General features: G+C 64.1%; 58 protein-coding genes and 3 tRNA genes (2 of these 61 only partly in view). 47 read left to right on the top strand and 14 right to left on the bottom strand.

The genetic code is table 11. The annotated features are described in order from the left end of the window. Positions 1-75: the end of an aminotransferase-like domain-containing protein gene (locus tag ACSFB7_RS12705; RefSeq protein WP_435470542.1), read on the top strand. The gene continues 1,113 nt to the left of window position 1, outside the view; only the last 75 of its 1,188 coding nucleotides appear in the window; its start codon lies beyond the left edge, outside the window; the stop codon is at positions 73-75. A gap of 15 nt (positions 76-90) precedes the next feature. On the opposite strand, the gene ACSFB7_RS12700 is transcribed toward ACSFB7_RS12705, so the two are convergent. Then, complete coding sequence (locus ACSFB7_RS12700; protein ID WP_435470540.1) at positions 91-318, bottom strand: hypothetical protein; 228 nt, start codon at positions 316-318, stop codon at positions 91-93. Between the two features lie 61 nt (positions 319-379). Here ACSFB7_RS12700 and ACSFB7_RS12695 point away from each other — a divergent pair, with 61 nt between their 5' ends. Further along, complete coding sequence (locus ACSFB7_RS12695) at positions 380-703, top strand: DUF6172 family protein (RefSeq protein ID WP_435470538.1); 324 nt, start codon at positions 380-382, stop codon at positions 701-703. 13 nt (positions 704-716) lie between these two features. Here ACSFB7_RS12695 and ACSFB7_RS12690 read toward each other — a convergent pair whose 3' ends face one another. The 3 genes from ACSFB7_RS12690 to mfd all read right to left on the bottom strand — a co-directional run bounded on the left by ACSFB7_RS12690 (position 717) and on the right by mfd (position 6,314). Continuing rightward, entirely contained in the window at positions 717-1,787 is a 1,071-nt protein-coding gene (locus ACSFB7_RS12690) for an Ldh family oxidoreductase (RefSeq protein WP_435470536.1), read from the bottom strand. Between the two features lie 337 nt (positions 1,788-2,124). Continuing rightward, positions 2,125-2,835, bottom strand: a complete 711-nt coding sequence (serB, locus tag ACSFB7_RS12685; RefSeq protein ID WP_435470534.1) for a phosphoserine phosphatase SerB — start codon at positions 2,833-2,835, stop codon at positions 2,125-2,127. Further along, positions 2,832-6,314 (bottom strand): transcription-repair coupling factor, encoded by a 3,483-nt coding sequence (gene mfd, locus ACSFB7_RS12680; protein WP_435470532.1) that lies wholly within the window; start codon positions 6,312-6,314, stop codon positions 2,832-2,834. The genes serB and mfd overlap by 4 nt, the downstream gene beginning before the upstream one ends. Before the next feature lie 116 nt (positions 6,315-6,430). Here mfd and ispD point away from each other — a divergent pair, with 116 nt between their 5' ends. Both ispD and ispF read left to right on the top strand, forming a co-directional pair. After that, positions 6,431-7,153 (top strand): 2-C-methyl-D-erythritol 4-phosphate cytidylyltransferase, encoded by a 723-nt coding sequence (gene ispD, locus ACSFB7_RS12675; RefSeq protein WP_435470530.1) that lies wholly within the window; start codon positions 6,431-6,433, stop codon positions 7,151-7,153. After that, positions 7,150-7,641, top strand: a complete 492-nt coding sequence (gene ispF, locus ACSFB7_RS12670; protein ID WP_435470529.1) for a 2-C-methyl-D-erythritol 2,4-cyclodiphosphate synthase — start codon at positions 7,150-7,152, stop codon at positions 7,639-7,641. Before ispD ends, ispF begins: the two co-directional genes overlap by 4 nt. Positions 7,642-7,666: 25 nt before the next feature. Here the strand turns inward: ispF and ACSFB7_RS12665 are convergent, their stop codons facing one another. Together ACSFB7_RS12665 and ompR are read right to left on the bottom strand one after the other, a co-directional pair. Further along, positions 7,667-9,091, bottom strand: a complete 1,425-nt coding sequence (locus ACSFB7_RS12665) for a sensor histidine kinase (RefSeq protein WP_435470527.1) — start codon at positions 9,089-9,091, stop codon at positions 7,667-7,669. A 74-nt stretch (positions 9,092-9,165) separates the two neighbouring features. After that, positions 9,166-9,897 (bottom strand): osmolarity response regulator transcription factor OmpR, encoded by a 732-nt coding sequence (gene ompR / locus ACSFB7_RS12660; protein ID WP_007837017.1) that lies wholly within the window; start codon positions 9,895-9,897, stop codon positions 9,166-9,168. A gap of 194 nt (positions 9,898-10,091) precedes the next feature. Here ompR and ACSFB7_RS12655 point away from each other — a divergent pair, with 194 nt between their 5' ends. Both ACSFB7_RS12655 and ACSFB7_RS12650 read left to right on the top strand, forming a co-directional pair. After that, entirely contained in the window at positions 10,092-10,430 is a 339-nt protein-coding gene (locus ACSFB7_RS12655) for a hypothetical protein (protein ID WP_435470525.1), read from the top strand. Positions 10,431-10,481: 51 nt separating this feature from the next. Then, complete coding sequence (locus tag ACSFB7_RS12650) at positions 10,482-11,189, top strand: SIMPL domain-containing protein (RefSeq protein WP_435470523.1); 708 nt, start codon at positions 10,482-10,484, stop codon at positions 11,187-11,189. A gap of 27 nt (positions 11,190-11,216) precedes the next feature. Here ACSFB7_RS12650 and ACSFB7_RS12645 read toward each other — a convergent pair whose 3' ends face one another. Continuing rightward, the gene (locus ACSFB7_RS12645; RefSeq protein ID WP_435470521.1) at positions 11,217-11,987 is read right to left on the bottom strand and encodes a 3-hydroxybutyrate dehydrogenase; all 771 of its coding nucleotides are present in this window, start codon (positions 11,985-11,987) and stop codon (positions 11,217-11,219) included. A gap of 21 nt (positions 11,988-12,008) precedes the next feature. Beyond that, complete coding sequence (locus tag ACSFB7_RS12640; RefSeq protein WP_435470519.1) at positions 12,009-12,284, bottom strand: helix-turn-helix domain-containing protein; 276 nt, start codon at positions 12,282-12,284, stop codon at positions 12,009-12,011. A 219-nt stretch (positions 12,285-12,503) separates the two neighbouring features. On the opposite strand from ACSFB7_RS12640, the gene ACSFB7_RS12635 reads away from it, so the two are divergent. The 12 genes from ACSFB7_RS12635 (at position 12,504) to ACSFB7_RS12580 (ending at position 19,453) form a co-directional block, all read left to right on the top strand. Beyond that, the gene (locus ACSFB7_RS12635) at positions 12,504-12,719 is read left to right on the top strand and encodes a hypothetical protein (RefSeq protein WP_435470517.1); all 216 of its coding nucleotides are present in this window, start codon (positions 12,504-12,506) and stop codon (positions 12,717-12,719) included. Beyond that, the gene (locus ACSFB7_RS12630; RefSeq protein ID WP_435470515.1) at positions 12,716-12,928 is read left to right on the top strand and encodes a hypothetical protein; all 213 of its coding nucleotides are present in this window, start codon (positions 12,716-12,718) and stop codon (positions 12,926-12,928) included. The genes ACSFB7_RS12635 and ACSFB7_RS12630 overlap by 4 nt, the downstream gene beginning before the upstream one ends. A gap of 74 nt (positions 12,929-13,002) precedes the next feature. Then, a complete protein-coding gene (locus tag ACSFB7_RS12625) occupies positions 13,003-13,395 on the top strand; it encodes a hypothetical protein (protein WP_435470513.1) in 393 nt (130 codons plus the stop codon). 484 nt (positions 13,396-13,879) lie between these two features. Further along, positions 13,880-15,073, top strand: a complete 1,194-nt coding sequence (locus ACSFB7_RS12620; protein WP_435470511.1) for a replication initiation factor domain-containing protein — start codon at positions 13,880-13,882, stop codon at positions 15,071-15,073. Positions 15,074-15,096: 23 nt separating this feature from the next. Then, positions 15,097-15,456, top strand: a complete 360-nt coding sequence (locus ACSFB7_RS12615) for a hypothetical protein (RefSeq protein WP_435470509.1) — start codon at positions 15,097-15,099, stop codon at positions 15,454-15,456. 5 nt (positions 15,457-15,461) lie between these two features. After that, on the top strand, positions 15,462-15,725 hold the full coding sequence (locus tag ACSFB7_RS12610) for a hypothetical protein (RefSeq protein ID WP_435470507.1): 264 nt from the start codon (positions 15,462-15,464) through the stop codon (positions 15,723-15,725). Beyond that, positions 15,725-15,940: a hypothetical protein gene (locus tag ACSFB7_RS12605; RefSeq protein WP_435470505.1), complete on the top strand. Its 216-nt coding sequence runs from the start codon at positions 15,725-15,727 to the stop codon at positions 15,938-15,940. The genes ACSFB7_RS12610 and ACSFB7_RS12605 overlap by 1 nt, the downstream gene beginning before the upstream one ends. Then, a complete protein-coding gene (locus ACSFB7_RS12600) occupies positions 15,933-16,130 on the top strand; it encodes a hypothetical protein (protein WP_435470503.1) in 198 nt (65 codons plus the stop codon). Before ACSFB7_RS12605 ends, ACSFB7_RS12600 begins: the two co-directional genes overlap by 8 nt. Before the next feature lie 12 nt (positions 16,131-16,142). Then, complete coding sequence (locus ACSFB7_RS12595; RefSeq protein ID WP_435470501.1) at positions 16,143-16,355, top strand: major capsid protein; 213 nt, start codon at positions 16,143-16,145, stop codon at positions 16,353-16,355. 1,026 nt (positions 16,356-17,381) lie between these two features. Further along, positions 17,382-17,927, top strand: a complete 546-nt coding sequence (locus ACSFB7_RS12590) for a virulence factor TspB C-terminal domain-related protein (protein ID WP_435470499.1) — start codon at positions 17,382-17,384, stop codon at positions 17,925-17,927. Between the two features lie 3 nt (positions 17,928-17,930). After that, positions 17,931-18,239 (top strand): DUF2523 family protein, encoded by a 309-nt coding sequence (locus ACSFB7_RS12585; RefSeq protein ID WP_435470497.1) that lies wholly within the window; start codon positions 17,931-17,933, stop codon positions 18,237-18,239. After that, positions 18,236-19,453: a zonular occludens toxin domain-containing protein gene (locus ACSFB7_RS12580; protein ID WP_435470495.1), complete on the top strand. Its 1,218-nt coding sequence runs from the start codon at positions 18,236-18,238 to the stop codon at positions 19,451-19,453. The genes ACSFB7_RS12585 and ACSFB7_RS12580 overlap by 4 nt, the downstream gene beginning before the upstream one ends. A gap of 67 nt (positions 19,454-19,520) precedes the next feature. Here ACSFB7_RS12580 and ACSFB7_RS12575 read toward each other — a convergent pair whose 3' ends face one another. Continuing rightward, positions 19,521-19,745 carry a hypothetical protein gene (locus ACSFB7_RS12575; protein WP_435470493.1) on the bottom strand — a complete coding sequence of 75 codons (225 nt, stop codon included), beginning with the start codon at positions 19,743-19,745 and terminating at the stop codon, positions 19,521-19,523. 153 nt (positions 19,746-19,898) lie between these two features. Between ACSFB7_RS12575 and ACSFB7_RS12570 the strand changes: the two genes are divergently transcribed. The 7 genes from ACSFB7_RS12570 (at position 19,899) to rimO (ending at position 26,545) form a co-directional block, all read left to right on the top strand. Beyond that, positions 19,899-20,525 (top strand): recombinase family protein, encoded by a 627-nt coding sequence (locus tag ACSFB7_RS12570; RefSeq protein WP_435470491.1) that lies wholly within the window; start codon positions 19,899-19,901, stop codon positions 20,523-20,525. Positions 20,526-20,549: 24 nt separating this feature from the next. Then, positions 20,550-21,548: an alpha/beta fold hydrolase gene (locus ACSFB7_RS12565; protein ID WP_435470489.1), complete on the top strand. Its 999-nt coding sequence runs from the start codon at positions 20,550-20,552 to the stop codon at positions 21,546-21,548. Between the two features lie 47 nt (positions 21,549-21,595). Continuing rightward, positions 21,596-23,800 (top strand): RelA/SpoT family protein, encoded by a 2,205-nt coding sequence (locus ACSFB7_RS12560; protein WP_435470487.1) that lies wholly within the window; start codon positions 21,596-21,598, stop codon positions 23,798-23,800. 48 nt (positions 23,801-23,848) lie between these two features. Further along, positions 23,849-23,925, top strand: a tRNA-Val gene (locus ACSFB7_RS12555). A 169-nt stretch (positions 23,926-24,094) separates the two neighbouring features. Then, positions 24,095-24,463 carry a hypothetical protein gene (locus ACSFB7_RS12550; RefSeq protein WP_435470485.1) on the top strand — a complete coding sequence of 123 codons (369 nt, stop codon included), beginning with the start codon at positions 24,095-24,097 and terminating at the stop codon, positions 24,461-24,463. A gap of 75 nt (positions 24,464-24,538) precedes the next feature. After that, positions 24,539-25,099: a polyhydroxyalkanoate synthesis repressor PhaR gene (gene phaR / locus ACSFB7_RS12545; protein ID WP_435470483.1), complete on the top strand. Its 561-nt coding sequence runs from the start codon at positions 24,539-24,541 to the stop codon at positions 25,097-25,099. 39 nt (positions 25,100-25,138) lie between these two features. Then, entirely contained in the window at positions 25,139-26,545 is a 1,407-nt protein-coding gene (rimO, locus tag ACSFB7_RS12540; protein ID WP_435470481.1) for a 30S ribosomal protein S12 methylthiotransferase RimO, read from the top strand. An 84-nt stretch (positions 26,546-26,629) separates the two neighbouring features. Here rimO and ACSFB7_RS12535 read toward each other — a convergent pair. Next, positions 26,630-26,714: transfer RNA gene (locus ACSFB7_RS12535), tRNA-Leu, on the bottom strand. 220 nt (positions 26,715-26,934) lie between these two features. Continuing rightward, positions 26,935-27,019 (bottom strand) — tRNA-Leu (locus ACSFB7_RS12530). Positions 27,020-27,100: 81 nt separating this feature from the next. On the opposite strand from ACSFB7_RS12530, the gene rnr reads away from it, so the two are divergent. Together rnr and ACSFB7_RS12520 are read left to right on the top strand one after the other, a co-directional pair. After that, positions 27,101-29,368 (top strand): ribonuclease R, encoded by a 2,268-nt coding sequence (gene rnr, locus ACSFB7_RS12525; RefSeq protein WP_435470479.1) that lies wholly within the window; start codon positions 27,101-27,103, stop codon positions 29,366-29,368. A gap of 52 nt (positions 29,369-29,420) precedes the next feature. Next, entirely contained in the window at positions 29,421-30,185 is a 765-nt protein-coding gene (locus ACSFB7_RS12520) for an SDR family oxidoreductase (protein WP_435470477.1), read from the top strand. A gap of 7 nt (positions 30,186-30,192) precedes the next feature. Here the strand turns inward: ACSFB7_RS12520 and ACSFB7_RS12515 are convergent, their stop codons facing one another. Next, entirely contained in the window at positions 30,193-31,659 is a 1,467-nt protein-coding gene (locus ACSFB7_RS12515; RefSeq protein WP_435470475.1) for an NAD(P)H-hydrate dehydratase, read from the bottom strand. A gap of 64 nt (positions 31,660-31,723) precedes the next feature. Here ACSFB7_RS12515 and ACSFB7_RS12510 point away from each other — a divergent pair, with 64 nt between their 5' ends. Next, a complete protein-coding gene (locus ACSFB7_RS12510; RefSeq protein ID WP_435470473.1) occupies positions 31,724-32,149 on the top strand; it encodes a hypothetical protein in 426 nt (141 codons plus the stop codon). Here ACSFB7_RS12510 and ACSFB7_RS12505 read toward each other — a convergent pair. Together ACSFB7_RS12505 and ACSFB7_RS12500 are read right to left on the bottom strand one after the other, a co-directional pair. Continuing rightward, the gene (locus ACSFB7_RS12505) at positions 32,139-33,392 is read right to left on the bottom strand and encodes a D-amino acid dehydrogenase (protein WP_435470472.1); all 1,254 of its coding nucleotides are present in this window, start codon (positions 33,390-33,392) and stop codon (positions 32,139-32,141) included. The two genes, ACSFB7_RS12510 and ACSFB7_RS12505, sit on opposite strands and share 11 nt — an antisense overlap. A gap of 53 nt (positions 33,393-33,445) precedes the next feature. Next, positions 33,446-34,774, bottom strand: coding sequence for an amidase (locus ACSFB7_RS12500; protein WP_435470470.1), 1,329 nt, complete (start codon positions 34,772-34,774; stop codon positions 33,446-33,448). A 210-nt stretch (positions 34,775-34,984) separates the two neighbouring features. Here ACSFB7_RS12500 and rpsB point away from each other — a divergent pair, with 210 nt between their 5' ends. The 19 genes from rpsB to ACSFB7_RS12405 form a co-directional block, all read left to right on the top strand. Next, positions 34,985-35,740, top strand: coding sequence for a 30S ribosomal protein S2 (gene rpsB / locus ACSFB7_RS12495; protein ID WP_435471037.1), 756 nt, complete (start codon positions 34,985-34,987; stop codon positions 35,738-35,740). 81 nt (positions 35,741-35,821) lie between these two features. Further along, on the top strand, positions 35,822-36,745 hold the full coding sequence (gene tsf, locus ACSFB7_RS12490; RefSeq protein ID WP_435470468.1) for a translation elongation factor Ts: 924 nt from the start codon (positions 35,822-35,824) through the stop codon (positions 36,743-36,745). Between the two features lie 96 nt (positions 36,746-36,841). Further along, on the top strand, positions 36,842-37,564 hold the full coding sequence (pyrH, locus tag ACSFB7_RS12485) for a UMP kinase (RefSeq protein ID WP_435470466.1): 723 nt from the start codon (positions 36,842-36,844) through the stop codon (positions 37,562-37,564). Positions 37,565-37,575: 11 nt separating this feature from the next. After that, complete coding sequence (frr, locus tag ACSFB7_RS12480; RefSeq protein ID WP_124462512.1) at positions 37,576-38,136, top strand: ribosome recycling factor; 561 nt, start codon at positions 37,576-37,578, stop codon at positions 38,134-38,136. An 8-nt stretch (positions 38,137-38,144) separates the two neighbouring features. Then, a complete protein-coding gene (gene uppS, locus ACSFB7_RS12475; protein ID WP_435470463.1) occupies positions 38,145-38,864 on the top strand; it encodes a polyprenyl diphosphate synthase in 720 nt (239 codons plus the stop codon). A 19-nt stretch (positions 38,865-38,883) separates the two neighbouring features. Next, positions 38,884-39,729: a phosphatidate cytidylyltransferase gene (locus tag ACSFB7_RS12470; protein ID WP_435470461.1), complete on the top strand. Its 846-nt coding sequence runs from the start codon at positions 38,884-38,886 to the stop codon at positions 39,727-39,729. Further along, entirely contained in the window at positions 39,726-40,913 is a 1,188-nt protein-coding gene (gene ispC, locus ACSFB7_RS12465) for a 1-deoxy-D-xylulose-5-phosphate reductoisomerase (RefSeq protein WP_435470459.1), read from the top strand. Before ACSFB7_RS12470 ends, ispC begins: the two co-directional genes overlap by 4 nt. Positions 40,914-40,941: 28 nt before the next feature. Further along, on the top strand, positions 40,942-42,312 hold the full coding sequence (rseP, locus tag ACSFB7_RS12460; protein WP_435470457.1) for an RIP metalloprotease RseP: 1,371 nt from the start codon (positions 40,942-40,944) through the stop codon (positions 42,310-42,312). A 38-nt stretch (positions 42,313-42,350) separates the two neighbouring features. Next, on the top strand, positions 42,351-44,822 hold the full coding sequence (bamA, locus tag ACSFB7_RS12455) for an outer membrane protein assembly factor BamA (RefSeq protein ID WP_435471035.1): 2,472 nt from the start codon (positions 42,351-42,353) through the stop codon (positions 44,820-44,822). Further along, positions 44,823-45,371 carry an OmpH/Skp family outer membrane protein gene (locus ACSFB7_RS12450; RefSeq protein WP_435470455.1) on the top strand — a complete coding sequence of 183 codons (549 nt, stop codon included), beginning with the start codon at positions 44,823-44,825 and terminating at the stop codon, positions 45,369-45,371. Between the two features lie 14 nt (positions 45,372-45,385). Continuing rightward, positions 45,386-46,363, top strand: coding sequence for a UDP-3-O-(3-hydroxymyristoyl)glucosamine N-acyltransferase (lpxD, locus tag ACSFB7_RS12445; protein ID WP_435470453.1), 978 nt, complete (start codon positions 45,386-45,388; stop codon positions 46,361-46,363). 23 nt (positions 46,364-46,386) lie between these two features. After that, complete coding sequence (gene fabZ, locus ACSFB7_RS12440) at positions 46,387-46,836, top strand: 3-hydroxyacyl-ACP dehydratase FabZ (protein WP_307576989.1); 450 nt, start codon at positions 46,387-46,389, stop codon at positions 46,834-46,836. Positions 46,837-46,860: 24 nt separating this feature from the next. After that, complete coding sequence (gene lpxA / locus ACSFB7_RS12435; RefSeq protein ID WP_435470451.1) at positions 46,861-47,649, top strand: acyl-ACP--UDP-N-acetylglucosamine O-acyltransferase; 789 nt, start codon at positions 46,861-46,863, stop codon at positions 47,647-47,649. A 10-nt stretch (positions 47,650-47,659) separates the two neighbouring features. After that, positions 47,660-48,808, top strand: coding sequence for a lipid-A-disaccharide synthase (gene lpxB / locus ACSFB7_RS12430; RefSeq protein ID WP_435470449.1), 1,149 nt, complete (start codon positions 47,660-47,662; stop codon positions 48,806-48,808). Beyond that, positions 48,780-49,508 carry a ribonuclease HII gene (rnhB, locus tag ACSFB7_RS12425; RefSeq protein ID WP_435470447.1) on the top strand — a complete coding sequence of 243 codons (729 nt, stop codon included), beginning with the start codon at positions 48,780-48,782 and terminating at the stop codon, positions 49,506-49,508. The genes lpxB and rnhB overlap by 29 nt, the downstream gene beginning before the upstream one ends. Positions 49,509-49,518: 10 nt before the next feature. Then, positions 49,519-50,304, top strand: coding sequence for a TrmH family RNA methyltransferase (locus tag ACSFB7_RS12420; protein WP_435470445.1), 786 nt, complete (start codon positions 49,519-49,521; stop codon positions 50,302-50,304). Between the two features lie 139 nt (positions 50,305-50,443). Continuing rightward, the gene (gene carA, locus ACSFB7_RS12415) at positions 50,444-51,637 is read left to right on the top strand and encodes a glutamine-hydrolyzing carbamoyl-phosphate synthase small subunit (protein ID WP_435470443.1); all 1,194 of its coding nucleotides are present in this window, start codon (positions 50,444-50,446) and stop codon (positions 51,635-51,637) included. Next, entirely contained in the window at positions 51,630-54,878 is a 3,249-nt protein-coding gene (carB, locus tag ACSFB7_RS12410; RefSeq protein WP_435470441.1) for a carbamoyl-phosphate synthase large subunit, read from the top strand. The genes carA and carB overlap by 8 nt, the downstream gene beginning before the upstream one ends. An 8-nt stretch (positions 54,879-54,886) precedes the next feature. Further along, positions 54,887-55,095 carry the beginning of a Kdo hydroxylase KdoO gene (locus ACSFB7_RS12405; RefSeq protein WP_435470439.1) on the top strand. Its footprint extends 661 nt past the window's final position, so only the first 209 of its 870 coding nucleotides appear in the window; it begins with the start codon at positions 54,887-54,889; its stop codon lies off the right edge, out of view.

Genomic DNA, 55,095 nt, shown 5'->3' with positions numbered 1-55,095 from the left:
CTGCGCCTGAGCTTTGCGACGGCCGACGTGGCGAAGATCGAGGAAGGCGTGAAGCGCCTCGGTCAGGCGCTGTAAAGCGTCAAGGCGGGTTCAGGGCGAGCGGTGCAGGCGGGGCGCCGCCAGCAGATCGAGGTTGTCCGCAATGGCCGCATCCACGTTCGGATAGCGGCCTTTCATCTTCGACAGCGTCATGATGGTCTGCAGCGCCTTCAGGTCCTTGACCGAGGGCGCCACCTTGATCTGCGCGATGGCCGCTGGCGCGTTGCCCCCGTTCACCAATGCCATCACCTTGCCTGCCCAGTCGTTTGCGCGCGCCATGTCTTCACCTGCTTTCAATTGAACCGCCGACTGTACACAGCGCGGCGCGTTACGATCACCCATGAGAAAAACCTTTCAGCTCCAGGTCGAGGGCAAGCACCCCGACCGGCTTCTTGAAGCCATCAAACACGAGATTCGCAAGTACATCAAGCGCGAACGCCGGCGCGTTCTGCCCGAAGGTTCCGACTTCTGGGACTTCGATTGCAAGTTCGGCGCGGCCGAAGAATCCGCCGAAGTCGTGCATCTTTCCGCCATCACCGGCCTGATCGACGGTGTGGTCAAGGAAGCCGGCAAGCAGTTTTATGTCGAGGTCGTGGCCAAGCCCGGCAAGCGCGCACCGCGCCAGCCCGGCGAACGGGCGGAAGAGCCGCCCGAAAAAGACTGACAGCCAGCCTTCTTCAGACCACCAGCGCGCGGGCCAGCGCCAGCCCGTGGCGCTGTTCCGCCTCCTGCAGCGAACGCGCAATCGACGGGTGCAGCCGCACTCCGTTCTTCGACTGCCCCTCCCGACGCTTCAAACCGCCTTCGCCCGGCAGCCGTACCGGCTTTGCAGGGTCGATGGGCGTGTTGTCCCGGCACTGGGCCGCCACATGGTCCATCTGCCGCAGGAAGGCTTCCTTGCCGCCGAAGGCATGCAGGTCGTGCAGCGTGATGTGCACGGTGGCGCCCCAGCCCTCTGGCGGGTCCGCACGGCCAAAGCCGGCCAGGCCGCCGGTCAATGTTTCCACCAGCAGCGCCATGCCGTAGCCCTTGTGGCCGTGGCTCAGGCCACCGACCGGCAGCAGCGTGCCGGGCGGCTGGTCGAACAGCACCTGCGGGTTGTTCGACGGCTTGCCGGCCGCGTCGATCAGCCATTCCTCGGCAAAGGTCTCGCCGGCCGCGCGCTTGCGGTTGCTCATGCCGTTGGTGGTGATCGAGGCCGAGATGTCGACCATCACGCCACCTTGCGACAGCGGAAAGCCCATCGCCAGCGGATTCGGCGTGAACACCGCCTGCGTGCCGCCGAAGGGCGCGACGCTGGCCGTGTTGGGGTCGGAGCAGGCCAGCAGCATCAGCATGTCTTCCTGCAGCGCGCGCAGCATGTAGACGGCTAGGCAGGCGATATGGTGGCTGCGGCGGATGACCAATGAGGCGGTGCCAAGTTCACGCGCACGCGGAATCAGTAGGTCCATGCCCTGGTCCATGAGCCAGGGGCCGGGCAGGCGCTTGCCGTCCCACAGCACGGCGGCGGGGCGGTCGGACAGCACTTCGGGGGCGCCCTCGCGGGTCATGCCGCCGGATTCGATTTCCTTCACGTAGCCGGCCAGCAGCGCCAGGCCGTGGGTGTCGTGGCCGAGCAGGTCGCCTTCGACCAGCGTGCGCGCGACGCTGTCTGCCATCGATGCCGCGAGCCCGGCTTTTTGCAGCAGGGCGCTGGCGTAGTCCTGGAGTGCGTCGGCGCGGTAGAGCGGGGCGGTTGCTGTGGTCATGTTGTTGTCTCCTTTATTTGCTTGTGTTCAGGGCTCTTGTTCAGGGCTTGTGTTCGGGGCGAGTGCGAATGACACCAGGTGCTCCCCTCCGCGAATGTCCCCCGCTTCGCTCCTCCTTTATTTCGCTGCGGGGAGCACCTGGCGTCATTCGCACATGGACGCGCTGCTGGCGATCGCCGATCAACAAGTGCTCTGAGCGCTCACGTCGATACGGGGCTCTTTTTCGCGAAATAAAGGAGGAGCGAAGCGGGGGACATTCGCGAAAAAGAGCACCGTGTCGGCGTGAGCGACGCCCTGAACAACAGCGCCAAAACGCATCAGACAAAAAAGCGAGGTGTCACTTGACGATATCCAGCAACCGATCAAGCCCGCCTTCATTGATGGCGACCATGGCCTGTTCGCGCACCTTCGGCTTGGCGTGATAGGCCACCGAGAGACCGGCCTCGCCCATCATCGGCAGGTCGTTCGCACCGTCGCCCACTGCGATCGTTTCCTGCGCAGAGATACCCATCAGCGAGGCAATTTCGAGCAGCGTGCGACGCTTCTCGGCGCCGTCGCAGATGTCGCCCCAGCTCTGCGTGACGACCTGTCCGGTGAGATGGCCGTTGGCTTCGTCCAGCAGGTTGGAGCGCGCGAAGTCGATGCCCAGCCGCTCCTTCACGCGGTTCGCGAAGAAGGTGAATCCACCCGACACCAGCAGCACCTTGAGGCCGGCCTTCTTGCAGGCAGCGACCAGCTCGGTAGCGCCCGGGTTGAGCTTCAACCGCTCGTCGTACACCTGCTGCAGCGCCGCGACAGGCACGCCCTGCAGCAGCGCCACGCGGCGGCGCAGGCTTTCCTTGAAGTCCTTGATCTCGCCGCGCATCGTGGCTTCGGTGATCGCGGCCACCTCGGCCTTCTTGCCGACGGCATCGGCGATCTCGTCGATGCATTCGATGTTGATCAGCGTCGAGTCCATGTCGAACGCGATCAGCTTGAAGTTGGCCAGAACCAGCGGCGGCTTCACGCGCTGGATGACGAGGCCGGGGGAGATTTCTGTAGCGCTCATGCGGGGGCAGGTTCCTTGACGAGGGGTTGACCGAGGCTGCGCAGCACATCGCGCACCATCTGCGCACGCTCCTTCGGCTCTTTCAGTTCGCGCTCGATGCGCAGCTTTTCGTTGCCGGCGAGCTTGATGTGCTTGTTCTTCTGGATCAGCTGGATGATGGCCATCGAATCGACCGGCGGATCCTTCTTGAAGGTGATGTTGATGATGCCCGGCGCCGCATCGACCTTCACCACGCCATACGGCCGTGCCAGCACGCGCAGCCGGTGCGTGTCGATCAGCGTCTGCGCCTGCGGCGGCAGCTTGCCGAAGCGGTCGACGATTTCTTCGAGCAGCGTGTCGATCTGGTCGGGCGTCTTCGCGGTGGCCAGCTTCTTGTAGAACGACAGCCGCAGGTGCACGTCGCCGCAGTAGTCGTCGGGCAGCAAGGCCGGGGCGTGCAGGTTGATCTCGGTCGTGACCGACAGCGGCGACAGCAGGTCGGGCTCCTGCCCGGCCTTGAGCGCGCGCACGGCCTCGCTCAGCATCTCGTTGTAGAGCTGGAAGCCGATCTCCATCATGTTGCCGCTCTGGTTCTCGCCGAGCACTTCGCCCGTGCCGCGAATCTCCAGGTCGTGCATCGCGAGGTAGAAGCCCGAGCCCAGTTCTTCCATCTGCTGGATGGCGTCGAGCCGCTGCGCGGCCTGCTTGGTCAGGCCCTCGGTGTCCGGCACCATCAGGTAGGCATAGGCTTGGTGGTGCGAGCGACCGACGCGGCCGCGCAACTGGTGCAACTGCGCCAGGCCGAACTTGTCGGCGCGGCTCATCACGATGGTGTTGGCGGTCGGCACGTCGATGCCGGTCTCGATGATGGTCGAGCACAGCAAGAGGTTGTAGCGCTGCGCCACGAAGTCGCGCATGACGCGTTCCAGCTCGCGCTCGGGCATCTGGCCGTGGGCCACGGCGATGCGGGCCTCGGGAAGAATCTCTTCGAGCTTCTGGCGGCGGTTCTCGATGGTCTCGACCTCGTTGTGCAGGAAGTAGACCTGCCCGCCGCGCTTCAACTCGCGCAGCACGGCTTCGCGGATCACGCCCGTGCCTTCGTTGCGCACGAAGGTCTTGATGGCAAGGCGCCGCTGCGGCGCGGTGGCGATCACGCTCAGATCGCGCAGGCCCTCGAGCGCCATGCCCAGCGTGCGCGGAATCGGCGTGGCGGTGAGCGTGAGCACGTCGACCTCGGCGCGCATGGCCTTCATCGCCTCTTTGTGGCGCACGCCGAAGCGATGTTCCTCGTCGATGATGAGCAGGCCCAGGTTCTTGAACTTGATCGATGGCGACAGCAGCTTGTGCGTGCCGACCACGATGTCGACCTGGCCCTCGGCCAGCCCCTTGGCAGCAGCCGAAATTTCCTTGGCGGAGCGGAAGCGGCTCATCTCGGCCACCTTCACCGGCCACTTGGCGAAACGGTCGACCAGCGTCTGGTAGTGCTGTTCGGCCAGCAGCGTGGTCGGCGCAAGAAAGGCCACCTGCTTGCCGCCGGTGACGGCGATGAAGGCGGCGCGCAGCGCCACTTCGGTCTTGCCGAAGCCCACGTCGCCGCACACGAGGCGGTCCATCGGCTGCGGCGAGATCATGTCCTGCACCACCGCGTGGATCGCGGCCTTCTGGTCGGCGGTTTCCTGGAAGCCGAAGTCGTTGGCGAACACCTCGTAGTCGGCGGCCGAGTAGCGGAAGGCATGGCCTTCGCGCGCGGCACGGCGGGCGTAGATGTTGAGCAGCTCGGCGGCGGAGTCCCGCACCTGCTCGGCCGCCTTGCGCTTGGCCTTTTCCCATTGGCCGGAGCCCAGCCTGTGCAGCGGCGCTTCGTCGGCGCTGACGCCGGTGTAGCGGCTGATCTGGTGCAGTTGCGAGACGGGCACATAGAGCGTGGCCTTGTCGGCGTACTCCAGGTGCAGCATTTCCTGCAGCAGCGGCTTGCCTTCGGCATCGTTGCCTTGCCCCAGGTCCATGTGGATCAGGCCCCGGTAGCGGCCGATGCCGTGCGCGGAGTGGACCACCGGGTCGCCGACGTTCAGCTCCGACAGGTCCTTGATGAGCGCTTCGACGTCGCTGACCTGTTCCTGCTTCTTGTTGCGGCGCCGGGTGGTCGGCGCGGTGGCGAACAGCTCGGTCTCGGTGACGAGGTCGATGCCCTGCTCGCGCCACGCAAAGCCCGAGGCCAGCGCGGCGGTGGCGATGCCGATCTTTTCGTCGGGCGAGGCCTCGAACTCGGCCAGCGAGTCGAAGGCCGGCGGGCTCACACCGCTGGCGCGCAGGAAGTCGAGCAGGCTCTCGCGGCGGCCGTCGCTTTCGGCGATCAGCAGCACGCGGTGCGGCGTGGATTGGATGTGGGCCTTCAGGCCGACCAGCGGGTCTTCGGCACCGCGCACCACCGCGAAAGGCGGCAGCTTGTCGAATTCGGCGTAGGGCGTTTCGGTGGGCACGTCGCCGCGAATGGCGAGCTGGGCGTGCGGCTTGGCACGCTGGTAGAACTGCTCGGCGTTCAGGAACAGCGCTTCGGGCGGCAGCGCCGGGCGTTCGGGGTCGCCTTGCACCAGTCGGTAGCGCTCGTTCGTGTCCTGCCAGAAATGCTGGAACGCGGGCTCCAGGTCGCCGTGCAGCACGATGGTGGCGTCGGGGCCGAGGTAGTCGAACACCGTGGCCGTCTCGTCGAAGAACAGCGGCAGGTAGTACTCGATGCCGGCGGTGGCCACACCGTTGCCCATGTCCTTGTAGATGCGGCTCTTGGTCGGGTCGCCTTCGAGCAGCTCGCGCCAGCGGCTGCGAAAGCGCCCGCGGGCGTCGTCGTCCATCGGGAATTCGCGGCCCGGCAGCAGGCGCACTTCGGGCACCGGGTACAGGCTGCGCTGGGTGTCGGGGTCGAAGGTGCGGATGGTGTCGATCTCGTCGTCGAACAGGTCGACGCGAAACGGCACCAGCGAGCCCATCGGGAACAGGTCGATCAGGCCGCCGCGCACCGCGTATTCGCCGGGGCTTACCACCTGCGTCACGTGGCTGTAGCCGGCCAGCGTGAGCTGGGCCTTGAGCTTGGACTCCTCCAGCTTCTGCTTGGCCCTGAAATGGAAGGTGTAGCCGGCCAGGAAAGCCGGCGGCGCCAGCCGGTAGAGCGCGGTGGTGGCAGGCACCAGCACCACGTCCGCCTCTTTCTGGCTGATGCGCCAGAGGGTGGCCAGGCGCTCGCTGATCAGGTCCTGGTGCGGCGAGAAGCTGTCGTAGGGCAGCGTTTCCCAGTCGGGGAACAGGGCGCAGCGCAGGTCGGGTGCGAAGAAGGCGATCTCGTCGATGAGCCTCTGCGCGTCGTTGGCGTCGGCCGTGAACATCGCGGTGGCGCGGCCGGCGGCCTTCTCGCGCATGCCCAGTTGCGCGAGCAACAGGGCATCGGCCGACAACGGGGGACGCGGCAGCGTGAAGCGCTTGCCTGCCGTGAGATGGGGGAGGTCCATGGAGCGGTTCGGAAAATGCACAACACCCCGCGCCGGCTGGCGAGGGGTGTGCGAAGGGCAATTCTAGAATGGCGGCCCTTTATCCGCTTGTCGGCCATCGCCTCGTACAGGACCTCATGTCTTCTTCCCGACTTTTCGTGCTGATCCCCTGTGCCGGCTCCGGCCATCGCGCCGGACATGCCCAGTCCACGCCGCCCAAGCAGTACCGGCGCCTGGCCGGTCAGCCGATGGTGGCCCACACGCTGGAGGCTTTTCGTGCGCTGGCGAGCCGGTTCGCCGGGCTGGCGCTGGTGGTGTCGCCGGACGATCGCGATGTGGACGCGGCACTGCCGCGCTTTCCGGCACAGGGCGAGCACCTGCTGCGCATGGGCGGCCTGACCCGCGCGGCCACGGTGCGCAACGGCCTGCTGGCGCTGCGGCAGAAGGGTGCTGGCGCGCACGACTGGGTGCTGGTGCACGACGCGGCGCGCTGCCTCGTCACCTCGAGCCAGATCGAGGCACTGATCGCGGCCTGCGAGCACGATGCCGTCGGTGGCCTGCTGGCGCACCGGCTGGCCGACACGCTGAAGGTATCGACGACCGAAAGCCGCGTGGCCCAGACGCTGCCGCGCGCCGACAAATGGCTGGCGCAGACGCCACAGATGTTCCGCCTGGGCATGCTGCTCGATGCGCTGGAACGCGTGGGCGACACCGTGACCGACGAAGCCAGCGCCATCGAGGCCATCGGGCTGTCGCCGCTGCTGGTGCCGGGCAGCGCGCAGAACTTCAAGGTCACCTTTCCCGAAGACTTCGCATTGGCCGAGGCGGTTCTGCTCGGCCGCAAGAAAGCCATGGCATGACGACGAAGCCGTTCAACATCCGCGTCGGCGAAGGCTGGGACGTTCACCAGCTCGCCGAAGGGCGCAAGCTGATTCTGGGTGGCATCGAAGTGCCGCACATCACGGGCCTGCTGGGGCATTCGGATGCCGACGTGCTGCTGCACGCGATCACCGATGCGCTGCTGGGCGGTGCCGGGCTGGGCGACATCGGCCGGCACTTTCCCGACACCGATCCGCAGTTTCGTGGCGCCGATTCGGCGGTGCTGCTGGCCGAGGCGGCGCGCCGCGTGCGGGCGGCGGGCTGGGAGATCGGCAACGTCGACAGCACCGTGATCGCGCAGGCGCCCAAGCTCGCACCGCACATTCCGGCCATGTGCCTGCGCATTGCGGACACGCTGGGGCTTGCGGTCGATCAGGTGAACGTGAAGGCCAAGACGGCCGAAAAGCTCGGTCCGGTGGGTGAAGGCCGCGCGATGGAAGCGCGCGCGGCCGTCCTGCTGCACCGCTGAAACCCGCCCCGGCCCGGGGCAGGTGTCAGATCTTCTTGCCCGGCGCCAATTCCACCGGCTTGGGCGCCGGCTTGCCTTCGGGCATGGCGCGCGGCATGCGGATGTGCGCCGCAAGGCCACGCCCCGGCGTGCTGGTCAGCGCGAAGGTGCCGCCCATGCGCTCGATGTTCTTCGCCACGATCGACAGGCCCAGGCCGGCACCAGCGGCCGAAGTGCGCGCCGCGTCGCCGCGGAAGAAGGGCTTGGTCAGTTGCGAGAGCAGGGCGGGTTCGACGCCCGCGCCGTGGTCGCGCACCTTGATCAGCACCGCGTCGTTGTTGGCCTGCGCCTGGATCGTGACGTCGGCCACGCCGGTGGACGGCGTCTTGCCGTAGCGCCGCGCGTTCTCGACAAGGTTGGAGATCACGCGCGTGAGCTCGACCTCGTCGCCCAGCACCCGCAGGTCGGCGGGCACGTCGACGGTGATGTTCATCTCTTCGTAGTCCTGCACCGCGTAGGTACAGGCATCGACCACGTCGCGCAGCAGCACGGGGCGCGGATCGACATGGTCCGGGCGGGCGTAGTCGAGGAACTTGTCGATGATCGCGTCGAGCTGGGCGATGTCGGCGGCCATATGGTCGCGCGCATCTTCGTCGGCCACACTCATCTCGGTTTCGAGCCGAAGGCGCGCGAGCGGCGTGCGCAGGTCGTGCGAGATGCCGGCCAGCATGATGGCGCGGTCTTGTTCGATCTTGGCGAGCTGGTCGGCCATGCGGTTGAAACCGATGTTGACCGCGCGGATCTCGTTGGTGCGGGCGCGTTCGTCGAGCCGGTGCGCCTCGTACTCGCCTTCGCGCACCTGCATCGTCGCGCGCGACAGCTGCTTGAGCGGCAGGTTGATGAGCCGAGTGATCAGCGCCGCGCCGGCCAGCGACAGTGCCATCGCCGTGCTCAGCCACACCAGCCACGTGCGTCCGCCCACGCGGCTGAAGCGCGTGGGGTCGAGCAGCAGCCAGTAGGTGTCGCTCTCGATGGTGAAGCCGATCCACAGGCCCGCTTCGTCGTTCACGCGGCTGGCCACCGTGGTGCCTTCACCGAGCTGGTCGATCAGCTCTTCGGTCACGCGCAGGTCGAGCGCGCCGCTGGTGTAGGGCTGGAAGCGGTCGTTGGGCTCGCGCGGCAGGATGCGCACGCCTTCCTGGTCGGCCAGCGTCTTGATCAGCGACACCCGGGTGATGGCGTCCGAATACACCAGCGCTGCGCGCGTGAGGTTCACGAGCGATGCGATCTGGTGCGCGGTCTGAATGGCGCGCGGCTCGTATTCGAGCGAGCGGAAGGTCTGCAGCCACGCGACCGTGCAACCGATCAGCAGCAGTGCGAGCAGAAAGAAAGTGCGCCAGAAAAGGCTGAAGCCCAGCTTGAGGCCGGGGCGGCGGTCACGCGCGCCACTGCCCTCGAGAGGGCTTGGCATCGTGACCTGCGCGCCGTCCTCCTGCGCATGGCCGGGTCTGGCGGAATGGCCGATGGCCACCTGTCAACGGGGCGTCAGGCCGTGCCGTCCGGCACGAACACGTAGCCCACGCCCCAGACGGTCTGGATGTAGCGCGGCGCCGCGGCGTCGGACTCGACCAGCTTGCGCAGGCGCGAAATCTGAACGTCGAGGCTGCGGTCGAAGGGCTCGAACTCGCGCCCGCGCGCCAGCTGGGCCAGCTTTTCGCGCGACAGCGGTTGACGCGGATGGCGCACCAGCGCCTTCAGCATCGCGAACTCGCCGGTGGTCAGCGAGAGTTCTTCGCCATCCTTCTTCAGGGTGCGCGAGCCGAGGTCGAAGGCGAACGGACCGAAAGTGACGGTCTCGTTCTCCGTGGAGGGGGCGCCCGGCGCTTCGAGCGGCGGACGGCGGCGCAGCACCGCGTGCACACGGGCCAGCAGTTCGCGCGGGTTGAACGGTTTGCCGAGGTAGTCGTCGGCGCCGACTTCGAGGCCGACGATGCGGTCCACGTCTTCGCCCTTGGCGGTGAGCATGATGATCGGCGTGCGGTCGTTGGCGGCACGCAGGCGGCGGCAGACCGAGAGGCCGTCTTCGCCGGGCATCATCAGGTCGAGCACGATCAAATCGACCGTGTCGCGCAACAGGATGCGGTTGAGCGCCTTGCCGTCTTCGGCCACGATCACTTCAAAACCTTCCTGCGTCAGGTAGCGGCGCAGGAGGTCGCGGATGCGGGCGTCGTCGTCGACGATCACGATCTTGTCGGTGCGAGCGGGAACTTGAGTCATTTCTACAACGTTGAATTTGTAACAGGGCCGATTCTGAAGGCGTTAAGGCTTCGTTGAGCCAGATTTACTTATGGATTGACACTAAGTTACAAAACTTGCGGGCGCTCGCGTTCTGGTCATCAGACGTTTGCCCGGAGGTGGCAAAGTTCCCGGTTCCCAATGACTTTTGCTCAATGAGACACCCTTTATCTGCCTTGCCGTTCGTCCTCGCTTTCGCCTGCGGTCCGGCGCTGGCGGCTTCAGGTGATTTCTTCAGGGTCGGCGAGGTGCGCCGCAGCGAAGTCCGCGATGCGGTCGCCGCCCACCGGGCGGCGCAGCGGGAGGAAATCCGTCGCGAGGAGGCCGCCGCCGGCCGCCGGCTTACGGCGGCCGAACTCTTCGAGTTGCGGCAGCAGGTCCGTGGCCAGTGGACGCCGCCGGCCGTGGGGGTGTCATTGAATTCGGCAGAATCACAGCCGGCCGAGCGGATCGCACCGGTACCGCCGACTGCGGCCCGCCCGCTGAACGCAGCACCGCGCGGCCAACGCCCCTGAGGGCGTCGGCGCGGGGCTTGTCTTTCATTCCAACCAAGGGAGTACTTCGTCTTGAAGAACACAATCAAATTGCTCGCGGCCTGCGCCGCCCTGGCCGTGGCCGGCACCGCACTGGCCCAGAATGTCGTCACGCCAGCACCGCAGAACGTGCTTCAGCTCACGGCCTCCGGCACGGTCGAGGTCCAACAGGACATGCTGAGCATGACGCTCGTGACCACGCGCGACGCGGCCGATGCGGCCACCGTGCAGACGCAACTGAAGGCCGCGCTCGATGCCGCGCTCACCGAAGCCAAGAAGAATGCGCAGCCGGGCCAGCTCGATGTGCGCACCGGCAACTTCAGCCTGTCGCCGCGCTATTCGAAGGACGGCAAGATCAACGGCTGGCAGGGCTCGACCGAGCTGGTGCTGGAAGGGCGCGATTTCCCGCGCATCACCCAGACCGCCGGCCGCATCACCACGCTCGGCGTGGGCAACGTGGGCTTTGGCCTGAGCCGTGAGCAGCGCACCAAGACCGAAACCGAAGCGCAGAACATCGCCATCGAGAACTTCAAGCAGAAGGCTGCAGAGCTGGCCAAGGGCTTCGGCTTCGGCGGCTACACGCTGCGCGAGGTGTCGGTGAACGCGAACGACAACGGCCCGATCCACCCGCGCATGATGGCGATGCAGGCCAAGTCGTTCTCGGCCGATTCGGCCGTGCCGGTCGAAGCCGGCAAGACCAGCGTGGTCGTGAGCGTGTCGGGCTCGGTCCAGCTCAAGTAAAGAGGGCTTGTCCCGCTGGGCTACCCATTACTGGGCAGTCCAGCCGCCGTCCATGGCCCAGGCGACGCCTCGGACCTGGTCGGCCGCCGGTGAGCACAGGAAGACGGCAAGACCGCCCAGTTGCTCGACGGTCGTGAACTGCAGCGAAGGCTGCTTTTCTCCCAGCAGTTCGTTTTGCGCCTGCGCGGCCGTGATGCCTTCGCGTGCCGCGCGGTCGTCGATCTGCTTTTGCACCAGTTGCGTCAGCACCCAGCCAGGGCAGATTGCGTTGACCGTGACGCCCGTTGTTGCGGTTTCGAGTGCCACCGACTTGGTGAAGCCGACGATGCCGTGCTTGGCCGCCACGTAGGCCGACTTCTGCGCCGAGGCCACGAGGCCGTGTGCCGATGCGATGTTGATGACGCGGCCCCAGTTGGCTTCGCGCATCGCCGGAATTGCCAGCCGCGTCGTATGAAATGCGCTCGTGAGGTTGATTGCGATGATGGCGTCCCAACGTTCGGCGGGGAAGTCCTCGACCTTGGCGACATGCTGGATGCCGGCGTTGTTCACCAGGACATCCACACGGCCGAACTTCGATGCGGCGAACTTCATCATGTCTTCGATCTGGTCCGGCTTGCTCATGTCGGCGCCGTGGTATTCGGCGCGAACGCCGAGCGCTTCGATCTGCGCCTTGGGTGTTTCGGCATCGCCGAAACCATTGAGCACGATGTTCGCGCCTTGCTGGGCGAGGGACTTTGCGATGGCCAGGCCGATGCCACTGGTGGACCCCGTGACAAGCGCGGTTTTGCCTTTGAGCATGAAGATCAATCTCCGGATGAATTAGGAGCGAACCGACTCCATGCGCCGCGCCCAAAAGGATCGTTCTTCCTCTGGCGTGTTGACATAGGTGACGTTGTTCGCTGCGATGACTTTTTCGACTGGCTCGTGGATGCCTTCAGCGATTCGCACGATGGCCATGTCTGGCAGTCTGCTTCGACCGTTCATGTAGTTCGAGAAGGCTGAGGGCTTCAGACCCAGCGCGGTCGCCACGTCCTTGTCGAAGCGATAGCCCATCTTTGCCTTATAGGCGCCGACTATGGATTCAATTGCATTCATAGATGGTCCAACCTTGCAAAAATACATGTTTCTTGTGAAAATACATGAAACATAAATAAAAGAAGCTTTCTGACGATTAAGTTTACTTTAACCGGAGCCGCCATGCACCAACCCTGTCTTCTCGATTGCGCACTTCCAGCCGCTGAGGCCATCACTCAAGCTATGGCGGCTCCTGTGGTGGCTGGCTTGGAGGTGCGCTCTTCGCGAGGTCGTCGCGCCGTGCACGCCGATTCCGCTGCCCGCGTTCGTGCCCATCGTGCCAAGGGCGCTCGCATCGAGTTCGGCGACAAGTCGGAGATCAAGCAGACCATTGCCGAGATCGCCGACCAGCTCGGCTGTTCGGAAGCTGACGTCATGCGCTCGTTCACGCGCTTCGCGCTGACCAACCGCAACTGGAAGCAAGTCGGCTTGTACGGCTCGAAGGGCGCGCAATGACTGTCGCCGAAAAGCTCGAATGGAAGCGTCGCGCCCGCATGGCGATCTGCGCGCCCGTGCCTCCTAGCATCCGCGATGGCTCGGCTAATGCGTCATCGCAGTATCGCGACGATGCCGCCGTCTGTGCGGCTTTCGTTCGCCGTGGTGTCCAGCCCGACCGCGCCAAGGTGGCGTGCCTGCGCCTCGAAGGCGTGCAGGGGCTGCTGTGAGGCTCATTCCGAAGCATCAGATGGCTGGGTACGTCACGCCTCAATTGCGGCCTTGCTGCCGCAATTGCACGTTCATGACGGGCGAGGAAAACGGCCTGAACCAAGTGACCTACTGGTCCTGCCGCAAGCATGGTTTCGAGGTCCGCACGGGCGGCATTTGCCCGGACCATCCGCGCGCATCATCTGCGCCTGGCGTGGCGTCCCCACTTCGGGGACCGCGTGCCGTTGTGCACCAGGTCGAACAGTCCCCGGAATGGGGAAGCGCTGACCAGGTCGATGAGTCCCCGGATTGGGGAGAGATTAGCCAGGCTGAAGCGCTGCGCCGTCGTGGTGGCCTGACGGTCGCTCAGCACCGTCGAAAGATGGTGCTTGAAATGATCGCCCGCGAGGAGGCCTCCAGCGATCCGCAGCTGTTGCGCGCCGCCGCATTCCGTCGTCGCTCGCTCGGCATGGAGCCACGCGCATGACCTCCATGACCTCCATGACCGCCTACGAAGCCGCGCAGCGTGCCGTGCGCGCCTTTGCCTTCGCCTCGCCCCCTTCCTTGCCAAGCGGCTGTTCCGTGGCGTGCAGCCACGGCCTGTCCGACGCTGCGGCTCGAAGAGACGTAGCCCGCCAGCGGCCTGTGATCACCCTGAAGCGCGAGGGATCGGCTGTCGCGCAAGCGATTGAGACGCCGTACCCGGTGGCTCAACCCGAAGGGCTAGAGCCCGGTCCGCAGGACGCGCCCTCTGCTGATGGCGCATGCCTTCTGCAATGCCTGTACCTCGCTGATCACTGCGATCGCCACTGTGCTGGCTGCGAAGTCACGCGAGCACGCACGGGCAGCGCAGCGCAAGGAGGCAACGACGCTGCGCGGAGCGGCGCGGGCGAAGCGAGCGGGCGGCAGTGCGACAGGACCCCCGATGGTAATCACGGGGTATATCAAATTTCTGAAGGTGGGACGGGCATATGACGAAGGTCAAAGACAAGACTGCATTGGTGCTGGATGGCAATGTGGTGAAGGTTCGTTTGATGGCTGAACGCCAGGCATCGAACTCCATGGTGCATGTCGATTGGCTTCGCTTCACCGTCCGGTTGCGCAACGCGCCGCCGTTCCTCACTGACAAGCGCGCGGAGTCCACAAGCATCTGGGACGAAGGTTACAGGCTCAACAAGCTACTGAGCATCATCAACGAGCTGCCCGACCATGAGCGCGACGCATGCGGGCAAGCGGCAGACCTTGCTGACCGTGTGTGCATGGCCTTGGGCTTCGAATTCAACCGCGGGGCGGAAGCCCTCAAGGGTCATGACTTCTACAAGCGCCGCTGGCCCCTCCAGCGTAACGGCGCGGAGGTCGGTTGGGTCGGCTTCGGTGCGGCCTCAGACAGCCCTAAGCAGCGCGCACAGGCCGAGTCCCTCCACGTCAACCTGTACGGCGTTGCGTGCACGTTTGCAGAGCCCGGATGGGCTGAGCGCATGGCTAGGATCATTGACGAACTGGAAGGCAAGATCACTCGCGCTGACCTCGCACTTGACTTCTTCGATGGCTTTTCGGGCGGCATTGAGCGAGTGCTTGAAGAGTACAGAGCAGGCCTTTGCGACAGCTACGGCCATACCCCTGCACTGCGTGATATCAACTGGGCAAAGGGCTGTTCGCGGTCTCTGTACATCGGCTCCAAGGATGCTGGCAAAGAGACCAACATCTACGAAAAGGGCGATCAACTCTTCGGCGAGAAGGTCGGCAGCAAGTGGCTGCGGTTCGAACTGCGTTACGGCAACAAGGTGCGCGTGCTTGACACCGACCTGCTGCGCCGTCCGTCCGACTTCTTCGCCGGGGCAAGCGACTGGCACGCCGCCGTGCTACGCGAGGCTGGTGATGTTGCCGCGCCTGAGTACATCGCCTATACGCCGAAGCCTGCATTGATGCACGTCAAGGCCGAATGCACGCGCAATGCGCTGCATCTGCTGAACAACGCGGCCCCATCCATTGCGCTCGCGTTCAAGTACCTCACCGAAGAGCAGTTCCTTGAGCTGGTCACCGACAAGAAGCGCCCGAAGCGCCTTTCGACCTTCTCGCATGCCGACCTCTCTGAGGCCTACAGCGCTGCGTTTTCTCAATTCGTGGTTCCGCGATCTAGCCCAGTCGCGCAGAGCCTTCAATAACTCGGGCTTGGAGTAAATCAATCATGCGCATGCAAAGTGAATCGACCCTCTACGGCATCAAGCAATCGAAGGGCGACTATGAAGGCCGTGGCTTCGACAGCACCACGTTCCACCTCGATGCTGACATTGCCACCAACGGAAGCGGCGAAGCCGTCGGCATCAGCACCCGCCCGTTCAAGTTCGGCAAGTCCGACGAATTCGACAAGTGGAAGCACCTGGGCAAGTCGCTGCCGATTCGCGTCGTCTGCACGTTCGATGTGGTCGCTGCGTCGGACAACCAGACCAAGCTGACGCTGGTCGACATCAAGCCGATGGACATGGCTCGCGCAAATGCCGAAGCCGGTGTTCGTATCGCCAAGCCGGCCCCCGGCACCACGGCCTAACTGCCATGCGGCTCATTGTCCAAAGCTTGGCGACGGGGAAATTCCTCGCACCGTCTGCTGACGATGGTCAGCCGGAATGGGTGCGTTCCCTCGGTCAAGCGGGTGGCGGTGTGGTGGATGACGCGGAACGCGCCGTCCAGCTCGTGCACGACTGGGCCGATGCGGACCACCAAGCGGTGATTGTGGACCTCGACGTGCTCGGGACGGCCGACGACACCGACGAGCACCAATCGCAATTCGTTGCCGGTAACGGCGTAGGGGATAACTGATGCTCGGTTGTTTGATCAATGGTTGCGTGGTGCCCGAAGGTGAGCTAGCGCGCTTGGTGCTGTGGGCCATCGTGGTCGGCGTCGCCACCGGGGTCATGTTCTCCACGGTCATCAGCAAAGCGCTGGATCTGGCGTTGCTGGTGGTCGAACGCCGCCACCGCATCGAAGCCGCACGCACTCGCGATCACTCACAAGTGCCGTCGATCCATGGCTGACCCCACGGTCATCGATTGCTCTGCTGCGTGCACCGTCACGGTGGTGCATGAGCTGTCTATTCCGCCCTTTCAGCTCTCGCTTGAAAGTGGCCTCCAAATCTCGGTCGCGGTGATCGGGGTGTGGGCGTTGGGTTGGGCTCTCGGCCTGATCAAACGCCAAATCCAAACGTCCATGTCGGACAACAACTGAAAGGAATTTCTCATGAACAAGTTCGCTCGTGTCGCCCTCGTGGCTTCGCCTCTCGCCCTCCTGGGCAATCTGTCGCACGCCGCTGCTGGTGCTGCTGTCGATGTGACCGATGCGGTCGGCACCATCGGCGCGCAGCTCACTCCGGTCGGTCTGATCGGTGTGGCCATTCTCGGCGTCGTGGTGGCCGTGGCCGCCTTCGGCTGGATTCGCAAGGGCATCCACTAAGCATCGGTTTTGAAGCTCAGGGGGACGCCCCTGAGCCCTTTCCAAAGCGGCATCGGTGCTGCTTCGTAAAGGGGTCGCAATGGATCAGCTGGGGGTGTACGTGGTCGTCGCGTTGTTGGGGGCAGCATGGCTCATGTTCAGCGGTTGATCTTGGTGTTGCTGCTGGTGTTTGCTGGGTCAGCAGTTGCAGCGATTCCTCAACAGGCCGGTTGGCTGACCGGGGGGTCTCCGCCGTTTCCAACGTATCCGAATGGGACGCCAGGGGCGTCGAGGTGGGATGCGGACCGCACGGCTGGTTGCGTGGCGCAAAAGACGGCCTACATCGCGCAGTACAGCATCACGGGGGTATCCAGTCATAGCGTGCCGGGAGACCCGTCAGACAATGGATGCTCGTTCTTCACGACGATGCGCAGCGGCGTTCGCGTCAGTTTTTCATCAGTCGCGCTGAAGCAGTGTCCCGCGAACAGTACCGGTACCACGTCTTGTACTTGCAGTGTCGGGTACGTCGAGGACCCAACTAAGACCTCGTGCATTCCCAAGCCTGATGAGTGCGTACAACTTGCTGGTAAGGCGGCCGGTTCGAGGAACTGGAACGGCACTCAGGACTCTTTCACGTTCTGCGACGGCTGGAACGATATCGGCAGTGGCAAGTGCACAGCGACTGCGTGGAAGCAACTGAGCTGGGAGGACCCCAAGGGCTCGGGTAAGTATGTGTCGCAAGGTGATGCTGTGTACACGGGCAACCGAGCTACCTCGTGTACAGGCACGGGTGGGAGTGGTAGCGATCCAGCCGGCTCAACGCCGACGCCTGATAAGAATCCGCCAGTCAAGCCTGCCCCCGGGGAGGCTGCGCCAGCACCATGCCCGCCAGGTCAAGCTGCTGGGGATGTGAGCGGCACTCGTATTTGCGCGCCGGTCGGTTCCGACGTGCCGAAGTCGTCGACGGATAGCACCACTACGAAGAATCCGGATGGGAGCACTACGAAGTCGGACACCAAGACCGATTGCACTGGCAAGGATTGCACTGTGACGAAGGTCGATTGCACGACTGTTGCCGGTGCCGCAAGCGCTGACTGCAAGACGACCAGCACGACGTCTGATCAATCGGGTTTTTGCGGGAAAAGTGAGAACAAGGGCAACAAGGTGTGCCAAGGGCAGGGCGATGGTACGGGCTCTGGCTTTAGCGGGAATTGCGCCGCTGGGTTTGTAGCAAAGGGTGAGGACGCGGTGCTGAATGCGATGGCTCAGGAGCAGTACACCCGCAACTGCCAGTTCTTCGATACAACGGGCCCGGTGTCGCAGCAGTTCGCGGTCGAGTCCGCCAAGACAGGCGATCAGACAGGCAGCCTGCCCGGTAACTTCACGCAAGACCTGAGCGCTGGTGCCGATATGACCGACGCGCTCGGCGGTGGTGCTTGCCCGGCAGATCAAAACATTCCGATCACCGTTGGTGGTCGTACCTTCACGTTGTCTCTCGCGCTCTCGAAGTCTTGTCAGGGCTTGGAGTGGTTGGGCATCGCTCTTGTTGCCGCGACAGCCATCGCGTGCGCCTTCATCGTTTTCAGGGACTGACCTATGCCGTGGATCATTGCTGCCATTTGGACTGCTTTTCGGGCCATGTTGCCCTCGCTCACCGGCCAGCTTCTGCTCGCGCTCGGTATTGGTGTCGTCACCACCGTGGGCGTGAACGTGGGCATCAGTGCGTTCAAGTCTCAGATGCTTTCCGCGTTGCAGGGCTTGCCTGCGGTGTCTGTCCAGGTGCTGGGCTTGATGAAGGTCGGCGTGTGCGTCTCGATGCTGTTCGGTGCGCTCGTGTCCCGCATGGCACGAAAGGGCATGCAGGCCGCTGCTGGTGGTTCGATCAAGTCGTGGGTGAAGAAATGAGCGCGTTCCTCTGGTCATTCTGGCGTCCGCTGCTGCTCGCGCCGAAGCTTGGTTTTATTTACCTCACCACGGGCGCTAACGGTACCGGTAAGACCGCTTTCACGCTCAAGGCGGTCCGCGATATGCAGGTCAAGGACAACCGCCCTGTGTATTGGAATGGTCGCTTCGATCTGACTGAGGAGAAGCAAAAGGAATTCGGCTGGATCAAGATCGATGCCGATAAGTGGCAAGACGTGCCTGATGGGGCGATCTTCTTTTTCGATGAGTGCCACAACGACTTCCCCGATCGCAGCTCTGGCTCCAAGGTCCCCGAGCATGTCAAGATGCTTGGCGAGCATCGCAAGCGCGGCTTCGATTTCTTCCTGCTCACACAGCACCCCGGCAACATCGATCCGTTCATCCGCAAGATCATCGCCAGTCCGGGCTGGCACCGGCACCTCAAGCGCAATTTCGGTTCTTCGCTGATCAGCCACGTCGATTACCTTGCTGTGTGCGACCGGCCGGAGAAACCCGGTGCGGGAAAGGCTGGCACCGTCTCCATGAAGGCGCTGCCCAAGGACGTTTTCGGTTGGTACAAGTCCGCTGAACTGCATACCGCGAAGCTCAAGATTCCGCGTCAGGTCTGGGTCTTCCTCGCTGCGCTGGTTCTGATTCCGGTCTGCATCTACTTGACCTTCCAGTTTCTGCGCAAGTCCACTGCGCCGAAGGACGCGCAAGCTGCGGCGTCGTCGTCAGCCGCGGCTGGATCGGGGCAGGCCACCGCGCAGGGGCGCATCCGCACGGCGGGGGAATACATCGCCGACTATCAACCGCGCATTCCCTCGGTGATGCACACGGCGCCGGCCTACGACAAGCTTACGGAACCCAAGCGCGTTCCCGTGCCCGCCGCGTGCGTTCAGATGAAGTCCATCGGCTGCAAGTGCTATACCCAGGACGCCACGCCGTATCCGGTCGATCTGGCGATGTGTCAGCAGTTGGTTGCGCATGGGACGTTTCTCGCGTTCTTGCCCGAGGGGGACCGCAAGGTATCGGATGCGGCGTCAAAGCCTGCTGTAGGTCCGGAAACTGCTCTTCCTGCGCCTCCTGGCATCGTTTTGATCGATGGCGGCGGCAGTTCATCTGGGACGTCTACGACGGTTGCTGTCGCTCCGGCTGCGGACTCCAAGCCTCGCGTGCCGGCCGGTTCGAAGTGGTCGTTTCAGCCGGGCGGCTAGGCTTGTTTAGGGATGCGGTGCGGCGGTGGTATTGCTTCGATGAGATCGAATTTCGTTTCCGGTGTCTTCAGTCTGCGCGCATGTCGGGGAGTTGTGCGCTGATGTTCGGCTTGTTGCGTGCTGGTTCGCGGTTAGAGCGCAGGCCCTGTTGTGCATCGCGCATTCCGTCGCGCACGCCCCACCGGATTACGAGGTAGAGCAGGTACAGCATGATCAGTAGACCGATGATGCCTGCCGCTATTTCTGCGAGCCAGATTTGGGCAAGCATTCTGTCGAGCTCGGTTTGTCGCATCGCCTTCTCCTTTGCTGCAGTCTACAACTGCTTACTTTTGTGTGGTTGTTTTAGTTGGCTGCGTCTTGAGGCTGATGTGCGTCAGCGTGTTAGCTGTTGCCTATGACCGGTCAAATACGTTCATCTTTTGGCAATCTGCACGAGGGGTTTTAGATGCTTGTAGGGTATGCGCGTGTGTCCACCAGTGAACAAGAAACGCATTTGCAAATGGATGCTTTGCGCGCCGCGGGGGTAGAGCGGGTGTTTTCCGAAAAGGGTAGTTCGGTCGGCCCTCGGCCTGAGCTTCGGCGGGCTTTGTCCAGCATGTCCCGGGGCGACGTTCTGGTCGTCTGGAAGTTGGATCGGCTTTCTCGTGGGCTGAAGGATCTGCTGGATCTGTTGGATCAATTGAAGCTGAGCGGCTGCGGCTTCAAGTCGTTGACAGAGCCAATCGACACGACAAACCCGCTCGGTGTTTTCATGCTTCAGATTCTTGGAGCCGTGGCGCAGTTGGAGCGGTCGCTCATACGCCAGCGCGTTCTTGCTGGGCAGGTGTCTGCCTATCAGCGCGGGGTCAGATGGGGCGGGAGTTCTCGGAAGCTTGACGATGCGCAGGTCGAGGAGCTGCGTAGGCTTCGGGCTGATGGGTTCACCATCATGGAGCTGGCAGAGCTGTTCGGGATGGGGCGCTCAACCGTTTTCGACTATGTCAACGTTCGGAGGGTTAGCAAGCGTGAGCGGATGCCTGTGCTGGGCCCGTTGGTCGGTGGTGAGGCTGGGGTTTCTGGGCGGTCGCAGTGAGGATGAAAGTCCGGTTGAAGTAGGATGCGACGAACCCATTATCCGCACCAGGACCCCACTGTTTTCATGACCGAACCGACGCTTCATTACGTGGCGTGCGACGACGCCCAGGGCGGCCATCGCATGGCCTATTGGCAATGGGGCGACGCACGCAGTGCGCGTGTCGTGATCTGCGTGCACGGGTTGACGCGCCAGGGGCGCGACTTCGACGCGCTGGCCCAGGCCATCGTGGCGCGCGCCGGTGGCGATGTGCGCGTTGTCTGCCCCGACGTGGTGGGGCGCGGCCGCAGCGACTGGCTGCGCGATCCGGCCTTCTATCAAGTGCCGGTGTATGCGGCCGACATGGTCGCGCTGATTGCGCAACTGCAGCGCGAGCAGGCGATCGACACGCTCGACTACCTCGGCACCAGCATGGGTGGACTGATCGGCTTCGTGCTGGCGGGCCACAAGGAATTGCTGTTGGCGCGGCCGATACGGCGTTTCATCGCGAACGATGTCGGCCCGACGATCGAGCCTGCCGCCGTGCAACGCATCGGTGCCTATGTGGGGCAGAGCGGTCGCTTCGCCAGCGTGCAGGCGGCTGCGGATGCAATGTGGGCGCTGTCGACCACCTTCGGCCCGCACACGCCTGCTCAATGGCTGTCGCTGTCGCAGCACATGGTGGTGCCTGCCTCGCAACGCACGGCGGATGGTGCGGCCAAGGTCGATGCGGGCGACGACGACAAGGATTCCGGATCGTGGGTGCTTCACTACGACCCGGCCATCGGCGTTGCACTGCGTGCCATCACCCCCGAAGCCGCGGCGCAGGGCGGCGCGATCATGTGGAGCCTGTACGACGCCATCGATGCGCGCACATTGCTGCTGCGTGGCGCCGTCTCGGATCTGCTGTCGCGTGAAACGGCTTTGGCCATGACGCAGCGCGGCCCGCATGCAAAGCTGGTCGAGTTCGATGGCATTGGCCATGCGCCGACCCTGATCGATCCTGCACAGATCGCTGCCGTCACCGATTTCCTGTTCGATTGAGTGAGTGAAGCGTGAAGCGCGAGTCTTCGAGTCTCCAGACGGCACCCATGTCCGACATGGCCATGGTCGACTATCCGTTGTCCGCTGCAACGGCCGACCGCACGCCTGTGATCGAGAACATGCTCGCGCGTGCCCGGGCGTTCGCCGAGCCGCTGATTGCCGATGAGAAGCTGGACACCGGCGAGAACACGCTCGCGCATGCGGATGCAGTGGCCGCCATCGTTGCGAAGATGGGCGGCTCCGAGGCCATGCAGGCTGCGAGCTACCTGGTCTATTCCTGCCAGCACCTGAATCGTCCGCAGGAGGTGATCGCCAAGGTGTTCGGCGACAACTTCGCGGCGCTTGCGGTCGAGACCACCAAGCTGGTTCGCGTGCAGGAGCAGGCCCGTTCGGCCTCGCAGGGCAATCACCTGGAAGGCGCCGGCGCGCAGACAGAGAACGTGCGCAAGATGCTGCTTGCGTTCTCGCGCGACCTGCGCGTGGTGATGCTGCGGCTGGCTTCGCGGCTGCAGACCTTGCGGCATGCCGCCGCCAGCAAGCAGCCCGCGCCCGAGAGCGTGGCGCGCGAATCGCTGCAGGTGTTTGCGCCGCTCGCCAATCGGTTGGGCATCTGGCAGGTGAAGTGGGAGATCGAGGATCTTTCCTTCCGCTTTCTCGAACCTGAAACCTACAAGCTGATTGCGCGGCTGCTCGACGAGAAGCGCATCGAGCGCGAAGGCCATGTCGAGCAACTGCGCTCGCAGCTCGAGCACGAATTGCAGGCCGAGGGCGTGCATGCTGTGGTGCAGGGACGCCCGAAGAACATCTACAGCATCGTCAAGAAGATGCGCGGCAAGTCGCTCGACTTCGCGCAGGTGTTCGACATCCTCGCGCTGCGCGTGGTGGTGTCCGACGTCAAGGATTGCTATGCGGCGCTGGCCTGGGTGCATTCGCACTTTCAACCCATCGACGAGGAGTTCGACGACTACATCGCCCGGCCCAAGCCGAACGGCTACCAGTCGCTGCACACCGTGGTGCGGGAGCTGGTCGACGGCAAGCCGGGCAAGCCCATCGAGATCCAGATCCGCACGGAGGAAATGCACGACCACGCGGAGCATGGCGTGGCCGCGCACTGGGCCTACAAGGAAGCAGGGCACAAGGGCTATGCGGGCGTGTGGGCGAGCGGCGAGTACGACGCCAAGATCGCGGTGCTGCGGCAACTGCTGGCGTGGGAGCGGGATCTGTCGGGCGGCCTGCAAGGGCAGGGCCTGTTCGACGACCGCATCTATGTGTTGACGCCGGACGCGGCGATCGTCGAATTGCCGCAGGGCGCGACGCCGGTCGACTTTGCCTACACGGTGCACACCACGCTGGGCCATCGCTGCCGTGGTGCGCGTGTCGATGGCGCGATGGTGCCGCTCAATACGCCGCTGTCGAACGGGCAGACGGTCGAGATCATTGCGGCCAAGGAAGGCGGGCCGTCGCGCGACTGGCTCAATGCGGAGCTTGGCTATCTGGCCAGCCATCGCGCACGCGCCAAGGTGCGCGCATGGTTCAACGCGCAGATCACGCACGAGACCGTGGCGCGCGGACGCGAGGCGGTCGAGAAGCTGTTGCAGCGCGAAGGCAAGACGGCCATGCGGCTCGAAGACCTGGCTTCGCAGCTTGGCTTCAAGTCTGCGGACCATCTGTTCGAAGTCGTTGGCAAGGACGAGTTTTCACTGCGCAACATCGAGACGTTGTTGCGTCCGCCGGAGCCTGTGCCAGGGCCCGACGATGGCGTGCTTATCAAGAAGGCGCGCGGCAGCGAGAAGTCCGGCAAGGGCGGCGTGCTGGTGGTGGGCGTGTCTTCATTGATGACGCAACTCGCCAAGTGCTGCAAGCCCGCGCCGCCCGATGCCATTCGCGGCTTCGTCACCAGGGGCCATGGCGTCAGCGTTCACCGCGCCGATTGCAGCAACTTCCACACGATGGCCACGCGAGATGGCGAGCGTGTGATTGATGTTGAATGGGGCACTGCAAAGAAGGGCGCTGAAGTGCCGGTCTATGCGGTGGATGTGTCTGTGGAAGCCGCAGACCGCCAGGGCCTGCTGCGAGATATCTCCGATGTGTTCGCACGAGAAAAGATGAACGTGATCGGCGTGCAGACGCAATCGATCAAGGGCACGGCATGGATGACATTCACCGTGGAAATCGCCGATGCAGCGCGGCTCACGCAGGTGCTTGGCGTGGTCACTGCAGTGATTGGTGTGCGATCTGCACGTCGTCGCTAAAAAGCGCGTTTTCTCCTGCTACAATAACTGCTTCTCGGACACATCCTTAGGCGCGTAGCTCAGCTGGTTAGAGCACCACCTTGACATGGTGGGGGTCGTTGGTTCGAGTCCAATCGCGCCTACCAATTTCTGTTCAACCCCGGCCAACCACCGGACCCGTTGAACAGAGCTTTCACCGGGTTCCCCGGTGTTCAAATCGTCCCTTGTGATGACGCAGCAAAAGACCTTAGCCATGTTGTTGTGCTACCTTGGTCGTTCTGCAAATCCTCTCCAATTTTCTTGATAAGCGATTCGATGAATACGCGATCGACGCTGGTTGATCGGGCGCATGCCGACAAGCGCATGGCGGCACTGCTCAGGCAGGCTCCCATCGAGTTTGCGCGCGCCGTTTATGGCATCAACGACCATGCAAGCGGTCGAACCGACACGATGGCTGCACGCGAGGTGGCTCGCGCCGAGCGACAGGGCATGCCGCTGACCGAGGAGCGCGCCGAGCAGCGCGCCCGTGCCTACCTTCCGACATTGGGTCAGGAGCACTGCCCGCGCTGCTGGGTGGTCTATGGGCAGAAAACCCCTCTGCGTTTTCGCGATGCAATTGAAGAGCGTCCTGAGTCGGCTGCCTGCCACGCATGCGGTGCCGAGTACGCGACATCACCGGACTGAGCAATAGTGCGGGGTGCGGTCAGGGTAAACCTTGTCGCGGTGCAGCAAAACCGCTCCCTAGAATCATCCGATGACATGGGCATCCATGTGAAGGAGTTCGAAGTGCAGAGCAAGAAGTCCGGGGTCAAGCCGGTGCAACGTGTGATCAAGAAGTACCCCAACCGAAGGCTCTACGACACCGAGACATCCACGTACATCACGTTGACCGAGGTCAAGCAGCTGGTGATCCAGAATGCTCAATTCGTGGTGCGTGATGCCAAGACCGGCGACGACCTCACGCGCACCATCCTGCTGCAGATCATTCTCGAAGAGGAGGCGGGTGGCGCGCCGATGTTCACCGAGCCGGTGCTGGCCCACATCATCCGTTTCTACGGGCAGGCGATGCAGGGCTACATGGGTCCCTACCTCGAGAAAAATATCCAGGCAATGACCGAGGTGCAGGCCCAGCTTGCCGACAAGGCAGAAGGCCTGACCCCGGAGATGTGGTCGAAGTTCATGACCATGCAGTCGCCGATGCTCCAGGGGTTGATGGGCAACTACGTCGAGCAATCCAAGAATGTCTTCCTGCAGATGCAGGAGCAGATGCAGAAAAACACCGAGCAGGTATTGGGGGCCTTTGGCATCAAGCGTCCCTGAATGCCCCGCTGTCACCGATAGCTGGGACAATAGAGGCATATGAGCGAAGTTGCCTCCCCCGAACGTACGATCAAGCCGACCGCCCCCAAGGTCGGCTTTGTGAGCCTGGGTTGCCCCAAGGCCCTGACCGATTCCGAACTGATCCTGACCCGGCTGAGTGCCGAGGGCTACGAGACCTCCAAGACCTTCGAAGGTGCCGATCTGGTGATCGTCAACACCTGCGGCTTCATCGATGATGCGGTGAAGGAGAGTCTGGACACCATCGGCGAAGCGCTGGCCGAGAACGGCCGTGTGATCGTCACCGGCTGCCTGGGTGCCAAGACTGGCGACCAGGGCGGCAATCTGGTGCGCCAGATGCACCCGAGCGTGCTGGCCGTGACCGGTCCGCATGCGACGCAAGAAGTCATGGACGCAGTGCATGCGAACCTGCCCAAGCCGCACGACCCGTTCATCGACCTGGTGCCGAACGCCTTTGGCATCGCCGGCCTCAAGCTGACGCCGCGCCACTATGCGTATTTGAAGATCAGCGAAGGCTGCAACCACCGCTGCACTTTCTGCATCATTCCCTCGATGCGTGGTGACCTCGTGTCACGGCCGGTCGGCGATGTGCTCGGCGAAGCCAAGGCGCTATTCGAAGGCGGCGTGAAAGAACTGCTGGTGATCAGCCAGGACACCTCGGCCTATGGCGTCGACGTGAAGTACCGCACCGGGTTCTGGGACGGCAAGCCGGTCAAGACCCGCATGCTCGAGCTGGTGCGTACGCTCGGTGAAATCGCCGAGCCCTATGGCGCCTGGGTTCGTTTGCACTACGTGTACCCGTACCCGAGCGTCGACGAAATCATCCCGCTGATGGCGAGCGGCCAGGTGCTGCCGTACCTCGACGTGCCGTTGCAGCACAGCCACCCCGATGTGCTCAAGCGCATGAAGCGTCCGGCCAGCGGCGAGAAAAATCTAGAGCGCCTGGCGCGTTGGCGCGAGGTGTGCCCGGAGCTTGTGATTCGCAGCACTTTCATCGCCGGTTTCCCTGGCGAGACGGAGCAGGAGTTCGAGCATCTGCTCGACTTCATCCGCGAAGCGCAGATCGACCGTGCTGGTTGCTTTGCCTACAGCCCGGTAGAGGGTGCCACCGCCAACGACATCCCGGGCATGCTGCCCGAAGCCGAGCGCGAAGCGCGTCGGGCCCGATTCATGGAAGTCGCCGAGGCCGTGTCGATTGCCAAGCTGCGAAAGCGAATCGGCTCGACGATGCAGGTGCTGGTCGATTCAGCGCCCGGCATGGGCCGCAAGGGTGGAGTGGGGCGCACATATGCCGATGCGCCGGAGATCGACGGCACGGTTCGCCTGCTGCCGCCCGAGAAGATCAGCAAGACGCTGAAGGTCGGTGAGTTCACTCGCGCGCGCATCGTTGGCGCCGAGGGTCATGATCTGATCGCGCTGCCCGTTTGATGTTTCTGATTCAAGCGGACAAGAAAAAAGCCACCGGAGGCCGGTGGCTTGAATCGAATGACCTGGTAAGGGTCTGTTTGAATCTGGTGCCCAGAAGAGGACTCGAACCTCCACGATGTTACTCGCTAGTACCTGAAACTAGTGCGTCTACCAATTCCGCCATCTGGGCTATTTCTGCTTTTCAGCAAAGTCTTCGATTATACATATTTTGGCGCAGCCGTTTTGGCAGTGCGTCGAAATTTGGTGAATTTGCTCGTGCGCGCACGTGTCGTGCCGAAGTGCGCGGCTTGATCGCGTCGGTCGCTTGATGCGGATTCAAACGACCATGAAAAAAGCCACCGGAGACCGGTGGCTTGAATCGAATGACCTGGTAAAGGTCTGTTTAAACTTGGTGCCCAGAAGAGGACTCGAACCTCCACGATGTTACTCGCTAGTACCTGAAACTAGTGCGTCTACCAATTCCGCCATCTGGGCCCACATAACTGCAGAAGCAGGTATGTTTTGAATTTCAGGAAAGAAGGAGATCATATCAAAAATAATGTCACTTCCAGCGGCTTGCTGGATGAATTCGAAGGCACTGTCCAAGGACATCGCGATGGGCACGGCTTCGTGCAACGCGACGACGGCGAGGCAGACATCTATCTGCCCCCGAACGAGATGCGTGCAGTGCTTCACAAGGATCGCGTCAAGGCACGTGTCGTGCGACAGGACCGGCGCGGTCGTCCCGAGGGGCGCGTGGTCGAGATCGTCGAGCGTCCCGAGCAGCCGATCATCGGCCGCCTGTTGCATGAAGGCGGTATCTGGCTCGTCGCACCCGAGGACAAGCGCTACGGCCAGGATGTCCTGATTCCCAAGGGCGCGACCGGTCCCGCGAAAGTGGGGCAAGTCGTCGTGGTGCAACTCACCGAACCGCCGGCCCTGTTCGGCCAACCCGTGGGCCGCGTGAAAGAAGTGCTGGGCGAGATCGACGACCCCGGCATGGAAATCGAGATCGCCGTGCGCAAGTACGGCGTGCCGCATGAGTTTTCAGCGGAATGCCTGGCCGAGGCCAAGGCACTCCCCGAGAAGGTCCGTCCCGCCGACAAGAAGGGGCGCGTCGACCTGACCGACATTCCGCTCGTCACCATCGACGGCGAAGACGCGCGCGACTTCGACGACGCCGTGTACTGCGAGCCCGCGAAGGTGGGCCGTGGCAAAGGCTGGCGCCTGCTGGTTGCGATTGCCGACGTCAGTGCCTATGTGCAGACGGGCTCGGGCATCGACATCGACGCCTATGACCGCGCCACCAGCGTCTACTTTCCGCGCCGCGTCATTCCGATGCTGCCCGAGAAGCTGTCGAACGGCCTGTGTTCGCTCAACCCCGAGGTCGAACGCCTGTGCATGGTGTGCGACATGCTGGTCGCGGCCGACGGCGAGGTCTACGCCTACCAGTTCTATCCCGCCGTGATGTTCAGCCACGCGCGCTTCACATACACCGAAGTGGCCGCGATTCTCGGCAACACGCGCGGACCTGAAGCTGCCAAGCGCAAGGACCGCGTGAAGGACCTGCTGAACCTCGCCGACGTCTACAAGGCGCTGCTCAAGCAGCGCGGAAAACGTGGTGCGGTCGACTTCGAGACCACCGAAACGCAGATCATCTGCGACGACGCCGGCCGCATCGAGAAGATCGTGCCGCGCACGCGCAACGAAGCGCACCGACTCATCGAAGAAGCGATGCTCGCGGCCAACGTCTGCAGTGCCGATTTCATCGCCGAGAGCAAGCATCCGGGCCTGTTCCGTGTGCACGAAGGCCCGACGCCAGAGAAGAAAGAAATCCTGCGTGGCTACCTCAAGGCCATGGGCGTGGGCTTGAGCATCACCGACGATCCCAAGCCCGGCGAGTTCCAGGCGATTGCCGAAGCCACCAAGGAGCGCCCCGACTCGCAGCAGATCCACACCATGCTGCTGCGCTCGATGCAGCAGGCGATCTACACGCCGTTCAACAGCGGCCACTTCGGCCTGGCCTACGAGGCGTACACGCATTTCACCAGCCCGATCCGGCGCTACCCCGACCTGCTGGTGCACCGCGTGATCAAGGCGATTCTCAACAAGACGCGCTACCAGTTGCCGATGCTGCCGACGCCGGGCGAGGCGCATGCCAAACTGGCCAAGCGCCTGGCTTCGCGCGTGAAGGCGCCAACGACCAAGCCGCAAAAGGCGACGATCGCGCCCACCAAGGAAGTGCTGGCATGGGAGGCCGCGGGCCTGCATTGCAGCGCCAACGAGCGCCGTGCCGACGAAGCCAGCCGCGACGTCGAGGCCTGGCTCAAGTGCAAGTACATGCGAGAGCACCTGGGCGAGGAATACGGCGGCGTGGTCACCGCGGCCACGACCTTCGGCATCTTCGTCACGCTCGACGCGATGTATGTCGAGGGCCTGGTGCACATCACCGAACTCGGTGGCGAGTACTTCAAGTTCGACGAGATGCGCCAGGAGCTGCGCGGCGAACGCACCGGCATCCGCTATGCCATTGGCACGCGCGTGCGGGTGCAGGTGGGCCGCGTCGACCTGGACGGTCGCAAGATCGACTTCCGCCTCGTGCGAGAAGGCGAAGACCTGACGGCGCGTGCCATGAAGGACAAGGGTGCGACCTCGGGCGGCGTGCCGGTCAAGGCATCGGCCAAGCGCAGTTCGCGTCACAAGGCCGAAGCGAGCAGCGAGCAGCGATCTGACCGCGGCGCGGCCACAGTTGCCGCCGGGCCGCAGTCAGCCATGCAGGCCTTCAAGTCGGCAGTCAAGAAGGCCGCCAACAAGATGAAGGGGCGCAAGCCCCGTCGCGGATGACAAGCAAGCATCACCTCACACACGACAGACAAGCGAGAAGGAGACATTGAGCATGAGCGTTGAGAACAACAAGGGCCGCATCGCGATCGTCACGGGCGCGGGTTCGGGCATCGGCCGCGCGGCGGCATTGGCGTTGCTGGGCGACGGCTGGAGCGTGACCCTGGCCGGCCGCCGTCTGGAGCCGCTGGAGCAGGTGGCCGAGGAGTCGGGCGCTGGTGCGCGTGCCTTCGCTGTGCCTACCGACGTGGCGAATGCCGAGTCGGTGCAGGCTTTGTTCGCCGCTACCGTGGAGCGCTTCGGTCGTGTCGACCTGCTGTTCAACAACGCCGGCGTGGGCAACCCGCCGGGTCCGTTCGAGGACTGGACGCCCGAGCAATGGAAGGGCGTGGTCGACATCAACCTGAGCGGCATGTTCTTCTGCATCCAGCAGGCGTTCCGCACGATGAAGGCGCAAACGCCGCGGGGCGGCCGCATCATCAACAACGGCTCCATCTCGGCCACCACGCCGCGCCCGAATTCGGCGGCCTATACATCGACCAAGCATGCGGTCGAGGGCCTGACCAAGACGGCGTCGCTCGACGGTCGCAAGTACGACATCGCCGTGGGGCAGGTCGACGTGGGCAATGCCATGACCGAGCTGGCTTCGCGCATGGCCAAGGGCGTGCCGCAAGCCAATGGCGAACTCGCGATCGAACCGCTGATCGACGTCAAGATCGTCGGCCAGTCGGTGCTCTACATGGCGAACCTGCCGTTGGAAGCCAACGTGCTGTTCCACACCATCATGGCGACGAAGATGCCGTTCGTCGGACGCGGCTAAAGCAGGCTCAGACGGGCGCGCGGCGGGCCAGCGTGCCCGCCGTCAGCGGGGCTGCATCGGCGGGCCAGGTGTCTGCGATGTGGCCGTGTTGCCAGACGGCTTCTTGTGCTGCCTCGAAGGCTGGCTGATGGGCTGCCAGTGCGGCGCCGATCATGCCCGCCAGCACGTCGCCGGTGCCAGCGGTTGCGAGCCGGGCATTGCCGGTCAGGTTGATGACTGCGGGCGCATCGCCCGTGTCGGCAATCACGGTGCCGGAGCCTTTCAGGACCACCACAACGCTGAAGCGTGAGGCGAGTTCGCGGGCGGCGGCCAGCCTGTCGGCCTGGACATCACCGACCGTGCCGCCCAGCAGGCGTGCCGCTTCCAGTGGATGCGGCGTGATCACGGTGGCTCGCCCACGCTTTCCTCGCGATGCCAGTTGCGTTTGCAAGGCGCTATCAGCGGCAATGGCATTGAGCGCGTCGGCATCGAGCACCAAGGCCGCAGCCGTTGCCAGCACGCGCGGCAGCAATTCACGCACCGCCGTTCCGCCGCCACAGCCGCAGACCGCTGTCATGTCCGACAGGTCCAGCGCATGGGCCTCGCGCAGCATCAATTCGGGTTGCGACGTGTCGACCGCAGCGGCGCTCGGGTCGAGCAGCCCGACGAACACGCGGCCCGCGCCGGCGTGCAGCGCCGCGGAGCCGGCCAGCAGTGCGGCGCCGGCCATGCCGGGCGCGCCTCCGATCACGGCGACATCGCCATAGCTGCCTTTGTGCGACGCATGCGTGCGTGATTGAGTTTGGGGTGAGCCGGCAAGGCGCGCGATGGACCGGTCTGTGAGGGCGCCGTGCCCCAGGTCGTCGAACCAGACGGTGCCCGCTGCATCGCGTCCTTGGGCGGTGAAGAGGCCCGGCTTCAGGGTGAGGAAAGTGAGGCAGGTCCGAAGCGCTGCTGCGTCCGAGGGTGATTCGACGTTCAGCGAAAGAACGCCGGTGTCTGCGTTCAATCCGGACGGCACATCGACGCTCAACACTGGTTGCGCTGTCGCATGCATCCGTCGCAGCCACTCGGCGATCGTGCCTTCGGGGGCGCGGGAAGCGCCGATGCCGAGCAGCGCATCGATGGCCAGTTCGTACGCCTCGGGCGGGTTCGGCGCAAAGAGCACGCCCGCATCGCGTGCACGCTGCAGCGAGGCCTTTGCGTCCGGCGGCAGGCGGGCCTCGTCGCCCGCGAAAGTCACGACCGGAAAAAAGCCCCTGTGCCGCAACTGCGCAGCCGCTTCAAAGCCATCGCCGCCGTTGTTGCCCGGCCCGCAGGCCACCCAGATCGTGCGCGCATGCGGCGCGATGGCCGTGGCGAGCCGTGCTACCGCGAGGCCCGCGCGCTGCATCAGCATATGAGCGGGCAGGGCGGTTGCCGCAGCATGTTCGATGCGCCGCGTGGCTGCAATGTCGAACAGATCGGCGACGGTGGCGGGCGTGATGCGTTGCATCGATCCATTGTGCCGCCGGGGCAGCGGCGGCGTTATCAGCGCGTCACCTCTCTATCATCGAAAGATGAAGCTCAAAAGCCTTGGCTGGGTGTTGGTCCTGCTGCTCGTGGGGATCGCGGTCTTCGTGATCGCGGTGTTGGCATGGACGCTCGGGCTGGGTTGGGCTGCTGGCCTGCTGGGCATCGTGTGGGGCACGTTCGTGCTCGCGGAGTTCCGGCGTTGGCTGCCGTTGCGCGACCTGGCCTGGGCGGCGGGAGCTGGCTACGGTGTCAGCGTCATTCGATGGCTAGAAGTGCCGCTCGACGGGGGCGCCGTCATGCGCTGGCTGGTGATGGCTGGCTGTGCGTTGTGCCTGGTGTTTTTCGTGTGGATCGTGCCTGCGCTGCTGGGGTTGCTCGCCCAGAGGCTCAGGCCGCCAGCGGAACCCGAGCTGCCAGCCGAAGCACCGGCCAGCCCCGAGATGCTGCGCCGGTGGGACCCTAGAGACTGAGCCGTTCGACGCCCAGGCCTTCGAGATCGACTCCCGGGTCTTGTCCGCCGATCAGATCGCCCAGCACGCGCGCGCTGCCGCAAGACAGGGCCCAGCCGCTCGAACCGTGGCCGAGGTTGAGCCACACACCCGGAATGCCGCTGGCGCCCAGCACTGGCGGGCCATCCGGCAGCATGGGTCGTGCGCCTTTCCACTGCTGCACGCCCGATTGCAGTGTGGCCGCACCCGGAAACCAGTCGTGCAGCACCTTGTAGAGCGTCTGTACGGCGGCGGGATTCATGGTGTCGAGCGAGCCGCCGATTTCGGCACTACCGGCCACGCGCACGCGTTGGCCCAAGCGTGAAATCGCGACCTTGTAGCGCTCGTCCATGACCGCGCTGCGCGGCGCATTGAGCGGTTCGCGAATGGGTGCGCTGACGGAGTGGCCGTAGATTGGCGCCATCGGAATGCGCAGGCCCAGCGGGCGCAGCAGCGTGGCCGAAGCGAGGCCGGCGCACACCACGATGGCGTCGAAACGAAGGGCGTCCGAGCCGCTCGCCAGCGCCAGCGAAGTGGGCGCCGCGCGGCTCAGCGGCGCAATGTCGCAGTTGAAATGAAACTGCGCACCCAGCGCCTCGGCCTCCCACTTGAGAAGCAGCGCGAACTGGCGGCAGTTCGCCACTTCGTCTTCCGGCAGGTGGATGGCGCCGGCCAGCGGCGTGTCGGCGTTGAGGGCGGGCTCGATCAGCCGGGCTTCGTCGGCATCGACTTCCTTGAACACGCTGCCGGCAGCGCGCAGCACGTCGAGCCCGGGCTGGATCAGCTTTTTCTCGCGCTTGGAGCGCAGCAGCACCAGGTAGCCGTCGCTGCGCTCGTAGCTGAGTTCGCGCGCCTCGGTCACTTCGTGCAGCCGGGTGCGGCTGTAGAAAGCCAGGCGCTGCATGCGGGCGCGGTTGGCCAGGTAGGTTTCGAGCTTGCAGGCTTTTTGCCAGCGCGACATCCAGCCGATGTCGCGCGAATTCAGCGGCCAGCGCAGCTTGATCGCGCCATGCGAGGAGAGCAACGAGCGCAGTACCTTGCCGCGCATGCCGGGTGCGGCCCATGGCGTGACGTATCCGGGTGCGACCACGCCGGCATTGGCGAAGCTGGCTTCTTCTGCGGCGGCGCCGCGGCGCTCGAAAACGGTCACTTCATGGCCGTCGGAAACCAGTTCCCAGGCGGTGGTGACGCCGATGATGCCGGCGCCCACGATCGCGATTTTCATTGAGTGTTCTAGATAAAAGAGGCAGCTGTCGCCCGTGGAGTGGGCGAATGCAGCTATTGATTTTGCAGCGTGCGCTCGGCCTGCAGCGCAATCGCGAGCACGGCGTCGTCGCGCAGCGCGGCATGCCACAGCATCAGGCCGACCGGCAATTCGCCGGCGGCGTGGCAGGGCAGCGAGATGGCGCAGCCGTCGAGCATGTTGATGATCGACGGATTGCGCAGCAACAGCGCGTTGATGCGGAAAAATTCTTCATCGCGCTCGGCGCCCGGGGCCACGCTTGCGATGGAGGGGGCGGTGATCGGCACCGTGGGCGACAGCACGGCGTCGAAAGGCGACAGCGCTTTTTCGACGCGGGCGATCCAGTCGCGGCGGGCGTGGATCAGGTCGATGTATTCGTGCGCCTTCATGCCGGCGCCGCGCAGGATGCGCTGGGCCACGCGCGGGTCGTAGCCGGCGCCGCTGCGTTCCAGCAACAAGCGGTGCCAGGCGTGGGACTCGGCCGCAGAGAAGCCGCCGGTGGCGTTGATGGCCGGCAGGTCGGCCAGTTCGGGCAACTCGATCTCTTCGATGCGGGCGCCTGCGGCGCGCAGCGCTTTCAGCGAGCGTTCGAAGGCGGTGGCCACGGTGGGCTCGATGCCGTCGAAGAACACGTTCTTCACGATGGCCAGCCGGTAGGCGCTCAGCGAGGCCGAGCCGGCGGTCACGCGCCGTGCGGCCAGGATTTCGTGCGCGGTGATGGCGTCGCGCACCGAGCGCGTCATGGCGCAGACCGTGTCGAGTGTGGTCGACAGCGGCAGCGCGCCGTCGGCAGGGGTCAGCCGGGCCGTGTTCTTGAAGCCGACGATGCCGTTCAGCGCCGCCGGAATGCGGATCGAGCCACCGGTGTCGGAGCCCAGGCCGATGAAGGCTGCTCCGCTGGCAACCGAAATCGCCGCCCCGGACGACGAGCCGCCCGGGATGCGCGGCGTGGCGAGGTCACTCACGTTGGCTGGCGTGCCGTAGTGCGGGTTGACGCCGACGCCCGAGAACGCAAATTCGCTCATGTTGGTGCGGCCGGTCAGCACGCCGCCCGCCGCGCGCAGCCGCGCGACCGCGAGGGCATCGGCCTTGGCGGCCGGGGCGTGGGACAACACCATCGAGCCGGCGGGCGTTGGCTGGCCGGCGACGTCGAACAGATCCTTCGATGTGAAGGCCAGCCCGGCGAGCCTGCTTTCGGGTGCGGACGCGGCGGCCGCCTGGCGAGCCTCGTCGAACATGGTGCGGGTGAAAACGTGGGCGCAGGCCGGGGAACCGGAGATGTCGATGGCGCGCTCCATTTCGGTGCGCGCATCGGAGGAGCCGCCTGCCAGAAGGGAAAGACGGGTGGCGTGAAGGTCGTTCATGGGTGGCTGCTGCTGCCGCGTGGACGGCTCGGGTTCAGGAAAGAGGGGTGTCGGCCGTGCTATACTCTTTGGGTTTCGCTGGTCGAGCGACGGCTCCCGTTGCATCCAGTCAAACACATCCGCAAACCGGCCCAATCAAGGTGTTGTGACTCCATTCAGAAGGAGCGCAAAACGGGCTGGATTTTAGACCCAACCTTTGGAGTAATTTCAATGTCTACCACCATGCGCGAAATGCTGGAAGCCGGTGTCCACTTTGGTCACCAAACCCGCTTCTGGAACCCCAAGATGGCTCCGTTCATCTTCGGTCACCGCAACAAGATCCACATCATCAACCTGGAAAAGTCGCTCCCGATGTTCCAGGACGCGATGAAGTACGCCAAGCAACTCACCGCCAACCGCGGCACGATCCTGATGGTCGGCACGAAGCGTCAGGCCCGTGAAATCGTGGCGGCTGAGGCCCGTCGCGCCGGCGTGCCTTTCGTCGACACCCGCTGGCTCGGCGGCATGCTGACCAACTTCAAGACCGTCAAGACCTCGATCAAGCGTCTGAAGGACATGAAGGCCCAGCAAGAAGCCGGCCTCGACAGCCTGAGCAAGAAAGAACAGCTGACGTTCTCGCGCGAAATCGCGAAGCTCGAAAAGGACATCGGCGGCATCCAGGACATGGCTGCGCTGCCGGACGCGATCTTCGTGATCGACGTGGGCTTCCACAAGATCGCCGTGGCTGAAGCCAAGAAGCTCGGCATTCCGCTGATCGGCGTGGTTGACTCCAACCACTCGCCCGAAGGCATCGACTACGTGATCCCCGGCAACGACGACTCGTCGAAGGCTGTGATGCTGTACGCCCGTGGTATCGCCGACGCGATCATCGAAGGCCGCAACAGCGCCGGCGGTGATGTGGTCAAGGCCATCGCCGAAGGTGGCAGCGACGAATTCGTTGAAGTCGAAGAAAGCGCTTCGGCCTGATTGGCGCGCTCGCGAGCCTGAAGAAGGGGCTTTGGTGCCCCTTTTTTTTAACCTGATTTTTGGATTTACGGAGATACAACAATGGCTGCAATCACCGCAAGCATGGTCGGCGAACTGCGCGCAAAGACCGACGCGCCGATGATGGAATGCAAGAAGGCCCTGACCGAGGCCGACGGCAACATGGAAAAGGCCGAAGAGCTGCTGCGCATCAAGCTCGGCAACAAGGCTGGCAAGGCATCGGGCCGCATCACCGCCGAAGGCGTGGTCACGGCTTATGTCGACGGCGCTGTCGGCGGCATGATCGAGATCAACTGCGAAACCGACTTCGTCACCAAGAACGACAGCTTCCTGGCCCTGGCCAATGCTGCCGCGATGCTGGTCGCCAAGCACAACCCCGCTGACATCGCTGCGCTGGGCGCGCTGGCTTACGCGCAAGACGGCTTCGGCCCCACGCTCGAAGACGTGCGCAAGGGCCTGATCGGCAAGATCGGCGAGAACATGAGCTTCCGCCGCTTCAAGCACTTCACGGGCAACGGCAAGCTGGCTTCGTACCTGCACGGTACGCGCATCGGCGTGATGGTCGAGTTCGAAGGCGACGACGCGTCGGCCAAGGATGTCGCAATGCACATCGCCGCCATGAAGCCGGTCGCCATCCAGGCGTCGGACGTGCCTGTCGAGCTGATCGAAAAAGAGCGCGCCGTGGCTGCCGGCAAGGCTGCCGAAGACCGCAAGGTTGCCGAAGCTGAAGGCAAGAAGCCCCAGCCCGACGACATCGTTGCCAAGCGCATCGAAGGCGGCGTGCAGAAGTACCTCAAGGAAGTCTCGCTGCACAACCAGCCGTTCGTGAAGAACGACAAGCAGACCGTCGAGCAGATGCTCAAGGCCGCCGACACCTCGATCAAGGGTTTCACCCTGTACGTGGTCGGCGAAGGCATCGAAAAGAAGGTCGACGACTTCGCTGCCGAAGTGGCTGCGCAAGTTGCTGCCGCCAAGGCTGCTGCCTGAGCCAGCAGCCACAAAAGCGGCGGTGCGCGAACGCGTGCCGCCGCTTTTTCACCGCTACGTTTTACACTCGCCCCCGCCAACTCAAGGAAAATGCCCATGTCTGATGCCCGCCCAGCCCACAAGCGAATCTTGTTGAAGCTGTCGGGAGAGGCATTGATGGGCGATGACGCCTTCGGCATCAACCGCGCCACCATCGTCCGCATGGTCGAGGAAATCGCGGAAGTGGTGAACATGGGCGTCGAGGTGGCCGTGGTCATCGGCGGCGGCAACATCTTTCGCGGTGTCGCAGGCGGCTCGGTCGGCATGGACCGCGCCACGGCCGACTACATGGGCATGCTGGCCACCGTGATGAACGCGCTGGCGCTCGCCGACGCCATGGACAAGCAGGGCCTGGTGGCCCGCGTGATGTCCGCCATTGCCATCGAGCAGGTGGTCGAGCCCTATGTGCGCCCCAAGGCCCTGCAGTACCTCGAAGAGGGCAAGGTCGTGGTGTTCGCGGCCGGCACGGGCAACCCGTTCTTCACCACCGACACGGCCGCTGCGCTGCGCGGTGCCGAAATCGGCGCCGAGCTGGTGCTCAAGGCGACCAAGGTCGACGGCGTCTATTCCGCCGATCCCAAGACCAACCCCAATGCAACGCGCTACGTCTCGCTGACTTTCGACGAGGCGATTGCGCAAAATCTCGGCATCATGGACGCCACGGCCTTTGCGCTGTGCCGTGACCAGAAGCTGCCGATCAAGGTGTTCTCGATTCTCAAGAATGGCGCGTTCAAACGTGTCGTGATGGGCGAGGACGAAGGCACGCTGGTGCATGCCTAGGAGTATTTGAGATGACCATTGCAGACATCCGCAGTGCGACCGACGCGAAGATGAACCAGTCGCTCGCCGCATTCCAGAACAACCTCACCAAGATCCGTACGGGCCGTGCCAATTCGGCGCTGCTCGACTCGATCCACGTCGACTACTACGGCTCGCAAGTGCCGCTGAGCCAGGTGGCAAACGTGTCGGTGCTCGACTCGCGCACCATCAGCGTCCAGCCCTGGGAAAAGGGCATGGGCGCCAAGATCGAGAAGGCCATTCGCGAAAGCGACCTGGGCCTGAACCCTGCGTCGATGGGCGACCTGATCCGCGTGCCGCTGCCCGCCATGAGTGAAGAGCGCCGCAAGGAAATGACCAAGCTGGTCCGTAACGAAGGCGAAACCGCCAAGATCGCCACGCGTAACCTGCGCCGCGATGCGAACGAATCGGTCAAGAAGCTGGTCAAGGACAAGCTTGCTTCCGAAGACGACCAGAAGCGTGCCGAAGCCGAGATCCAGAAGGTCACCGACCGCCACATCGCGGAAATCGACCGGCTGGTCGCGGCCAAGGAAGCGGAGATCATGGCCGTTTGAGGCCTGCCATGGCCTCGTCATCGCCGCGCATTCCCCACCACATTGCCATCGTCATGGACGGCAATGGTCGTTGGGCGACGCGGCGGTTCTTGCCTCGCGTGGCGGGGCACAAGCAGGGCGTCGAATCGCTGCGCCGATGCGTCAAGGCCTGTGCCGACCGCGGTGTGGGCGTGCTCACGGTGTTTGCGTTCTCTTCCGAGAACTGGAATCGGCCTGTCGAAGAGGTTTCCGGGCTCATGGAACTCATGGTCGGTGCGCTCGCTCGTGAAGTGCCCCGGCTCAGCAGCGACGGCGTGCGGCTGCATTTTGTCGGCGAGCGCGCCGGCCTGTCGCCCAAGATGGTGAAGGGCCTGGTCGATGCCGAGGCCGCCACCGCGCAGAACACGCGCATGGTGCTCAACGTCTGCTTCAACTATGGCGGGCGGTGGGACATTGCGCAGGCGGCCGCCAAGCTGACGGAGCGGGGCGAGGCCATCACCGAGCTCAGCCTCGATCGCGCGATGGCCTTGGCCCACGTGCCCGACCCTGACCTGTTCATCCGCACCGGCGGTGAGCAGCGGTTGTCCAATTTCCTGCTCTGGCAAAGTGCCTACGCCGAGCTGTTCTTCAGCGACAAGCTGTGGCCCGAATTCGACGAGGCCGCGCTGGACGAGGCCATCGCCGCGTTCCAGGGCCGCGAGCGCCGCTTTGGCCAAACCTCGGCACAGGTCTCGACGGCCACGGCCTGAAGACCCCAACACCTCCCGCATGCTCAAACAACGCATCCTCACGGCGATCGTGCTGCTCGCGATCCTGCTGCCGGCGCTGTTCTACCGAAACTACATTCCCTTTGCCTGCGTGATGCTCGTGCTGATCGGCGCGGGGGCGTGGGAGTGGGGGCGCCTGAATGGCTACGGCCAGAAGGTGTCGCTGTTCTTGGGCGCCGAGACCGTGTTGCTCTGCGGGCTTTCGTGGTGGCTGGGCTTGCTCGAACAGCCGCTGGTATTGATGTGGACCTTGGCCAGCGCGGCCTGGGTGCTGGGCGGCGCGGCGCTTTTGCGCGTGGCGGTGCCTGGCTGGCCGCGAATTCCCCGCGGGCTGCGATTGGTCGGCGGCCTGTTGGCCCTGTGGGTCGCGTGGCTGGCTGCGGTGCAGGCGCGCATGGTCGGTATCAACTTCCTGCTGTCGATCCTGGTGCTGGTGTGGGTGGCGGATGTGTTCGCCTATTTCGCCGGCCGTGCATTCGGTCTCAGGTTCACCCGCAACAAGCTCGCGCCTGCCATCAGTCCGGGCAAGAGCTGGGAAGGTGTCTGGGGCGGAATGATCGGCGTGGTGGTGCTGGCCTTTGCCTGGACTTGGGCCGACAAGGCCGCTGGCGCAACCGTTGCCAGTCTCTACACCCGCCTCAATGAGCGCGGCTGGTGGCTGCTGTTGCTGGGCGCTGTTTTTCTCGCTGCGATGAGCGTCGTGGGCGATCTCGTCGAATCCCTGATCAAGCGCAGTTCCGGTGCCAAGGACAGCAGCCGGCTGCTGCCCGGCCACGGCGGTGTGCTCGACCGGGTGGATGCTCTCTTGCCGGCGCTTCCCATTGCCATGATGCTGGCCTTCCTGTGAACACTCCCAAACAACGCGTGACGGTGCTTGGCTCGACCGGCTCGGTCGGCGTCAGCACGCTCGACGTCATTGCACGGCACCCCGAGCGTTTCGAGGTGTTTGCGCTGTCCGCTGCCACCAAGGTGGACGAACTGCTTGCGCAGTGCGCGCAGTTTTCGCCGCGCTTTGCAGTCATGGCGAGCGCGCCGCATGCGGCGATGCTGGCTGAGAAGATCAAGCAGAGTGGATTGACGACGCACGTCCTGACTGGCATTGATGCTATTGAAAAGATAGCATCTCATGAAGAGGTCGACGCTGTCATGGCTGCCATCGTCGGTGCTGCAGGGCTTGGCCCGTGCCTGGCTGCCGCGCGCGCCGGCAAGCGCTTGCTGCTGGCCAACAAGGAGGCCCTGGTCGTCGGCGGCGAACTCTTCATGCGCACGGTCCGCGAGGGCGGCGCCACGCTGCTGCCAATCGACAGTGAGCATTCGGCCATTTTCCAGTCGCTGCCTGAAGACCCGTCCACGTGGTCGCGCCGCATCGACAAGATCATCCTGACAGCCTCGGGCGGCCCATTCCGAACCCGTGCCCCCGAAACCCTGGGAACGGTGACGCCGGAGCAGGCGTGCGCCCATCCGAACTGGGTCATGGGCCGCAAGATCTCGGTCGATTCGGCCACGATGATGAACAAGGCGCTGGAGGTGATCGAAGCGCGCCATCTGTTCAGCGTCACGCCTGAACAGATCGAGGTGGTCATTCATCCGCAGAGCGTGGTGCATTCGATGGTGCAGTTCACCGACGCCTCTGTCATGGCGCAACTCGGCACCCCCGACATGCGGGTGCCGATCGCGGTAGGCCTGGCGTGGCCTGAGCGCATCGAGAGCGGTGCGGCGCGCCTCGATTTCCGTCAGATGGCATCCCTGAGCTTCGAAACCCCGGACGCCGCGCTCTTCCCGGGATTGGGCTTGGCTTGGCACGCACTGCGCGCTGCACCGGGCACCACTGCGGTGTTGAATGCCGCCAATGAGGTGGCCGTCGAGGCCTTCCTGGACCGGCGCCTGCGTTTTGATCGGATTCATGCGGTCAACATGGAAACTTTGGAGAGGGTCTCCCCCTCCAAGCCGGCATCGCTGGCGGATCTGCTGGCGCTCGACGCCAGCGCCCGTGCAGCGGCCAACGCTGCGGCACTGCGTTTCGCAGCCTGACTGAACCCGTAGCCCTCAAAGGTCCCGCATGCTTACTGTCGTAGCCTTTGTTGTCGCGCTCGGTGTCCTGATTGCAGTGCACGAATATGGGCACTACCGCGTCGCGGTGGCCTGTGGCGTCAAGGTCGAGCGTTTCTCGGTCGGGTTCGGAAAAGTACTGTTCCGTTGGCAGCCCAAGCGCCAGCATCCGGGACAGGCAACCGAATTCGTCATCGGCGCCTTCCCCCTGGGCGGCTACGTGAAGATGCTCGATGAGCGTGAAGGACCGGTTGCGCCGGAAGAGCGCCACAGGGCTTTCAACACCCAGCCGCTGCGTTCCCGCGCAGCCATCGTCGCTGCCGGCCCGATCGCCAACCTGTTGCTCGCTGTCGTGCTTTACACGGCGGTCAACTGGATCGGTGTGCAGGAGCCGGTCGCCAAGCTGGCGCGACCAGTGGCGGCCTCGCTGGCTGAGGCCGCGGGCCTGCGCGGGGGCGAGCAGATCACCCGGGCGGGTTTCGATGGCGGCCTGTCGCCCGTCCAGTCTTTCGAGGATCTGCGCTGGCGCATGACGCGCGGTGCGCTCGACGGTCATGACCTGACACTTGAAGTGGCGGGCGAGGGAGGTCGCCCTGCGCGCCAACTGGTGCTTCCTCTGAGCCGCATCGAGACCCGCGATGCCGATCCGCAGATGTTCCGCAAGATCGGCGTGCTTGCTCCGCTGACACGTCCCGAGATCGGGGAGGTCATGGCAGGTGGCGCGGCCGAGCGCGCTGGACTTCGCAATGGTGACCTGGTGCGCGCCATTGGCAGCACGGCCATCATCGACGGGCAGCAGTTGCGTGAGGTGATTCGTGCCTCGATCGATGGCGATCAGCCGCGGAGCCAGACCTGGCAGATCGAACGCGGCGGCCAGCCGCTCACGCTCGAAGTGAAGCCCGAAGTGCGCGAAGAGAACGGCGCGAAGGTCGGCCGTGTGGGCGCCTATGTCGGGGCTCCACCCGAAATGGTGACAGTGCGGCAAGGTCCGGTCGACGGCGTCTGGCGTGGCGTCGTGCGCACCTGGGAGGTGTCTGCGCTCACCGTGCGCATGATGGGCAAGATGGTGATTGGCGAAGCTTCGCTCAAGAACCTGAGCGGCCCGCTCACGATCGCAGACTATGCAGGCAAGTCTGCCAGTCTTGGCTTTACCCAGTACCTGGTCTTCCTCGCGCTCATCAGCGTGAGTCTGGGCGTGCTCAATCTCATGCCGCTGCCGGTCCTCGATGGGGGGCACCTGATGTATTATCTTTGGGAGGGCCTGACTGGCAAAAGCGTCTCCGACGCCTGGATGGAACGGCTTCAGCGCGGCGGTGTCGCTTTGCTGCTGGTCATGATGTCGGTTGCACTCTTCAACGACGTCACGCGGCTCTTTGGTTAACTTTCTGCTGGCCCCTTCCGTGCCGGCTCAATTCACAGATGAACAAAAACTTCAGTCGCTTTCGCCTGCGTAGCGTTGCCGCGGTGGTTGCCAGCGCTTTGGCAGCCACAGCAGCTTGGGCCATCGAGCCCTTCACGGTACGCGACATTCGCGTCGAAGGCTTGCAGCGCGTCGAGGCCGGTACGATCTTCGCGTCGCTGCCCCTGCGCGTCGGCGATACCTACAGCGACGAGCGCGGTTCCGCCGCGATCCGCGCGTTGTTCGACCTGGGGTTGTTCAAGGATGTGCGCATCGACGTGAACGGCAATGTGCTGGTGGTGATCGTCGAAGAGCGGCCCACCATTGCAGACGTCGATTTTGTGGGCGCCAAGGAATTCGACAAGGCAGCGCTGCAAAAGGCACTGCGCGAGATTGGCCTGACCGACGGGCGTCCGTTCGACAAGGCCCTGGCCGACCGCGCCGAGCAGGAGCTCAAGCGCCAATACGTGAGCCGCAGCCTCTACAACGCGCAGGTCGTGACCACCGTCACGCCCATCGAGCGCAACCGCGTCAACCTGACGTTCACCGTCACCGAAGGCGAGTCGGCTCGCATCCGTGAAGTCCACGTGGTCGGCAACAAAGCCTTCAGCGAATCGACGCTGCTCAGCTTGTTCGACCAGGACAGCGGCGGTTACCTGAGCTGGTATACCAAGTCCAACCAGTACTCGCGCGCCAAGCTCACCGCCGACCTTGAAACGCTGCGCTCGTACTACATCACGCGCGGCTACCTTGAGTTCCGCATCGATTCGACCCAGGTTGCCATTTCGCCAGACCGCAAGGACCTGACGGTGACGGTCAACATCACCGAAGGCGAGAAGTTCGTGGTGGCGGGCGTCAAGCTCGATGGCAACTACCTCGGCCGCGATGATGAATTCAAGTCGTTGATCACGATCAAGCCGGGCGAGCCCTACAACGGCGATCAGGTCACCGAGACCACCAAGGCCTTCAACGACTATTTCAGCTCTTTCGGCTATGCCTTTGCCAAGGTGCAGGCGCGTCCCGAAATCGACCGCGCCAACAACCGCGTCACGTTGACGCTGCAGGCCGAGCCTTCGCGCCGCGTCTATGTGCGCCGTGTTTCTGTTGGCGGGAACAACAAGACACGCGACGAAGTGATCCGGCGCGAATTCCGCCAGTTCGAAGCCTCCTGGTACGACGGCGACAAGATCAAGCTCTCCCGCGATCGCGTGGACCGCCTTGGCTTCTTCACCGATGTGAACGTCGAGACGCAGGAAGTGGCGGGCACGCCCGACCAGGTGGATCTGGTCATCAATGTGGTCGAGAAGCCGACCGGTAGTCTCCAGCTCGGTGCGGGTTATTCGAGCTCGGACAAGGTGGCGTTGACCTTCGGTATCTCGCAGGAGAACGTGTTCGGCTCGGGCAACTTCCTGGGTGTGCAGGTCAACACCAGCAAGTACAACCGCACGCTGTCGCTGACCACGACCGATCCTTACTTCACCAAGGATGGCATCTCGCGCACCATCAGCGTCTATCACACGACGACCCGTCCGTATTCGACGACTATCGATGGCGACTACAAGCTGGTCAATCAGGGCGCATCGATCCGCTTTGGCGTGCCGTTCAGCGAAGTCGACACGGTGTTCTTCGGCGTGGGGCTTGAGCGGTATGCATTCAATCCGAATACGTCCACGGCGTTCGCTGGGCTCACAACGCCGCGGTCTTACCTCAATTATTTCGGATGCCAGCTCAACCAGGCCCCGATTCCCAACGGATTCCTGCCCGCGACGCCTATCGGTTTCGCTGTGACCGGTTGCTCGACTGACAGTGTCTGGGGCGTGCCGCTGACTGTGGGTTGGGGGCGCGACAGCCGCGACAGCGCGCTGATTCCGACCAGCGGGGTGCTCCAGCGTGCCAATCTGGAATTGGGGATTGGTGGTGACATGAAGTACATCAAGACCAACTACCAGTACCAGCAGTTCTTCCCGATCAACAAGCAGTACACCGTTGCGATCAATGGCGAGGTCGGTTACGCCAAGGCGCTGGGCGGCAAGGTCTACCCGATCTTCAAGAACTTCTATGCTGGTGGTTTGGGGTCGATTCGCGGCTTTGAGCAAAACTCGCTGGGCCCGCGCGATGTGCCGCTTCTGGGCCAAACTGAAGGCGCCGCATTGGGCGGTACCAAGAAGGCCATCTTCAGTGCCCAGCTCAGCACACCATTCCCGGGTGCTGGCAATGACCGCACGCTGCGTCTGTACAGCTTCTTCGACATCGGCAATGTGTTCGGCTCGCGTGCTGCCGGCCTCACTGATGCACAGTGGAAGGCGCAGAAGAAGTTGCGCGCTTCGGTGGGTGTCGGTATCAGCTGGATTTCGCCGCTCGGTCCACTGAGCCTTGCTTATGCCTTCCCTGTCATGTCCCAAAAGGAAGTGCTGGATCCTGCCACTGGTTTCATCCAGATCCCGAAGGATAGAATCCAGCGCCTCCAATTCCAGATCGGAACGTCTTTCTAAATGAAGCATTTGATTCGCGCCGCAGCAGGTGCGTTGTTGGTCCCCGTTTTCCTGCTCGCTGCTGCGCCTGCTCAGGCGCAGGAAACCTTTCGCATCGGGTTCGTGAATCCGGACCGCGTGCTGCGCGAAGCGCAGCCCGCCAAGGCTGCCCAGGCGAAGCTCGAAGCCGAGTTTCTCAAGCGCGAAAAGGATTTGACGGCGCAGGGCGACGCACTGAAAACGGCCTCGGAGAAGTTCGAGCGCGAGGCGCCGACGTTGTCTGAAAGCCAACGGGTTTCGCGTCAACGTGCACTCGTCGACCAGGACCGCGATTTCCAGCGCAAGCGCCGTGAATTCCAGGAAGACCTGAACGCCCGCAAGAACGAAGAACTCCAGCAGGTCTATGAACGTGCCAACCGTGTGGTGAAGCAGGTGGCGGAAGCTGAAAAGTACGACGCCATCTTGCAGGAAGCGATCTACATCAATCCGAAGCACGACATCACCGACAAGGTGATCAAGGCGCTGAACGCCTCGGCGGCCGGCTCTTCTGCGCCTGCGGCCGGCAAGTAACGCCGCGAACCGGCGTGTCGCTGCAGCTCGGAGCCATTGTTGACGCCCTCGGGGGCGAGCTTCATGGGGACGCCACGCTGTCCATCGAGCGGCTTTCACCGCTTCAGAATGCACAGCCCGACGCGCTCAGCTTCCTGAGTCATCCCAAGTACCAACAGGAGCTGGCGGCCTCGAAGGCTGCCTGCGTGATCGTGTCGCCTGCCATGCGCGAGGCAGCCGAGGCACGTGGCGCATTCATCGTCACGCCCGATCCCTATTTCTACTTCGCGCGCCTGACACAGCTCTGGAAGGCGCATCACGCGCGTCCGGACGCCGATCGCATTCACCCCAGCGCGGTAATCCATGCCGAAGCGCAAGTCGACGCCACGGCGCGCATCGGCGCGCTTTGCGTGGTGGAGCGGGGCGCACGCATTGGCGCAGGCACGGTATTGAAGTCGCGCGTGACTGTCAGTGAAGACTGCACCATCGGCGAGCGTTGCCTGCTACACCCGGGCGTGGTCATCGGGGCCGATGGCTTCGGCCTCGCGTTGCATGAAGGTCAGTGGGTCAAGATCGAGCAACTGGGCGCTGTGCGCATCGGCAACGACGTCGAGATCGGTGCCAACACCTGTATCGACCGAGGCGCGCTCGACGACACCGTGATCGAAGACGGTGTGAAGCTCGACAACCTGATCCAGATCGGCCACAACGTGCGTGTCGGCAAGAACACCGCCATGGCCGGCTGTGTCGGCGTGGCCGGCAGCGCCACCATCGGCGCGAACTGCACCTTTGGCGGCGGCGCCATCGTGCTGGGCCATCTGACGGTGGCCGATGGCGTGCACGTGTCCGCCGCCACCACGGTAACCCGTTCGATTCACAAGGCCGGCCAGTACACCGGCATGTTTCCCATCGATGACAATGTGAACTGGGAAAAGAATGCGGCAACGCTCAAGCAGTTGCACAGCCTGCGCGAACGACTGAAGGCGCTGGAGAAAGCCCTCTCGAAAAAATGACGACGATGCAGGAACAGAACATCATGACGACGACGCTCGATATCCACCAAATTCTCAAGTTGCTGCCGCATCGCTACCCGTTCCTTCTGGTGGACCGGGTGCTCGACATGGAAAAGGGCAAGCGCATCACGGCACTGAAGAACGTGACGATGAACGAGCCCTTCTTCAACGGCCATTTCCCACATCGTCCGGTGATGCCGGGCGTGCTGATGCTCGAAGCCATGGCGCAGGCCGCGGCGCTGCTGTCGTTCCACTCGCTCGACATCGTGCCGGACGACAACACCGTCTACTACTTCGCGGCCATCGACGGCGCGCGTTTCAAGCGGCCTGTGGAGCCGGGCGACCAGCTCACGCTCGAGGTCGAGATCGAACGCATGAAGGCAGGCATCTCGAAGTTCAAGGGGCGCGCCCGGGTCGGCAGCGAACTCGCCTGTGAAGCCACGTTGATGTGCGCCATGCGCCAGATCAACTGATCCAGCCGCAGTCATTTGCAAGGCATGACCCAGGTTCATTCGACAGCACTCGTCGACCCCAAGGCAGAACTCGACGCCTCGGTGTCGGTCGGGCCCTATACCGTGATCGGTCCGCATGTGCGGATCGGCGCGGGCACCACCATCGGCGCGCATTGCGTGATCGAAGGGCGGACAACCATCGGGCGCGACAACCGGATTTTTCAGTTCTCGTCGCTCGGCGCGGTGCCGCAAGACAAGAAGTACGCGGGCGAGCCGACCGAACTGGTCATTGGCGACCGCAACCTCATTCGCGAGTTCTGCACCTTCAATCTCGGCGTGCCGGGGGCAGGCGGTGTGACGCGCGTGGGCCATGACAACTGGATCATGGCCTACACCCACATTGCGCATGACTGCCGCGTCGACAACCACACCACGCTGGCCAACCAGACGACGCTGGCTGGCCACGTGCATCTGGCCGATTGGGTCACAGTGGGCGGGTTGACCGGCATTCACCAGTTCGTGTCGGTCGGCGCCCACGCCATGATCGGTTTCGGCAGCGCGGTGACGCAGGACGTGCCGCCGTTCATGCTGGTCGATGGCAACCCGCTGGCGGTTCGCGGCTTCAATGTCGTGGGCCTGCGCCGGCGTGAATTTTCGGCGCAGCGGCTCGCGGCGGTGAAGCAGATGCATCGTCTGCTGTATCGCCAGGGCAAGACGCTCGAAGAAGCGCGTGCGGACATCGCGGCGCTGGCGACCGAAATGCCGGAAGCCGCCGAGGACGTCGCGTTGATGGAATCCTTCATCGCCAGCTCGACGCGCGGCATCGCGCGCTGACGTGACCGCGATGCAGACGGACGCACAGCGACGCTTCGCGCTGGTCGCGGGAGAAGCCTCCGGCGACCTGCTCGCCGGTCTGCTGCTCGATGGTCTTCATGCCCGGTGGCCTGCATTGCAGACGGCAGGCATCGGCGGTCCCCGCATGTTGGCCCATGGTTTCCAGAGCTGGTGGCCGCAGGAAAAGCTCGCGGTTCGCGGCTACATCGAGGTGCTGCGCCACTACGCCGAGATCGCCGGCATTCGCCGCCAGCTCAAGGCCCGTCTGTTGCGCGAGTGGCCTGAACTGTTCATCGGCGTTGATGCGCCCGATTTCAACCTTGACCTCGAAGCCGGACTGCGCAGCCGCGGCATGAAGACCGTGCATTTCGTCTGCCCGTCGATCTGGGCCTGGCGCGCGGACCGCATCGAGAAGATCCGGGCTGCGGCCGATCATGTGCTGTGCATCTTCCCGTTCGAGCCCGCGCTGCTGGAAGAGCACGGCGTGGCCGCCAGCTATGTGGGCCATCCGCTGGCCAATGTGATTCCGATGACCCCCGACCGTGCCAGCGCGCGCGCCGCACTGGGTCTGGTGCCCGATGCACAGGTCGTTGCGCTGTTGCCTGGCAGCCGCCGCTCGGAAGTGCGCTACCTGGCCGCCCGGTTCTTCGCCGCCGCGGCACTGATGCAGAAGGCGCGACCCGCGCTCCAGTTCGTGGCGCCGATCCTGCCGGGGCTGCGCGCGGAGGTCGAAGCGCTGCTGCAGGCCAGCGGCATGACCGGCCGCGTGAAGCTGCTTGATGGCCAGTCGCACGCCGCGCTGGCCGCCTGCGACGTCACGCTGATCGCCAGCGGCACGGCGACGCTCGAAGCGGCGCTGTTCAAGCGGCCGATGGTCATTGCGTACAACATGAACGCGCTCTCGTGGCGCCTGATGCAGCGCAAGCAACTGCAGCCATGGGTCGGCCTGCCCAACATCCTGTGCCGCGAGTTCGTGGTGCCCGAGTTGCTGCAGGAGGCCGCCACGCCGGAAGCTCTGGCCCAGTCCACGCTGGCCTGGCTCGACGCGCCAGAGAAGACGCAGGCTCTGCAACAAAGATTTTCCGAGCTGCACTCGCAATTGCAGCGCGATACGCCGACACTTTGCGCCGATGCGATCCAGAAAGTTCTTGAAGGCTGAGCAGGCCCCGCTGGTGTGGGATGCGCCAGGCCTGCTCGCGGGCGTCGATGAGGCGGGGCGCGGCCCCCTGGCCGGCCCGGTGGTGGCCGCGGCCGTGATCCTCGACGACCTGCGGCCGATTCGTGGCCTGGCCGACTCCAAGACCCTCACGGCCCTGCAGCGTGAACGCCTGCACGACCAGATTCTGGCCAAGGCCCTGTGCTGCTCGATCGCGCACGCCACGGTCGAGGAAATCGACACCCACAACATCCTGCAGGCCACGATGCTCGCGATGCGCCGCGCGGTCGAAGGGCTGCGCCTGAAGCCGGCGAAGGTGCTGGTCGACGGCAACCGCCTGCCGACGCTCGACGTGCTGGCCGAGGCCATCGTCAAGGGCGACTCGCTGGTCAAGGCGATCTCTGCCGCGTCGATCCTGGCCAAGGTGCACCGCGACCGGCTGTGCGAGCAGCTGCATACCGAATTTCCGCACTACGGCTTTGCTGGCCACAAGGGCTACGGCACGCCTGAACACCTGGAGGCGCTGAAGCGCCACGGGGCCTGCGTGCATCACCGCAAGTCGTTCAGCCCGGTGGCTGCGGCGCTGGCGCGCACGGCAGCGGCCGCCGCGAGCGTCGTCGTGGTGCCGGCAGGGGCCGCGTCAGCCGCGATGGTCATTGGCGCCTCGGAGCCTGTGCGGCTCGACCTGCGCGCTGCGCCTTGACGAACCCCCAATGACATCCGAAGCCGGCGCCAGCCACATCAGCTCACGCGACAACCCGCTGCTCAAGGACCTGCGCAAGCTGGCCCAGGACCCGGGCGCCTACCGCAAATTGGGCCGCATCTGGCTTGAGGGCGATCACCTGTGCCGGGCCGCGCTGGCGCGCGGCGTGAAGCCGGCCATCGCGGTGTTTTCAGAGTCTTTCTGGTCCAAGGCGCATGCCGAATGGACGGATGGTGCTATCAAAACCGTAGTGGTCAGCGACGATCTGCTGCGCGGCGTCAGCGGCCTGGAGTCGCCCGCGCCCATGGGCTTCGTGCTGGATCTGACGGCACGTCCAGAGCTGATTCCCGACGCGCCCAGCGTGGTGCTCGACCGCCTGCAGGACGCCGGCAATGCCGGCTCCATCCTGCGCAGTGCAGCCGCCTTCGGTTTCACCCAGGTGATCGCGCTCAAGGGCACGGCCGCGCTCTGGGCGCCGAAGGTGCTGCGCGCGGGCATGGGCGCCCATTTCGGCCTGCGGCTGATCGAGGGCGTCGAGGCTGAGCTGCTCGACGGCCTGAAGGTGCCGCTCGTGGCGACCAGCTCCCATCGCGGCGAATGGCTGCACAAGGCCCGCCTGCCGCACCCTTGCGCCTGGCTGATGGGCCATGAAGGGCAGGGCGTTTCGCCCGTGCTTGAAGCCCGCGCGACGCACCACATCCGCATTGCCCAGCCCGGTGGTGAAGAGTCGCTGAACGTGGCTGCAGCCGCCGCCATCTGCCTGCACGCGAGCGGAGCGGCCCTTCAGGTCGGATAGGGTCGCAGTCCGGGCTACAATCGGGGGCTTACTCGCAATAGCGTCGCCCGGCCGCCTTTCACGCCAAAATCCCCTTAAGCAGCAGTCCGCAGGCAACGCGCCTGGGGCTCCGGGCGACCGTAACCATTCGGAGAACCCAGTGCTTTTGTCTCTCAAGGGAAACTTCCCGCCCGCCATCCTGGCGCTCGCAGACGGCACGGTCTTTCAAGGCAATTCGATCGGAGCCGCCGGCTCCACGACCGGTGAAGTGGTGTTCAACACCGCCATGACCGGTTACCAGGAAATCCTCACCGACCCGAGCTACTGCCAGCAGATCGTCACCCTGACGTATCCGCACATCGGCAACTACGGCGTCAACGGGGAAGACATCGAAGCCGAAAAGATCCATGCCGCGGGCCTGATCATCAAGGACCTGCCCCTCGTCGCCTCCAACTTCCGCAAGACCGCCACGCTGAGCGAATACCTCGTGGCCGGCAAGACGGTGGCCATTGCCAACATCGACACCCGCAAGCTCACGCGCCATCTGCGAACCCATGGTGCGCAGAACGGCTGCATCCTGGGCCTGGCCGCGGGCGAAGCCATCACGCAGGCGCTGATCGACAAGGCCATTGCCGCCGCCAAGGCCGCGCCGAGCATGTCCGGCCTCGACCTTGCCAAGGTGGTGTCGGTCACGCAGACCTACGAATGGACCGAAACCGAGTGGAAGCTCGGTTCGGGCTACGGCGTGCAGATCACGCCGAAGTTCCACGTCGTCGCCTTCGACTACGGCGTCAAGAAGAACATCCTGCGCATGATCGCGCAGCGCGGCGCGCGCATCACGGTGGTTCCGGCGCAAACGCCTGCTGCCGACGTGCTCAAGCTCAAGCCCGATGGCATCTTCCTGGCCAACGGCCCCGGCGATCCGGAGCCTTGCGACTACGCCATCAGCGCCGTCAAGGAGCTGATCGAGACCGGCATTCCCACCTTCGGCATCTGCCTGGGCCACCAGATCATGGCGCTGGCCTCGGGCGCGAAGACCTTCAAGATGAAGTTCGGCCACCACGGCGCGAACCATCCGGTGAAGGACCTGGACAACGGCCGCGTGAGCATCACCAGCCAGAACCACGGCTTCGCGGTCGACGAGAAGTCGCTGCCGGCCAACCTGCGTCCCACGCACATCAGCCTGTTCGACAACACGCTGCAGGGCCTGGCCCGCACCGACAAGCCCGCGTTCTGCTTCCAGGGTCACCCGGAAGCCTCGCCGGGCCCGCACGACATCGGCTATTTGTTCGATCGCTTCACGGCACTCATGGAAAAGAACAAGACGGAAAAGACGGAGAAAGAGAATGCCTAAGCGTACAGACCTCAAATCGATCCTCATCATCGGCGCCGGCCCGATCATCATCGGCCAGGCCTGCGAGTTCGACTACTCCGGCGTGCAAGCCTGCAAGGCGCTGCGCGAAGAGGGCTACAAGGTCATCCTGATCAACAGCAACCCCGCGACGATCATGACCGACCCGGCCACCGCCGACGTCACCTACATCGAGCCCATCACCTGGCAGACGGTCGAGAAAATCATCGCCAAGGAACGCCCCGACGCGATCCTGCCGACCATGGGCGGCCAGACCGCGCTGAACTGCGCGCTGGACCTCTGGCGCAACGGCGTGCTCGACAAGTACACCGGCGCGGCCACCAACAAGCCTGTCGAGCTGATCGGCGCCACGCCCGAAGCCATCGACAAGGCCGAAGACCGCCTGAAGTTCAAGGACGCGATGACCAAGATCGGTCTCGGTTCGGCGCGCTCGGGTATCGCGCACACGATGGACGAAGCCTGGGCCGTGCAGAAGACGCTCGGTTTCCCGACCGTCATCCGTCCCAGCTTCACGCTCGGCGGCACGGGCGGTGGCATCGCTTACAACCCCGACGAATTCGAGACCATCTGCAAGCGCGGCATCGAAGCCTCGCCGACCAACGAGCTGCTGATCGAAGAATCGCTGCTCGGCTGGAAAGAGTACGAGATGGAAGTCGTGCGCGACAAGGCCGACAACTGCATCATCGTCTGCTCCATCGAAAACCTCGACCCGATGGGCGTGCACACCGGCGACTCGATCACCGTGGCCCCCGCGCAGACGCTGAGCGACAAGGAATACCAGATCCTGCGCAACGCCTCGCTGGCCGTGCTGCGCGAGATCGGCGTGGACACCGGTGGCTCGAACGTTCAGTTCTCCATCAACCCGAAGGACGGGCGCATGGTCGTCATCGAGATGAACCCGCGCGTGTCGCGTTCGTCGGCGCTGGCCTCCAAGGCCACGGGTTTCCCGATCGCCAAGGTCGCGGCCAAGCTGGCCGTGGGCTACACGCTCGACGAGCTGCGCAACGAAATCACCGGCGGCGCCACGCCCGCATCGTTCGAACCGTCGATCGACTACGTGGTCACTAAGATCCCGCGTTTCGCGTTCGAAAAATTCCCGCAGGCCGACTCGCGCCTCACGACGCAGATGAAGTCGGTTGGCGAGGTGATGGCCATGGGGCGCACCTTCCAGGAGTCGTTCCAGAAGGCATTGCGCGGCCTCGAAGTGGGCGTCGATGGCCTGAACGAGAAGACGCAGGACCGCGAAGTGCTCGAAAAGGAACTGGGCGAGCCCGGTCCCGAGCGCATCTGGTACGTGGGCGATGCCTTCGCCATGGGCCTGAGCGTGGATGAAGTGTTCGCGCTGACCAAGATCGACCCGTGGTTCCTGGTGCAGATCGAAGAGATCGTGAAGATCGAACTCGAACTGGAAACCAAGTCGCTGGACGACATCGACAAGGACACGCTGCTCGCGCTGAAGAAGAAGGGTTTCTCCGACCGTCGCCTCGCGCGCCAGTTGAAGACCACCGACACCGCGATCCGCGAAAAGCGCCGTGCCCTGGGCGTGCGCCCGGTCTACAAGCGCGTGGACACCTGCGCGGCCGAGTTCGCGACCAACACGGCCTACATGTACTCGACCTATGAAGACGAGTGCGAAGCCGACCCGACGGACAAGAAGAAGATCATGGTGCTCGGCGGCGGTCCCAACCGCATCGGCCAGGGCATCGAGTTCGACTACTGCTGCGTGCACGCCGCGCTCGCGATGCGCGAGGACGGCTACGAGACCATCATGGTCAACTGCAACCCCGAGACCGTGTCGACCGACTACGACACGTCCGACCGCCTGTACTTCGAGCCGCTGACGCTCGAAGACGTGCTGGAGATCGTCGACAAGGAAAAGCCGCTCGGCGTGATCGTGCAGTACGGCGGCCAGACGCCGTTGAAGCTCGCGCTCGACCTCGAAGCCAATGGCGTGCCGATCATCGGCACCTCGCCCGACATGATCGACGCGGCCGAAGACCGCGAGCGCTTCCAGAAGCTGCTGCACGAACTGGGTCTGCGCCAGCCGCCGAATGCCACCGCGCGCACCGAACCCGAAGCGCTCGAAAAGGCCGCTGCCCTCGGTTATCCGCTGGTGGTGCGCCCGAGCTACGTGCTGGGCGGCCGCGCGATGGAAATCGTGCACGAGCAACGCGACCTCGAGCGCTACATGCGTGAAGCGGTCAAGGTGAGCAATGACTCGCCGGTGCTGCTCGACCGCTTTCTCAACGACGCCGTCGAGTGCGACGTCGACTGCATCCGCGACGCCGAAGGCGGCACGCTGATCGGCGGCGTGATGGAGCACATCGAGCAAGCCGGCGTGCACTCGGGCGACTCCGCCTGCTCGCTGCCGCCCTACAGCCTGAACGCCGACACCATCGCCGAACTGAAACGCCAGAGCGCCGCGATGGCGAAGGCACTGAACGTGGTCGGCCTGATGAACGTGCAGTTCGCGATCCAGCAAAAGGATGGCAAGGACGTCATCTACGTGCTCGAAGTGAACCCGCGCGCCTCGCGCACCGTGCCTTACGTGAGCAAGGCCACCGGCATCCAGCTCGCCAAGGTGGCGGCACGCTGCATGGCCGGCCAGTCGCTGGCTTCGCAGGGCGTCACGAAGGAAGTGACTCCGCCGTACTTCAGCGTGAAGGAAGCCGTATTCCCGTTCGTCAAGTTCCCGGGCGTGGACACCATCCTCGGCCCCGAGATGAAGTCGACCGGCGAAGTGATGGGCGTGGGCAAGACCTTCGGCGAAGCCTTCGTGAAGTCGCAGCTTGGCGCCGGCACGCACCTGCCGAAGTCGGGCAAGGTCTTCATCTCGGTGAAGAACAACGACAAGGCGCGCGCGGTGGAAGTGGCGCGTGGCCTGGTCAAGCTCGGCTTCGTGCTGACCGCCACCAAGGGTACGGCCGCGGCCATCAACGCCGCGGGCATCGAGTGCGCGACGGTGAACAAGGTGACCGAAGGCCGTCCGCACATCGTGGACATGATCAAGAACAATGAGATTGCCTTGGTCATCAACACGGTGGAAGAGCGCCGCAACGCGATCACCGATTCGCGGCAGATCCGCACCTCGGCGCTGCTGGCCCGTGTGACCACCTTCACCACGATCTTCGGCGCCGAAGCCGCGGTCGAAGGCATGGGCTTCATGGACGAGCTCGGCGTGATCTCGGTGCAGGAGATGCACGCGCAGCTGGCTTCGGCTTGAGTGCGGTCATGGAAACCCAGCTCGTCGAACTGGACCTGAGCGACTGGAACGCGGCCACGCCCAACGAGGCGTGGATCGCGGAACTGGAAGCGGGCAAGGTGCTGTACTTTCCGCGGCTGGGCTTCGAGCTGCTGCCCGAAGAGCGCAGCCTGCTGACGCCCAGCCTGCTGTCGCCCGACGTTCGCAACATCAGCCTCGATGCCAACGGCAAGCTCAA

It is taken from the genome of Variovorax raffinosi, assembly GCF_051216615.1.
Classification (GTDB): Bacteria; Pseudomonadota; Gammaproteobacteria; order Burkholderiales; family Burkholderiaceae_C; genus Variovorax.
This window is presented reverse-complemented; position numbering and strand designations above follow the sequence as displayed.

Bases quoted from the DNA above. Each gene is read 5' to 3' on its own strand.
- ACSFB7_RS12700 (WP_435470540.1), bottom strand. From the start codon at position 318: ATGGCGCGCGCAAACGACTGGGCAGGCAAGGTGATGGCATTGGTGAAC.
- ACSFB7_RS12695 (WP_435470538.1), top strand. From the start codon at position 380: ATGAGAAAAACCTTTCAGCTCCAGGTCGAGGGCAAGCACCCCGACCGG.
- ACSFB7_RS12690 (WP_435470536.1), bottom strand. From the start codon at position 1,787: ATGACCACAGCAACCGCCCCGCTCTACCGCGCCGACGCACTCCAGGAC.
- serB (WP_435470534.1), bottom strand. From the start codon at position 2,835: ATGAGCGCTACAGAAATCTCCCCCGGCCTCGTCATCCAGCGCGTGAAG.
- mfd (WP_435470532.1), bottom strand. From the start codon at position 6,314: ATGGACCTCCCCCATCTCACGGCAGGCAAGCGCTTCACGCTGCCGCGT.
- ispD (WP_435470530.1), top strand. From the start codon at position 6,431: ATGTCTTCTTCCCGACTTTTCGTGCTGATCCCCTGTGCCGGCTCCGGC.
- ispF (WP_435470529.1), top strand. From the start codon at position 7,150: ATGACGACGAAGCCGTTCAACATCCGCGTCGGCGAAGGCTGGGACGTT.
- ACSFB7_RS12665 (WP_435470527.1), bottom strand. From the start codon at position 9,091: ATGCCAAGCCCTCTCGAGGGCAGTGGCGCGCGTGACCGCCGCCCCGGC.
- ompR (WP_007837017.1), bottom strand. From the start codon at position 9,897: ATGACTCAAGTTCCCGCTCGCACCGACAAGATCGTGATCGTCGACGAC.
- ACSFB7_RS12645 (WP_435470521.1), bottom strand. From the start codon at position 11,987: ATGCTCAAAGGCAAAACCGCGCTTGTCACGGGGTCCACCAGTGGCATC.
- ACSFB7_RS12640 (WP_435470519.1), bottom strand. From the start codon at position 12,284: ATGAATGCAATTGAATCCATAGTCGGCGCCTATAAGGCAAAGATGGGC.
- ACSFB7_RS12630 (WP_435470515.1), top strand. From the start codon at position 12,716: ATGACTGTCGCCGAAAAGCTCGAATGGAAGCGTCGCGCCCGCATGGCG.
- ACSFB7_RS12625 (WP_435470513.1), top strand. From the start codon at position 13,003: ATGACGGGCGAGGAAAACGGCCTGAACCAAGTGACCTACTGGTCCTGC.
- ACSFB7_RS12620 (WP_435470511.1), top strand. From the start codon at position 13,880: ATGACGAAGGTCAAAGACAAGACTGCATTGGTGCTGGATGGCAATGTG.
- ACSFB7_RS12615 (WP_435470509.1), top strand. From the start codon at position 15,097: ATGCGCATGCAAAGTGAATCGACCCTCTACGGCATCAAGCAATCGAAG.
- ACSFB7_RS12610 (WP_435470507.1), top strand. From the start codon at position 15,462: ATGCGGCTCATTGTCCAAAGCTTGGCGACGGGGAAATTCCTCGCACCG.
- ACSFB7_RS12605 (WP_435470505.1), top strand. From the start codon at position 15,725: ATGCTCGGTTGTTTGATCAATGGTTGCGTGGTGCCCGAAGGTGAGCTA.
- ACSFB7_RS12600 (WP_435470503.1), top strand. From the start codon at position 15,933: ATGGCTGACCCCACGGTCATCGATTGCTCTGCTGCGTGCACCGTCACG.
- ACSFB7_RS12595 (WP_435470501.1), top strand. From the start codon at position 16,143: ATGAACAAGTTCGCTCGTGTCGCCCTCGTGGCTTCGCCTCTCGCCCTC.
- ACSFB7_RS12585 (WP_435470497.1), top strand. From the start codon at position 17,931: ATGCCGTGGATCATTGCTGCCATTTGGACTGCTTTTCGGGCCATGTTG.
- ACSFB7_RS12580 (WP_435470495.1), top strand. From the start codon at position 18,236: ATGAGCGCGTTCCTCTGGTCATTCTGGCGTCCGCTGCTGCTCGCGCCG.
- ACSFB7_RS12575 (WP_435470493.1), bottom strand. From the start codon at position 19,745: ATGCGACAAACCGAGCTCGACAGAATGCTTGCCCAAATCTGGCTCGCA.
- ACSFB7_RS12570 (WP_435470491.1), top strand. From the start codon at position 19,899: ATGCTTGTAGGGTATGCGCGTGTGTCCACCAGTGAACAAGAAACGCAT.
- ACSFB7_RS12565 (WP_435470489.1), top strand. From the start codon at position 20,550: ATGCGACGAACCCATTATCCGCACCAGGACCCCACTGTTTTCATGACC.
- ACSFB7_RS12560 (WP_435470487.1), top strand. From the start codon at position 21,596: ATGTCCGACATGGCCATGGTCGACTATCCGTTGTCCGCTGCAACGGCC.
- ACSFB7_RS12550 (WP_435470485.1), top strand. From the start codon at position 24,095: ATGAATACGCGATCGACGCTGGTTGATCGGGCGCATGCCGACAAGCGC.
- phaR (WP_435470483.1), top strand. From the start codon at position 24,539: ATGGGCATCCATGTGAAGGAGTTCGAAGTGCAGAGCAAGAAGTCCGGG.
- rimO (WP_435470481.1), top strand. From the start codon at position 25,139: ATGAGCGAAGTTGCCTCCCCCGAACGTACGATCAAGCCGACCGCCCCC.
- ACSFB7_RS12520 (WP_435470477.1), top strand. From the start codon at position 29,421: ATGAGCGTTGAGAACAACAAGGGCCGCATCGCGATCGTCACGGGCGCG.
- ACSFB7_RS12515 (WP_435470475.1), bottom strand. From the start codon at position 31,659: ATGCAACGCATCACGCCCGCCACCGTCGCCGATCTGTTCGACATTGCA.
- ACSFB7_RS12510 (WP_435470473.1), top strand. From the start codon at position 31,724: ATGAAGCTCAAAAGCCTTGGCTGGGTGTTGGTCCTGCTGCTCGTGGGG.
- ACSFB7_RS12505 (WP_435470472.1), bottom strand. From the start codon at position 33,392: ATGAAAATCGCGATCGTGGGCGCCGGCATCATCGGCGTCACCACCGCC.
- ACSFB7_RS12500 (WP_435470470.1), bottom strand. From the start codon at position 34,774: ATGAACGACCTTCACGCCACCCGTCTTTCCCTTCTGGCAGGCGGCTCC.
- rpsB (WP_435471037.1), top strand. From the start codon at position 34,985: ATGTCTACCACCATGCGCGAAATGCTGGAAGCCGGTGTCCACTTTGGT.
- tsf (WP_435470468.1), top strand. From the start codon at position 35,822: ATGGCTGCAATCACCGCAAGCATGGTCGGCGAACTGCGCGCAAAGACC.
- pyrH (WP_435470466.1), top strand. From the start codon at position 36,842: ATGTCTGATGCCCGCCCAGCCCACAAGCGAATCTTGTTGAAGCTGTCG.
- frr (WP_124462512.1), top strand. From the start codon at position 37,576: ATGACCATTGCAGACATCCGCAGTGCGACCGACGCGAAGATGAACCAG.
- uppS (WP_435470463.1), top strand. From the start codon at position 38,145: ATGGCCTCGTCATCGCCGCGCATTCCCCACCACATTGCCATCGTCATG.
- ACSFB7_RS12470 (WP_435470461.1), top strand. From the start codon at position 38,884: ATGCTCAAACAACGCATCCTCACGGCGATCGTGCTGCTCGCGATCCTG.
- rseP (WP_435470457.1), top strand. From the start codon at position 40,942: ATGCTTACTGTCGTAGCCTTTGTTGTCGCGCTCGGTGTCCTGATTGCA.
- bamA (WP_435471035.1), top strand. From the start codon at position 42,351: ATGAACAAAAACTTCAGTCGCTTTCGCCTGCGTAGCGTTGCCGCGGTG.
- ACSFB7_RS12450 (WP_435470455.1), top strand. From the start codon at position 44,823: ATGAAGCATTTGATTCGCGCCGCAGCAGGTGCGTTGTTGGTCCCCGTT.
- fabZ (WP_307576989.1), top strand. From the start codon at position 46,387: ATGACGACGACGCTCGATATCCACCAAATTCTCAAGTTGCTGCCGCAT.
- lpxA (WP_435470451.1), top strand. From the start codon at position 46,861: ATGACCCAGGTTCATTCGACAGCACTCGTCGACCCCAAGGCAGAACTC.
- lpxB (WP_435470449.1), top strand. From the start codon at position 47,660: ATGCAGACGGACGCACAGCGACGCTTCGCGCTGGTCGCGGGAGAAGCC.
- rnhB (WP_435470447.1), top strand. From the start codon at position 48,780: ATGCGATCCAGAAAGTTCTTGAAGGCTGAGCAGGCCCCGCTGGTGTGG.
- ACSFB7_RS12420 (WP_435470445.1), top strand. From the start codon at position 49,519: ATGACATCCGAAGCCGGCGCCAGCCACATCAGCTCACGCGACAACCCG.
- carB (WP_435470441.1), top strand. From the start codon at position 51,630: ATGCCTAAGCGTACAGACCTCAAATCGATCCTCATCATCGGCGCCGGC.